The sequence below is a fragment of the Mycobacterium sp. NS-7484 genome (assembly GCF_001953975.1).
Classification (GTDB): Bacteria; Actinomycetota; Actinomycetes; order Mycobacteriales; family Mycobacteriaceae; genus Mycobacterium.
Window position 1 is genome coordinate 1 of record NZ_MBEJ01000091.1, and the last position, 55,912, is coordinate 55,912.

At 65.5% G+C, this 55,912-nt stretch carries 58 protein-coding genes and 1 tRNA gene (1 of these 59 cut by a window edge); 32 read left to right on the forward strand and 27 right to left on the reverse strand.

Annotated features, from left to right (window positions below; all coding sequences use genetic code 11):
- From A5733_RS16425 to A5733_RS16445, 5 genes are all read left to right on the forward strand, one after another.
- The coding region (locus A5733_RS16425; RefSeq protein ID WP_198938838.1) for a cation transporting ATPase C-terminal domain-containing protein at positions 1 to 455 on the forward strand (455 nt) is incomplete at its 5' end.
- Positions 456 to 479: 24 nt separating this feature from the next.
- On the forward strand, positions 480 to 659 hold the full coding sequence (locus A5733_RS16430) for an antitoxin (RefSeq protein WP_067771032.1): 180 nt from the start codon (positions 480 to 482) through the stop codon (positions 657 to 659).
- 3 nt (positions 660 to 662) lie between these two features.
- Positions 663 to 1,115, forward strand: coding sequence for an SRPBCC family protein (locus tag A5733_RS16435; protein ID WP_067771033.1), 453 nt, complete (start codon positions 663 to 665; stop codon positions 1,113 to 1,115).
- 124 nt (positions 1,116 to 1,239) lie between these two features.
- Positions 1,240 to 2,313, forward strand: coding sequence for a dihydrodipicolinate reductase (locus tag A5733_RS16440; protein ID WP_076240875.1), 1,074 nt, complete (start codon positions 1,240 to 1,242; stop codon positions 2,311 to 2,313).
- 96 nt (positions 2,314 to 2,409) lie between these two features.
- Entirely contained in the window at positions 2,410 to 4,611 is a 2,202-nt protein-coding gene (locus A5733_RS16445) for a molybdopterin-dependent oxidoreductase (RefSeq protein ID WP_076240876.1), read from the forward strand.
- Here the strand turns inward: A5733_RS16445 and A5733_RS16450 are convergent.
- From A5733_RS16450 to A5733_RS16470, 5 genes are read right to left on the reverse strand one after another with little or no spacing between them, the layout of a single operon-like run.
- Positions 4,606 to 6,084: a long-chain fatty acid--CoA ligase gene (locus A5733_RS16450; protein WP_076240877.1), complete on the reverse strand. Its 1,479-nt coding sequence runs from the start codon at positions 6,082 to 6,084 to the stop codon at positions 4,606 to 4,608. The two genes, A5733_RS16445 and A5733_RS16450, sit on opposite strands and share 6 nt — an antisense overlap.
- Positions 6,081 to 6,854, reverse strand: coding sequence for an SDR family NAD(P)-dependent oxidoreductase (locus A5733_RS16455; protein WP_067771037.1), 774 nt, complete (start codon positions 6,852 to 6,854; stop codon positions 6,081 to 6,083). Before A5733_RS16455 ends, A5733_RS16450 begins: the two co-directional genes overlap by 4 nt.
- A 6-nt stretch (positions 6,855 to 6,860) precedes the next feature.
- Positions 6,861 to 8,411 (reverse strand): AMP-binding protein, encoded by a 1,551-nt coding sequence (locus tag A5733_RS16460; RefSeq protein ID WP_076240878.1) that lies wholly within the window; start codon positions 8,409 to 8,411, stop codon positions 6,861 to 6,863.
- Positions 8,411 to 9,148 carry a GntR family transcriptional regulator gene (locus A5733_RS16465; RefSeq protein WP_076240879.1) on the reverse strand — a complete coding sequence of 246 codons (738 nt, stop codon included), beginning with the start codon at positions 9,146 to 9,148 and terminating at the stop codon, positions 8,411 to 8,413. The genes A5733_RS16460 and A5733_RS16465 overlap by 1 nt, the downstream gene beginning before the upstream one ends.
- 2 nt (positions 9,149 to 9,150) lie before the next feature.
- Positions 9,151 to 10,749 (reverse strand): SMP-30/gluconolactonase/LRE family protein, encoded by a 1,599-nt coding sequence (locus tag A5733_RS16470; RefSeq protein WP_076240943.1) that lies wholly within the window; start codon positions 10,747 to 10,749, stop codon positions 9,151 to 9,153.
- A gap of 147 nt (positions 10,750 to 10,896) precedes the next feature.
- On the opposite strand from A5733_RS16470, the gene A5733_RS16475 reads away from it, so the two are divergent.
- The 12 genes from A5733_RS16475 (at position 10,897) to A5733_RS16530 (ending at position 24,213) form a co-directional block, all read left to right on the forward strand.
- Positions 10,897 to 11,742, forward strand: coding sequence for an SDR family NAD(P)-dependent oxidoreductase (locus A5733_RS16475; protein ID WP_067771042.1), 846 nt, complete (start codon positions 10,897 to 10,899; stop codon positions 11,740 to 11,742).
- A complete protein-coding gene (locus tag A5733_RS16480) occupies positions 11,742 to 13,157 on the forward strand; it encodes an SRPBCC family protein (protein WP_076240880.1) in 1,416 nt (471 codons plus the stop codon). Before A5733_RS16475 ends, A5733_RS16480 begins: the two co-directional genes overlap by 1 nt.
- 65 nt (positions 13,158 to 13,222) lie before the next feature.
- Complete coding sequence (locus A5733_RS16485; RefSeq protein ID WP_076240881.1) at positions 13,223 to 14,395, forward strand: LLM class flavin-dependent oxidoreductase; 1,173 nt, start codon at positions 13,223 to 13,225, stop codon at positions 14,393 to 14,395.
- Positions 14,392 to 16,233 (forward strand): NAD(P)/FAD-dependent oxidoreductase, encoded by a 1,842-nt coding sequence (locus A5733_RS16490; RefSeq protein ID WP_076240882.1) that lies wholly within the window; start codon positions 14,392 to 14,394, stop codon positions 16,231 to 16,233. Before A5733_RS16485 ends, A5733_RS16490 begins: the two co-directional genes overlap by 4 nt.
- Positions 16,230 to 17,060 carry a TauD/TfdA family dioxygenase gene (locus A5733_RS16495; RefSeq protein ID WP_076240883.1) on the forward strand — a complete coding sequence of 277 codons (831 nt, stop codon included), beginning with the start codon at positions 16,230 to 16,232 and terminating at the stop codon, positions 17,058 to 17,060. Before A5733_RS16490 ends, A5733_RS16495 begins: the two co-directional genes overlap by 4 nt.
- Positions 17,057 to 17,965: an SDR family NAD(P)-dependent oxidoreductase gene (locus tag A5733_RS16500; RefSeq protein ID WP_076240884.1), complete on the forward strand. Its 909-nt coding sequence runs from the start codon at positions 17,057 to 17,059 to the stop codon at positions 17,963 to 17,965. The genes A5733_RS16495 and A5733_RS16500 overlap by 4 nt, the downstream gene beginning before the upstream one ends.
- Positions 17,962 to 19,101 (forward strand): CaiB/BaiF CoA-transferase family protein, encoded by a 1,140-nt coding sequence (locus A5733_RS16505; RefSeq protein WP_076240885.1) that lies wholly within the window; start codon positions 17,962 to 17,964, stop codon positions 19,099 to 19,101. The genes A5733_RS16500 and A5733_RS16505 overlap by 4 nt, the downstream gene beginning before the upstream one ends.
- 11 nt (positions 19,102 to 19,112) lie before the next feature.
- Positions 19,113 to 20,279 carry an acyl-CoA dehydrogenase family protein gene (locus tag A5733_RS16510; protein WP_076240886.1) on the forward strand — a complete coding sequence of 389 codons (1,167 nt, stop codon included), beginning with the start codon at positions 19,113 to 19,115 and terminating at the stop codon, positions 20,277 to 20,279.
- 5 nt (positions 20,280 to 20,284) lie between these two features.
- The gene (locus tag A5733_RS16515) at positions 20,285 to 21,205 is read left to right on the forward strand and encodes an acyl-CoA dehydrogenase family protein (protein WP_076240944.1); all 921 of its coding nucleotides are present in this window, start codon (positions 20,285 to 20,287) and stop codon (positions 21,203 to 21,205) included.
- A complete protein-coding gene (locus A5733_RS16520; protein ID WP_076240887.1) occupies positions 21,202 to 22,365 on the forward strand; it encodes an acyl-CoA dehydrogenase family protein in 1,164 nt (387 codons plus the stop codon). Before A5733_RS16515 ends, A5733_RS16520 begins: the two co-directional genes overlap by 4 nt.
- The gene (locus A5733_RS16525) at positions 22,365 to 23,378 is read left to right on the forward strand and encodes an acyl-CoA dehydrogenase family protein (RefSeq protein WP_076240888.1); all 1,014 of its coding nucleotides are present in this window, start codon (positions 22,365 to 22,367) and stop codon (positions 23,376 to 23,378) included. Before A5733_RS16520 ends, A5733_RS16525 begins: the two co-directional genes overlap by 1 nt.
- A gap of 61 nt (positions 23,379 to 23,439) precedes the next feature.
- Positions 23,440 to 24,213, forward strand: coding sequence for a VOC family protein (locus A5733_RS16530; RefSeq protein ID WP_076240889.1), 774 nt, complete (start codon positions 23,440 to 23,442; stop codon positions 24,211 to 24,213).
- On the opposite strand, the gene A5733_RS16535 is transcribed toward A5733_RS16530, so the two are convergent.
- On the reverse strand, positions 24,188 to 24,640 hold the full coding sequence (locus A5733_RS16535) for a cupin domain-containing protein (RefSeq protein ID WP_067771059.1): 453 nt from the start codon (positions 24,638 to 24,640) through the stop codon (positions 24,188 to 24,190). The two genes, A5733_RS16530 and A5733_RS16535, sit on opposite strands and share 26 nt — an antisense overlap.
- A gap of 19 nt (positions 24,641 to 24,659) precedes the next feature.
- On the opposite strand from A5733_RS16535, the gene A5733_RS16540 reads away from it, so the two are divergent.
- Together A5733_RS16540 and A5733_RS16545 are read left to right on the forward strand one after the other, a co-directional pair.
- Positions 24,660 to 25,079 (forward strand): hypothetical protein, encoded by a 420-nt coding sequence (locus A5733_RS16540; protein WP_076240890.1) that lies wholly within the window; start codon positions 24,660 to 24,662, stop codon positions 25,077 to 25,079.
- Complete coding sequence (locus tag A5733_RS16545) at positions 25,076 to 25,696, forward strand: GNAT family N-acetyltransferase (protein WP_076240891.1); 621 nt, start codon at positions 25,076 to 25,078, stop codon at positions 25,694 to 25,696. The genes A5733_RS16540 and A5733_RS16545 overlap by 4 nt, the downstream gene beginning before the upstream one ends.
- An 81-nt stretch (positions 25,697 to 25,777) precedes the next feature.
- On the opposite strand, the gene A5733_RS16550 is transcribed toward A5733_RS16545, so the two are convergent.
- Both A5733_RS16550 and A5733_RS16560 read right to left on the reverse strand, forming a co-directional pair.
- Entirely contained in the window at positions 25,778 to 26,224 is a 447-nt protein-coding gene (locus A5733_RS16550) for an Hsp20/alpha crystallin family protein (protein WP_076240892.1), read from the reverse strand.
- Positions 26,225 to 26,985: 761 nt separating this feature from the next.
- Positions 26,986 to 27,705 (reverse strand): DUF1326 domain-containing protein, encoded by a 720-nt coding sequence (locus tag A5733_RS16560; RefSeq protein ID WP_076240893.1) that lies wholly within the window; start codon positions 27,703 to 27,705, stop codon positions 26,986 to 26,988.
- 107 nt (positions 27,706 to 27,812) lie between these two features.
- Between A5733_RS16560 and A5733_RS16565 the strand changes: the two genes are divergently transcribed.
- From A5733_RS16565 to A5733_RS16585, 4 genes are all read left to right on the forward strand, one after another.
- Positions 27,813 to 28,238, forward strand: a complete 426-nt coding sequence (locus A5733_RS16565) for a rhodanese-like domain-containing protein (protein WP_083666251.1) — start codon at positions 27,813 to 27,815, stop codon at positions 28,236 to 28,238.
- A gap of 53 nt (positions 28,239 to 28,291) precedes the next feature.
- Positions 28,292 to 28,591: a hypothetical protein gene (locus A5733_RS16570; protein ID WP_369830948.1), complete on the forward strand. Its 300-nt coding sequence runs from the start codon at positions 28,292 to 28,294 to the stop codon at positions 28,589 to 28,591.
- A 729-nt stretch (positions 28,592 to 29,320) separates the two neighbouring features.
- Positions 29,321 to 30,700 (forward strand): hypothetical protein, encoded by a 1,380-nt coding sequence (locus A5733_RS27740; RefSeq protein WP_076240897.1) that lies wholly within the window; start codon positions 29,321 to 29,323, stop codon positions 30,698 to 30,700.
- Positions 30,701 to 30,722: 22 nt separating this feature from the next.
- Entirely contained in the window at positions 30,723 to 31,175 is a 453-nt protein-coding gene (locus tag A5733_RS16585) for a hypothetical protein (RefSeq protein ID WP_076240898.1), read from the forward strand.
- A 212-nt stretch (positions 31,176 to 31,387) separates the two neighbouring features.
- Here A5733_RS16585 and A5733_RS16590 read toward each other — a convergent pair.
- The 3 genes from A5733_RS16590 to A5733_RS16605 all read right to left on the reverse strand — a co-directional run bounded on the left by A5733_RS16590 (position 31,388) and on the right by A5733_RS16605 (position 33,212).
- Positions 31,388 to 31,460: transfer RNA gene (locus tag A5733_RS16590), tRNA-Arg, on the reverse strand.
- Between the two features lie 695 nt (positions 31,461 to 32,155).
- Complete coding sequence (locus A5733_RS16600) at positions 32,156 to 32,617, reverse strand: SRPBCC family protein (RefSeq protein WP_076240900.1); 462 nt, start codon at positions 32,615 to 32,617, stop codon at positions 32,156 to 32,158.
- 133 nt (positions 32,618 to 32,750) lie between these two features.
- Positions 32,751 to 33,212: a MarR family winged helix-turn-helix transcriptional regulator gene (locus A5733_RS16605; RefSeq protein WP_231965740.1), complete on the reverse strand. Its 462-nt coding sequence runs from the start codon at positions 33,210 to 33,212 to the stop codon at positions 32,751 to 32,753.
- A gap of 202 nt (positions 33,213 to 33,414) precedes the next feature.
- Between A5733_RS16605 and A5733_RS16610 the strand changes: the two genes are divergently transcribed.
- Genes A5733_RS16610 through A5733_RS16620 form a run of 3 tightly spaced genes read left to right on the forward strand, consistent with a single transcriptional unit; the run spans position 33,415 to position 37,188 of the window.
- Positions 33,415 to 33,879, forward strand: coding sequence for an MmpS family transport accessory protein (locus tag A5733_RS16610; protein WP_067771079.1), 465 nt, complete (start codon positions 33,415 to 33,417; stop codon positions 33,877 to 33,879).
- Positions 33,858 to 36,710, forward strand: a complete 2,853-nt coding sequence (locus A5733_RS16615) for an RND family transporter (RefSeq protein ID WP_076240901.1) — start codon at positions 33,858 to 33,860, stop codon at positions 36,708 to 36,710. Before A5733_RS16610 ends, A5733_RS16615 begins: the two co-directional genes overlap by 22 nt.
- 1 nt (position 36,711) lies before the next feature.
- Positions 36,712 to 37,188, forward strand: a complete 477-nt coding sequence (locus A5733_RS16620; protein ID WP_233152710.1) for a hypothetical protein — start codon at positions 36,712 to 36,714, stop codon at positions 37,186 to 37,188.
- Here A5733_RS16620 and A5733_RS16625 read toward each other — a convergent pair.
- Positions 37,130 to 37,945, reverse strand: coding sequence for an LLM class F420-dependent oxidoreductase (locus A5733_RS16625; RefSeq protein ID WP_076240902.1), 816 nt, complete (start codon positions 37,943 to 37,945; stop codon positions 37,130 to 37,132). The genes A5733_RS16620 and A5733_RS16625 overlap by 59 nt on opposite strands.
- A gap of 80 nt (positions 37,946 to 38,025) precedes the next feature.
- On the opposite strand from A5733_RS16625, the gene A5733_RS16630 reads away from it, so the two are divergent.
- Entirely contained in the window at positions 38,026 to 39,114 is a 1,089-nt protein-coding gene (locus tag A5733_RS16630; RefSeq protein WP_369830949.1) for a glutamate--cysteine ligase, read from the forward strand.
- Here A5733_RS16630 and A5733_RS16635 read toward each other — a convergent pair.
- The 5 genes from A5733_RS16635 to A5733_RS16655 form a co-directional block, all read right to left on the reverse strand.
- On the reverse strand, positions 39,104 to 40,318 hold the full coding sequence (locus A5733_RS16635; protein ID WP_076240904.1) for an Nramp family divalent metal transporter: 1,215 nt from the start codon (positions 40,316 to 40,318) through the stop codon (positions 39,104 to 39,106). The genes A5733_RS16630 and A5733_RS16635 overlap by 11 nt on opposite strands.
- Positions 40,319 to 40,391: 73 nt before the next feature.
- A complete protein-coding gene (locus A5733_RS16640; RefSeq protein WP_142254040.1) occupies positions 40,392 to 40,691 on the reverse strand; it encodes a hypothetical protein in 300 nt (99 codons plus the stop codon).
- Positions 40,691 to 40,918 (reverse strand): hypothetical protein, encoded by a 228-nt coding sequence (locus tag A5733_RS16645; protein ID WP_067771087.1) that lies wholly within the window; start codon positions 40,916 to 40,918, stop codon positions 40,691 to 40,693. The genes A5733_RS16640 and A5733_RS16645 overlap by 1 nt, the downstream gene beginning before the upstream one ends.
- 50 nt (positions 40,919 to 40,968) lie before the next feature.
- A complete protein-coding gene (locus A5733_RS16650; protein ID WP_076240906.1) occupies positions 40,969 to 42,042 on the reverse strand; it encodes a Gfo/Idh/MocA family oxidoreductase in 1,074 nt (357 codons plus the stop codon).
- An 8-nt stretch (positions 42,043 to 42,050) separates the two neighbouring features.
- A complete protein-coding gene (locus A5733_RS16655; protein ID WP_076240907.1) occupies positions 42,051 to 42,842 on the reverse strand; it encodes an SDR family oxidoreductase in 792 nt (263 codons plus the stop codon).
- Between the two features lie 162 nt (positions 42,843 to 43,004).
- Here A5733_RS16655 and A5733_RS16660 point away from each other — a divergent pair, with 162 nt between their 5' ends.
- Both A5733_RS16660 and A5733_RS16665 read left to right on the forward strand, forming a co-directional pair.
- Complete coding sequence (locus A5733_RS16660; protein WP_076240908.1) at positions 43,005 to 43,475, forward strand: glucose-6-phosphate dehydrogenase; 471 nt, start codon at positions 43,005 to 43,007, stop codon at positions 43,473 to 43,475.
- A 153-nt stretch (positions 43,476 to 43,628) separates the two neighbouring features.
- Positions 43,629 to 43,952 (forward strand): hypothetical protein, encoded by a 324-nt coding sequence (locus A5733_RS16665; protein ID WP_142254041.1) that lies wholly within the window; start codon positions 43,629 to 43,631, stop codon positions 43,950 to 43,952.
- A gap of 1 nt (position 43,953) precedes the next feature.
- On the opposite strand, the gene A5733_RS16670 is transcribed toward A5733_RS16665, so the two are convergent.
- From A5733_RS16670 to A5733_RS16680, 3 genes are all read right to left on the reverse strand, one after another.
- Positions 43,954 to 44,874 carry a Ku protein gene (locus A5733_RS16670; RefSeq protein ID WP_076240909.1) on the reverse strand — a complete coding sequence of 307 codons (921 nt, stop codon included), beginning with the start codon at positions 44,872 to 44,874 and terminating at the stop codon, positions 43,954 to 43,956.
- 49 nt (positions 44,875 to 44,923) lie between these two features.
- The gene (locus A5733_RS16675; protein WP_076240910.1) at positions 44,924 to 45,847 is read right to left on the reverse strand and encodes a carbohydrate kinase; all 924 of its coding nucleotides are present in this window, start codon (positions 45,845 to 45,847) and stop codon (positions 44,924 to 44,926) included.
- Positions 45,848 to 45,920: 73 nt separating this feature from the next.
- Positions 45,921 to 46,445, reverse strand: a complete 525-nt coding sequence (locus tag A5733_RS16680) for a hypothetical protein (protein ID WP_076240911.1) — start codon at positions 46,443 to 46,445, stop codon at positions 45,921 to 45,923.
- 257 nt (positions 46,446 to 46,702) lie between these two features.
- Here A5733_RS16680 and A5733_RS16685 point away from each other — a divergent pair, with 257 nt between their 5' ends.
- Positions 46,703 to 48,973: an ATP-dependent DNA ligase gene (locus tag A5733_RS16685; RefSeq protein ID WP_076240912.1), complete on the forward strand. Its 2,271-nt coding sequence runs from the start codon at positions 46,703 to 46,705 to the stop codon at positions 48,971 to 48,973.
- A gap of 25 nt (positions 48,974 to 48,998) precedes the next feature.
- Here the strand turns inward: A5733_RS16685 and A5733_RS16690 are convergent, their stop codons facing one another.
- The 5 genes from A5733_RS16690 to A5733_RS16710 all read right to left on the reverse strand — a co-directional run bounded on the left by A5733_RS16690 (position 48,999) and on the right by A5733_RS16710 (position 52,282).
- Positions 48,999 to 49,397, reverse strand: coding sequence for a hypothetical protein (locus A5733_RS16690; RefSeq protein ID WP_198938839.1), 399 nt, complete (start codon positions 49,395 to 49,397; stop codon positions 48,999 to 49,001).
- 121 nt (positions 49,398 to 49,518) lie between these two features.
- Entirely contained in the window at positions 49,519 to 49,977 is a 459-nt protein-coding gene (gene rnhA / locus A5733_RS16695; protein ID WP_076240913.1) for a ribonuclease HI, read from the reverse strand.
- Positions 49,978 to 50,036: 59 nt separating this feature from the next.
- Complete coding sequence (locus tag A5733_RS16700; RefSeq protein WP_076240945.1) at positions 50,037 to 51,431, reverse strand: acyl-CoA dehydrogenase family protein; 1,395 nt, start codon at positions 51,429 to 51,431, stop codon at positions 50,037 to 50,039.
- A gap of 61 nt (positions 51,432 to 51,492) precedes the next feature.
- On the reverse strand, positions 51,493 to 51,819 hold the full coding sequence (locus A5733_RS16705; protein WP_067771103.1) for a hypothetical protein: 327 nt from the start codon (positions 51,817 to 51,819) through the stop codon (positions 51,493 to 51,495).
- 169 nt (positions 51,820 to 51,988) lie between these two features.
- On the reverse strand, positions 51,989 to 52,282 hold the full coding sequence (locus A5733_RS16710; RefSeq protein WP_067771105.1) for a hypothetical protein: 294 nt from the start codon (positions 52,280 to 52,282) through the stop codon (positions 51,989 to 51,991).
- A gap of 195 nt (positions 52,283 to 52,477) precedes the next feature.
- Here A5733_RS16710 and A5733_RS16715 point away from each other — a divergent pair, with 195 nt between their 5' ends.
- Complete coding sequence (locus A5733_RS16715; RefSeq protein WP_076240914.1) at positions 52,478 to 52,885, forward strand: DUF5709 domain-containing protein; 408 nt, start codon at positions 52,478 to 52,480, stop codon at positions 52,883 to 52,885.
- On the opposite strand, the gene A5733_RS16720 is transcribed toward A5733_RS16715, so the two are convergent.
- Positions 52,856 to 54,067, reverse strand: coding sequence for an MFS transporter (locus A5733_RS16720; RefSeq protein ID WP_076240946.1), 1,212 nt, complete (start codon positions 54,065 to 54,067; stop codon positions 52,856 to 52,858). The genes A5733_RS16715 and A5733_RS16720 overlap by 30 nt on opposite strands.
- Positions 54,068 to 54,257: 190 nt before the next feature.
- Positions 54,258 to 55,124, reverse strand: a complete 867-nt coding sequence (locus A5733_RS16725; RefSeq protein WP_067771199.1) for an LLM class flavin-dependent oxidoreductase — start codon at positions 55,122 to 55,124, stop codon at positions 54,258 to 54,260.
- A 62-nt stretch (positions 55,125 to 55,186) separates the two neighbouring features.
- On the opposite strand from A5733_RS16725, the gene A5733_RS16730 reads away from it, so the two are divergent.
- Positions 55,187 to 55,912 carry the 5' portion of an MFS transporter gene (locus A5733_RS16730; protein WP_076240915.1) on the forward strand. It continues 459 nt past the right edge of the window, so 726 of the gene's 1,185 nt are visible here — the first part of the coding sequence; the start codon lies at positions 55,187 to 55,189; its stop codon lies off the right edge, out of view.

The following is a 55,912-nucleotide window of genomic DNA, read 5'->3' on the forward strand; positions in this document are numbered from 1 at the left end:
CGTTCATCTTGTCGCTGGCCCCGAACAACGAACGGGCCCACACGGGGTTCGTGCGCCGGGTGATGACCGCCGCGCTGCCCTCGGGCCTGGTGGTCGGCACCGTCACGTTCATCTCGTACCTGGTGGCCTACCAGGGGCGTGCGGCCAGCGCGGCGGAGCAGACGCAGGCCTCCACGGCGGCGCTGATCACGCTGCTGGTGTCCTCGCTGTGGGTGCTGTCGGTGGTGGCGCGGCCCTACGAATGGTGGCGCGTGATCCTGGTGGCGTGTTCGGCGCTGGCGTATGTGCTGATCTTCAGTTTGCCGCTGGCGCAGCGCCTGTTCATGTTGGATCCGTCGAATCTCAAGGTCACCGCGATCGCGCTGGGTATCGGCCTGATCGGGGCCTCTTTGATCGAGGTGCTGTGGTGGGTGCAGGGCCTGGTGCTGGGCGAGAAGCGGCGGTTGTGGAGATAACTGGCACGACGATAGGGTGGGCTGATGGGATTCCTGGACAAGGCCAAAGACCTGCTGTCGCAGAATGCCGACAAGGTCGAGCAGGCCATCGACAAGGCCGGTGACATCGTCGACGAGAAGACGCAGGGCAAGTATTCCGGCGCCGTCGACAAGGCGCAGGAAGCTGCCAAGAACGCCATCAACAAGGCAGATCCGCAGCAGTAACCCATGGCCAAGTTGTCTGTCTCCGTTGATGTTCCGTTGCCACCGGAGAAGGCGTGGGAGTACGCCTCTGATCTGTCCCGGTACGACGAATGGCTCAGCATCCACCGGGCCTGGCGCTCGAAGTTGCCCGAGACCCTGGAAAAGGGCACGGTGATCGACTCGATCGTCGAGGTCAAGGGCATGTTGAACCGGGTGAAGTGGACGCTGGTCAACTACAAACCGCCGCAGTCCCTGACGCTCAACGGTGACGGCCGGGGCGGGGTCAAGGTCAAGCTGATCGGCAAGATCAAGCCGGCCCAGGTCGATGGCGCCGACGGTGCGACGGTGTCCTTCGACGTGCACCTCGGCGGGCCGGCCCTGTTCGGGCCGATCGGCATGGTGGTGGCCGCCGCGCTCAAGGGCGACATCCAGCAGTCGCTGAACAAGTTCAAGGCCCTCTACGCGCCCTCGGCGTAATTCCTCCCGCGAGCAGACGCAAAACCGCGCCCCTATCCAGGGAAAACACGTGGGTTTGCGTCTGTTCGCGCTGCGTCCGGACCTATTTGTTAACTGATTGAAGTCAGCGATATAGGTTGTCAGGATGCGCAGAGTGGTGCAGTTCTCCACCGGAAACGTCGGACGACACTCACTGAGGGCGATCATCGGCAGGCCCGATCTGAAGCTGGTCGGTGTGCATGCGTCCGGTCCGGACAAGATCGGGCGCGACGCCGCCGAGCTGTGTGGGCTCGATGAGCCGACCGGCGTGATCGCGACCGACGACATCGACGCGCTCATCGCTCTGGGTCCCGATTGCGTGGTGTACACGGCGTTGGGGGAGACGCGGCCGATGGAGGCCATCGAGCAGATGTCGCGGTTCCTGCGCGCCGGGATCAACGTCGTCGGGACCTCGATGGTGTGGTTGGTGACCCCGCGCCAGGCCGACGACTGGTTGCGGGTGCCGCTGGAGGAGGCGTGCGCGGCTGGGGACTCCTCGCTCTATGTCAACGGCATCGATCCGGGTTACTCGGGGGACACCGCGGTGTACGCCGCGCTCAGTCTGGTCGCGCGGGCCGAATCGGTGACGGTCAAGGAGATCTTCGACTACGGCAACTACGACGATTACGAATACACCGGCACCGCCATGGGTTTCGGCACCACGCCGGACGACGATCTGCCGATGGCCTTCCAGCCCGGGGTGATCACGGCGATGTTCGGCGGCCTCGTTCGCAATCTCGCCGACCGGCTCGGGGTGGAACTCGACGAAGTCCGTGACCGTTTCGAGCCGTGGTATGCCACCGAACGCATCGAATGCACGATGATGACCGTTCAGCCCGGGCAATTGGCCGGGGTGCGCTTTGCCGCCGAAGGCCTGCGCGGCGGTATCCCGATCATCACCGTCGAACACACCACCCGGCTCACGCCGGCGGCCGCCCCGGACTGGGAGTACCCGCCCGAGGGCCAGTCCGGGATCCACACGGTGATCGTGGAAGGCGAGCCCCGGATCGAGGTGAGCACGCAGCTGTCCCATCCGGTGCTCGACGTGACCGATGCCGGCTGCCTCTCCACGGCGGCCCGGGTGGTCAATGCGATCGACTGGGTGTGTCAGGCCCCCGCGGGATTGATTGCCGCCGAGGACATCCCACCGACGGCATTGATCCGCGGGTTGATGTGGTGAGTCGCTGAGCTCTGGATTCCGCCTCGCGCTTGCTGTGCAGTCGCTTAGCATCTATGGCAAGCGGGCTGACTGCCTCGGCCGCGGAAGTGAGGATTCATGCCACAGACGACCACGCATACCGGTATCTGCCGGATCTGCTCGGCCCACTGCGGCGTCCTGGCAACCGTCACCGACGGGCGGTTGACCAAGGTCACGGGCGACCCGGACAACCCCATGTTCAAGGGGTACACCTGCATCAAGGGCCGCGCGCTGCCCGAGATCCACAACAACCCGGACCGGCTCCTGCGCAGCCGGAAGCGGCAACCCGACGGCGGCTATGCCGAGATCGGGTCCGAGCACGCGATGGACGAGATCGCCGCGAGGCTGCAGGAGCTGATTGCCACGCACGGTCCGCGGTCGGTGGCGATGTATCTCGGCACGAACGGGCTTCCCTATCCCGCGTCCGCCTTGATGGGCAACGCCTTCATGCGGGCGATCGAGTCGCCGATGTTCTTCACCGCCAACACCATCGACCAGCCGGGCAAGCAGATCGCCCTGGCCGCGCATGGTCACTGGCTCGGCGGCGACATCGACTTCCACGAGGCCGACAGCTGGATGCTGATCGGGACGAACCCATTGGTGTCCAAGGCCATCGGCATACCGGGGCAGAACCCGTCGCAGAATCTGCGGGCGGCGATCGAACGCGGCATGAAGCTCATCGTGATCGATCCGCGCCGATCCCAGACGGCGGCCCGTGCGGCCATACACCTGCAGCCCCGTCCCGGCGAAGATGTGACGATCCTGGCTGGAATCATCAACATCGTCATCCGCGAACAGTGGCACGACCCGGCGTTCCTTGAAGAAAATGTCGACGGATTCGAACAGCTCGCGGAACTCGTCGCGGGATTCACCCCCGCGTACGTAGCCGAACGCGCCGACGTCCCAGAAGACCAGTTGATCGACGCAGCACGTCTTTTCGCCACCTATGGCACCCGGCCGGGAATGGTCAACGCCGGCACGGGCGCGAACTTCGCGATGCACGGGAACCTGCTGGAATACCTCTGCCTCTGCCTGACGACCATCTGCGGCCGCTGGCAACGTGCCGGTGAGCGGGTGACGCGGCCCAACACGCTGCTGCCGGCATTCACAGCCAAGGCCCAGCCTCATCCGCCCTACGAGGGTTGGGGATACGGCGAGCAGTTGCGCGTCCGTGGCCTGACCGACGCGGTGTGCGGGATGCCGACGGCGGCGCTCGCCGACGAGATCCTGCTCGAGGGCGAAGGGCAGGTGAAGGCGTTGATCTGCATCGGCGGAAACCCGATGGCGGCCTGGCCGGATCAGCGCAAGACCCATCGAGCGCTCGAGAGTTTGGAACTGCTGGTCACTCTTGACACCGAGATGTCATTGACCTCGCGGCTGGCGGACTACGTCATCGCGCCGATGATGCAGATGGAAACACCGGCGATGACGATGGGCAGCGAGCTCATCAAGTACTACACCAGCGGCACTGGAATACCGGCTCCTTATGGGCAATACGTGCCGCGCGTGGTCGCCCCGCCGCCCGATTCCGACCTCATCGAAGAGTGGAAGTTTTTCCTCGGACTGGCCAAACGAATGGATCTCGAACTGTGGTTCGTGAACTTCTTCGGCGGTGGCGGTGGCAAGTTCATGGAGTCGCCGCCGATCGTGCTGCAGATGAACGGCAACACCGAACTCGCCACCGAGGAACTCTTCGCGCAGATGTGCGCGACGTCGCGTATCCCGTTCGATGAGGTGCGCCGCCATCCGCACGGCAAGATCTTCGACGTCGACGCGGTCGTTCAGGAACGTGATCCCGACTGCACCGCGCGGCTCGACGTCGGAAACGCCTACATGCTGGCGGAATTGGCGGATGTCCGATCCCAAGATCTGACGACTGCCCGAACCGATCCCGAGTTTCCGTTCCGGCTCATCCCGCGGCGTCACCAGAACTTCATGAACTCGTCAGGCACCGGACTCGCTGCCCTGAATCTCGGAAAGCCGTACAACCCCGTCTACATGCACCCGGATAGGGTGGCAGACCTCGGCCTGGAGTCCGGCCACTCGGTCCTGGTGACCTCTGGACATGACAGTGTGCCTGCGGTTCTCGAGTCCGACGACACGCTGCGCCGCGATGTCGTTGCGATGCACCATGCGTTTGGCGGAATGCCCGGTGAAGACGGCGGTTTCCGCGAGCATGGCACGAACGTCGGCCGACTGGTGCCCACTGACGTCGACTATGACCCCATTACCGGCTTGCCGCGGCAGGGCAACATCGCGGTCAGAATCACCGCGTTATGAACTCAACCGCTCCCGCAGTTCCCGTTTGAGCACCTTGCCGTAGCTGTTCTTCGGTAGCGCATCGATGAATTCGTACCGTTTGGGCCGTTTGAACCGAGCGATGCGTTCCAGCAGATGTGCATCGAGGGCCGCGGCGTCGACGTCGCCCACCACGAATGCGACGACGACTTCGCCCCAGTCCGCGTCGGGGGCGCCGACGACGCCGGCCTCGATGACGTCGGGATGTTCGAGCAGGGCTTCCTCGACCTCGCGGGGATAGATGTTGCTGCCCCCGCTGATCACGACGTCCTTGGAGCGGTCGCGCAGGGTGAGGTAGCCGCGGGCGTCGAAGGAGCCCATGTCGCCGGTGTGCAGCCAGCCGTCGTTGAGGGTGGCGGCGGTGGCGGTGGGGTTGTTCCAGTAGCCGGACATGACGACGTCGCCGCGGCAGACGATTTCGCCGATCTCACCGACGGCTGCGGGCACGCCGCCGGAGCCGAGCACGGCAACCTCGACGCCGGACCGCGGGTAACCGACCGAGCCCAGCGTCGCGTCGTCTCCGGTTTCCAGAGCCGCAATATGGTCCGCGCGGCGCAGCCCGGTGATCGTCATCGGCGCCTCGCCCTGGCCGTAGAGCTGCACGAAGATCGGGCCGTAGGCGGCCAGTGCCTTCTTGAGGCTGTCGACATACATCGGGCCGCCGCCGTAGACAACGGTTTTCAGGTTCTCCGGACGTGGCCGACCGGTCTGGATGAGCCGTTGCACCATGGTCGGGGCCAGAAAGGCGCTGCTGCCCGGATGGTGATCGCACAGGTCGAGAAACTCGTCGGGCTCGAACGCGGCCGATTCCGGAATCACCTGGCGGGCACCACGCAACACATACGGCGGGATGTACAGGCCCGAGCCGTGCGACATCGGGGCGCCGTGGATCAGGCTGCAGTTCTCGTCGGGGTCGTCGAAATCGGCCAGGTGGGACACCGTCATCGCCATCAGGTTGCGATGGGACAGCATGGCACCCTTGGACTTTCCGGTGGTGCCGCTGGTGTAGAACAGCCAGGCCAGGGCACCGGGGTCGGTGGTCGGGGCGACGCCAGGGGCAGAGTCGAACCACCGGCCGTAGTCCGGCCCACCGATCGTCTCGACCGGGATGTCCAACTCCAGCCCGGCCGCGATCTTGGCCGAGGCGAACACCTGACTGGCGCCCGAATCCGCGACGATGTCGGCCATCTCGCGCGGGTGCAGCTTGTAGTTGATCGGCACGAACACGCACTCGGCGGCCCAGATCGCAAACATCAACTCGACGATCTCGGGCCGGTTCTCGCTGGCGACGGCGATCCGGGTGCCGCGGTCACCGAGAGACTTCAGTGCGGTGGCCAACCGCAGTGTCCGGTCGCGCAGCTGGCCCCAGGTATGCACCTGGCGCTCACCGAGGAACACCGCACCGTGGTCGCCGAAACGCGCGGCGGCCTGGTCGAGAACCGCGAAAACGTTCATCGGGCAATCCATTGCGAGTTCAGCGCGAAATCGGACAGGTACTTCGTCGAGCTCCACCCACCGTCGACGACGATGGTCTGGCCGTTGATGAAACTGCCGCCCTCCGAGCACAGGAACGCCACCGTGGCGGCGATGTCCTCCACCCGCCCCAGCCGGGTGTGCGGCGTCATCTCGGTCTGCATCTTGCGGAACCCTTCGTTCTCCAACCGGTGCTCGACCATCGGCGTGACCGTGACGCCAGGGGCCACCGCATTGCACCGGATGCCCTGCGCGCCGTACTGGCACGCGATGTGGGTGGTCAGCGCCGTCAAACCACCCTTGGCGGCCGAGTAGGCCCCGCCGCGCAAGCCGCCGACGACGGCGAACGTGGAGGTGACGTTGATGATCGCCGAACCCGGACCCATGTGCGGCAGAACATCTCGGGCCAGCCGGAACGGTGCCCGCAGCATGATCCCCAGGAAGTAATCCAGGGTTTCGTCGTCGGTCTCGTGCAACGGCTTGGGGCTGCCGATACCGGCGTTGTTGATCAGGAAGTCGACGTGCCCCCAGCGCTGCACGGCGGCCTCGACCACCCGAGCCGGGCCGTCGTCGGCGGTCAGGTCGGCCGTGACGGTCTGCACCCGGTCCGGATCACCGATCGCACGCTCCAGTTCGGCGAGCCGGTCCGCATCCCGGCCGGCGCCGACGACGGCCATCCCCGCCGCGGCAAGCGTGGTGGCACAGCCGAATCCGATGCCGCTGCTGGCCCCGGTGACGATCGCAACCTGCATGACTGGTCAACCCTCCAGCGTCGCTCGGATGTGGTGCTTCAAGACTTTGCCCGCATCGTTCTTCGGTAGGGCATCCCAGATCTCCACCCGCTCCGGGGCTTTGAACCGGGCCAGCCCGTGCTCGGCCAGCACCCGGCCCAGGTCGGCAACATCGGGCCGGTGCCCGTCGGCGGTCACCAGCACCGCGCAGGCGCGCTCGCCGGTGCGTTCGTCGGGCAGGCCGACGACGGCGATCTCCGCGATCCCGAGCGTGCCGATCAGGATGTCCTCGACTTCCTTGGGAGAGATGTTCTCGCCGTTGCGGATGATCAGGTCCTTGGCCCGCCCGGTCACCTGCAGATAGTCGCCGTCGATCCAACGGCCGAGGTCACCGGTGCGGAAAAAGCCGTTCTCGTCGAAGGATTCGATGTCATCGTCGGGGTGCAGATAGCCCAGCAGCATTTGCGGCCCGCGCGCTCGCACCTCACCGGACACGAGCCGGATCTCGGCGAAGCCCGGTCGGCCGTCGGTCTCGGCGGCATGCTCGACATCACCGGGTGCCAGTGAGCCGACGGTCGTCACCGGTACCTCGGTCGAGCCGTACACTCGGCTGACCACGGCCCGCTCGAAATACGACGACGCCCGCCGGATCAGCGACGGTGGCACCGAGGCACCACCACAGATGAACACCTTGAGGTCGGGCAGTCGGGTGCCTGCCCGTTCGGCGGCGCCGAGGAGCTGCTCCAGAAACGGTGTCGCCCCAGCCATGTGGGTACACCCGTGCGAGGACATCAGTGCCGCGCCGTCCTCGGCGTTCCAGCGCTGCATCAGCACCGCGGTGCTGCCCAACAGCAACGGACATTCGAAGGCGTAGATGGAACCGCCGATGTGGGCGATGGGCGAGGGCACCAGGAACGTGTCGCCGGGGTCCACCATCCAATGCTGGCCGAGCTGGCGGATCAACGCGTGGATCGAGTTGTGGCTGTGCAGCACGCCTTTGGGTCGCCCGGTAGTGCCCGAGGTGTACATGATCATCCGGACGGCGTCGGGGTCGAGGACCGGCAGCTCGCCCTCGGCGGCCTCGCCCAGCGTCTCGAATGCCCGGTGTGGCCCGGGATCTCCGCGCAGCACCACCACCTCCGGTGGGGTGTCCAACTGTGCACAGACCCGGGTCAGCATGGCGGCGTAGTCGTGGCTGCCGAATCCGGCGGGGATGAAGATCGCCCGGCTCTGCGCGTCGGCGAGGATGAAGCTCAGCTCGCGGTCACGCAGTGAGGGCAGGATCGGGTTGACCACCATGCCGGCCAGCGTGGCGCCCAGGTAGATGATCGCGGCCTCATGCCAGTTGGGCAGCATGAACGACACCACGCTGCCCGGCGGCATCCACTCGGCCAGGCGCAGCGCGAGAGCGCGGGCCCGAGAATGCAATTCACCGGCGGTCAGGGTGATCTCACCGTCGACGACAAGTGCCCGGTCCGGGGTATCCCGCGCCGCGCCGGCCAGCGCATCGGCCAAGGTGGTGGAAACCCAGAGCCCGCGGGCGTAGGCGTCCTCCGCGCGGACTTGATCGTGTCGCATCAGCCTTTGACCCGGCGCATCGTCATGGCGTGCCGGAACCGGTCCGACGGGTGGGTGTTGACGGTCACCTGAGCGACCTCGCCGTCGGAGGTGGTGTAGGTCCGCTGCATCTGCAGGGCGGCACTGCCCGGCGCAACCTTCAGGATGGCGGCCAGTTCGGGGGTCGCCGAGATCGCGGAAATCACCTGATGCACCTCGATGATGCTCACCCCGAACAGGTCCTCGATCAAGGGAAAGATCGGACCGGAGTGTCGCTGCAACAGTCGGCCGACGGCGGCGAAACTGCGGTTGATGTAGTACTCGGTGCGGCACACCGGGGCGGTGTCGTCGTCGGCCTGCCGGTAGCCCCGCACCGCCAACCATTGTTCACCGAGCGGGAGCCCGGTGCGGTCGGCCAGTTCGGCGTCGATCGTCACCATGGCGTTGGACTCGATGGTGAACTGTGCACCGGTGGCGAAGGCCAGCAGGTCGTTGATCGAAACCACGTCCTGGGCATAGGTATTGGTGGCGGCTCGCGGTGCCACCGTGGTCCCGGCCCGCGGCCGCGAAGTGACCAGGTTGTCGTCTCGCAACCGACGCAGTGCTTCGCGCACGGTGTAGCGGCTGACCTCGAAGCGTTCACACAACTCGTGCTCGGTGGGCAACTGCGAGCCCACCGGGTACACCCCGTCGACGATCTCCTTGCGCAGGGTGCGCGCCACCTGGAGGTAGCGGTGTTCGGTGGGGGTGAGTGTCATGCTCAACCCCGACGCAGCGCCAGCACGCTGCCGTCCCCGTCGCCGGAAACATACAGCGTGCCACCAGGTCCCGCGGTGATTCCGGCAAACGGGCCCTGCGGTCCGGAGAACGGTGGCATGCCCTTCAGCGGCTTGGGAGTCACCCCGGGCGGGGGTCCGACCGGCAACCCGGTGGCGATCGTCGTACGCGTGGCGGTGTCGAGGTCGTACTCGATGACCTCTTTGCTGCCGGAGTCGACGATGTAGAGCGCGCCGTCACGCACCAGGATGCCGTGCGGGGTGTGCAATCCGTCGACCAGCGGCTCGGCCGATCCACCTTGTACCCGGACCACCGCACTCGCGACCGACACCAGCGGGGCGCCGTCGGGCCCGAGCGTCACATCCACCGGCGTGTCCAGCCCGGACGCCAGCACGTCGACAACCCCGTCGCGTACCGAAAGAAGCCGTCCGGCACCTTGTTCGACCACCAGCACCGAGCCGTCGGGAGCCTGCGCCACGCCGTAGGGCTGGTCGATACCGCCGGCCAACACGTCGCTCACCTCGCCGTCGACACCGTCCGGCCGGAATCGGGCCACGGTATCGGCTGCCGTGGTGACGATGAATTCTCCTGGGCCCGAAGAGATCACCCCGCGCAGGAAGCCGGGATAGCCGGGGGAGAACAGCATCGCGACGGTCTGCAGTGCCCCGTCGGGCCCGACGCGGTAGAAGTAGGTGCCGTCGGCGACATACAGGTGGCCATCGGTCCCGACGGTCAGGTCCAGCGGCCAGTTCAGCCCGCCCGGCAGCAGGGCCCGGCTGCCCTCCGGCAAGATCTCGGTGATCTCACCGGTGAAGTTGGAGACGAACAGGCGCCCGTCGGCGAACGTGCAGTTGTCCAGGCCGGGACTCAGTTGCGCCAGCAGCGTCTGCTCCCCGTTGCGCGGGTCGATGCGCAGCACCTGACCGCTGGCGACCTGCGTCGAGATGAGGTGGCCGTCGGCGTCGAACTTCACCGAGTCGGGAACCCCGAGTCCGGCGGCGACCACCTCGGGCGTGCCCCCATCGGGATCGATGCGCCAGATCTCGTTGGCCCCCATCACTGGGAAATAGAGGAGTCCGTCGGGGCCCACCTCCATCGCATTGGGGGAGGGCACGTTCTCCAGCAGGACCCGCGGGGCGCCGCCGGCCAGGTCGAACTCCATGAGCCGGCCACCCTCGCGGCATTCGCCGACGAACAGCCGGCCCGCGTGGAAGGTGATGCCGTTGGCCGAGGGAATGTCGTCGCGCAGCACGCGGGTGGTGCCGTCGGTGGCGCGGACACTGACCCGGCCGTCCATCACCTCGGTGGCATAGAGGTTGCCGTCGGCGTCGAAGGCGACGTCATCGGGGGCGATGATGTCGCCGCCCTTGGCGCTGACGGTCTCGAGCCGTCCGGTGGCCAGGTCCAGGGCGCTGATCTGGCTGCCGGTCACCTGGGCGACGTAGATACGTCCGTCGGGTCCAGTGCGCAGGCCGTTCGCGCCGAACAAGCGGCTGGCAGCGGTGACCTGCTCCAACGTCCAGTCCCCGGCTGCGGTCGGGTTTGCGGTGTACCTGGCGTCAGATACCGAAGTGGCGCTCATGACCTCGGACGTTAGCAACTTGCTGTAGTCCAGACAATAGCTGCCCATCGACCAAGATCAGGCCTTGACGGCTGAATAAGCCCTGGGGAATAGTGTTCTCCAATATGAAGATCGCTATTTATTGTCCGGACAAATAGGGCCGCGCGCATGGATGGTTCAGTGAACCTGGACGGCCGGGTCGTGGTGGTGTCGGGCGCCGGTGGCGGCGGCATCGGCACCACCGTCACGCGCATGGCGGCCGAGGCCGGCGCCACCGTGGTGGCGGTGAGCCGCTCGCAGGACAACCTCGACACCCACGTCGCCCCGCTGGCCGACAAGGGCTTGAACGTGGTGACGGTGGCGGCCGACGCGTCCACCGACGAGGGCATCGCCACCGTGCTTGACGCGGCGCGCCGGGCGGACGGGCAGTTGTACGGTCTGGTCAACGTCGCCGGCGGCGCCGCACCGTCGACTTGGATGCCGGCCACCCGGGTCTCTCGGGCCGACTGGCGCGAGCTGTTCACCGCGAATCTGGAAACCATGTTCTTCATGAGCCAGGCCGTTGCGGGTGAGATTCGGGCCCAAGGTAATCCGGGCTCCATCGTGTCGGTGTCCTCGATCAGTGGAATGAACACCGCGCCCTACCACATCGCCTATGGCACGGCGAAAGCTGCGATCGTGGCAGCCACCCGGACCATGGCGGTGGAACTGGCGCCCGAGGGTATCCGGGTCAACGCCGTCGCTCCCGGGGTGACCGAAACCGCCGCCTCGGCAACGTATGTCGACGCCGACCCGGAGCGCGACCAGCGGGCGATCGCGATGGGCCGGCGCGGCACTCCCGAGGAGCAGGCCAAAGCGATCCTGTTTCTGCTCTCCGATCTGTCGAGCTACATCACTGGCCAGACGATCCTCGTCGACGGCGGTCTCAACCTGCGGTGGACCCACCTCGGCGGGGACAACACCTCGCTGTTCCTCAAGGACGAATCCTTCCGCGAAGCCATCAGGAGGATCTAATGGCCCATACCGAATCACATCTCGACGCCGCGCTGGAGGTCGACGCCGAACCGGATGACTCGACGGGGATCATCGCCGAGGACCTGTCGGAGCCGATGACCATCCCGGTCGAGGCTTACATCAGCCCGGATTACGCACGCGCGGAACGGGATCGACTGTGGCGCAAGGTGTGGCAGCAGGTCGGCCGGGTCGAGGAGATTCCGGAGGTCGGCAACTACCTCACCTACGACATTCTCGACGACTCGATCATCATCGTGCGCACCGGCGCGAACACCTTTGCCGCGCACCACAACGTCTGCATGCACCGCGGGCGCAAGCTCATTGACAACCCCGAGGGGGCCAAGAACGCGACCGGCCGGGCCCGGAAATCCTTCGTCTGCGGGTTCCACGGCTGGACCTACGGCCTCGACGGCGCCTGCACGCACATCCGCGAACAGGACGACTGGCAGGGCAAACTCACCGCGGCCAACACACATCTGGCGCCCGTACAGGTGGACACGTGGGGCGGCTGGCTGTTCATCAACATGGACCCGCACTGCGAGCCGTTGATCGACTACCTGTACCCGGCGGCCAAGATCCTCGACCCGTTCGGGCTGGAGAACATGCGCTACAAGTGGCGCAAGTGGTTGTACTTCGACTGCAACTGGAAGGTCGCGATGGAGGCCTTCAACGAGACCTACCACGTGTTCACCACGCATCCGGAGTTCAACCAGTTCGGCGAGTTCAAGGGCTGGGCGAAGGCGCAGGGCAAGCACAGCAACATCGGCTACGACGCGCCGAAGGGTCTGGACGAGACCAAGTCCAAGATCCGCCTGGGAACCGGTGATCCGCGCATCTCGACCGCCGAGATGCAGGTCTACACCATGGAAGAGACCAACGCGACGACGACGAACACCCTGGTGAACGCCGCCAAGCGCCTGGTCGACGAACTGCCCGAGGGAACTCCGGCCGACGAGGTGCTGCAGCACTGGCTCGCGTCGGCCCGTCGTGACGACGAGGCACGCGGCGTGATCTGGCCGACCATCCCGCCGGACATCCTGGGACAGAGCGGCACGGCCTGGCAGATCTTCCCGAACTTCCAAGTGGGACAGGGCCTGACCAGTGCGCTCTGCTACAGCGCCCGCCCCGATCCGAGCTACAACCCGGACAAGTGCATCTTCGAGGTCGCGGTCTTCGAGCTGTATCCCAAAGGTGAAGAGCCGCAGACCGAGTGGGCCTACACCCCGAAGGACTCCCCGAACTGGTTGTCGGTGCTGCCGCAGGATTTCTCGAACATGGCCGCAGTGCAACAGGGGATGAAATCCGCGGGCTTCCCGGGAACTCTGCCGAATCCCTACCGCGAACGCAGCACAGTCAACCTGCACTACCAACTTTCCAAGTACATGGGCACCGGAGAGCCCCGAGACATCCAGTGATTTGGGTGCATCCAGTAACGCTCAGCGTTACCAGACGCACCCAAATCGCCGAGTAAGGAGACAACATGAAGGTCAATCTGGGTACCGGAGCGCAGAACTCCCAGGACTGGGAGCGCGTGCTCGCCGGGAACTTCAGCACCCCGCCGGCCACGCCGGACTACAAGTGCGTGCAGGCCGCGCTGGCCCTCGGCGATCTCGCCGAGCCGCTGGGCTTCGACGGTATCTGGTTCCCCGAGCATCACGGCACGCCATATGGCATGACGCCCAACCCGATTCAGGCCCTGACCTACTTCGCCGGCCGCACCGAGCGGGTCAGCCTCGGCACGTTCGTGGCGGTGGTGCCGTGGTGGAACCCGATCCGGTTGGCCACCCAGATCGCCTACCTCGACATCGTCTCCAACGGTCGCTACACCACGATCGGCCTGGGCCGTGGGGTGTCGAAGGGTGAGTTCGCTGCGGTCGGGGTGCCGCGCGAAGAGAGCCGCGACCGGTTCAACGAGACGCTGGACATCCTCAAGCTGGCCTTCTCGGGTGAGCGGTTCTCCTACGAGGGCAAGATCTTCAGCTTCCCGGAGATGTCGCTGCGGCCGGAACCGATCAGCACCGACCTGTTCGACCGCATCTACAGCTCGTCCTCGACTGCCGAGTCACTGGAGATCCTGTCCCGGCGCGGCATGGTGCCGTTGTTCGTGGGCAACAAGCCGATCACCGATGCCGGCGAAGAGGTCCGCAAGGTCAACACCTTCCGCGCCGAAGAGGGCCTGGGCCCGTGTCAGCCCAAGAACGTGATGTTCATGTACTGCGTGGGCTCCGAAGACGAGGTCGCCCAGACCGAAGAGTGGATTTGGACCGCCAACCGCGACGTCAACGTGCACTACGGTTTCGCCGACGCCTCGAACTTCAAGGGCGTCAAGGGCTATGAGGCCTACGCCGCCCGCGAGGCCAGCGCGACCGCCGTGCTGGCCTCCGAGGTGGGCAACCAGAAGAAGGGCGGCCCGCCCGGATACCACGCCTCGAACCTGTTGATCGGAACCCCCGAGACGGTGTTCGAAAAGCTCAAGGCCGCGCAGGAGGCCTGCTCGTTCTGCGAGGTCACCATCGTTCCGCAGTTCGGCACCATGCCGTATGAGAAGGCCATGGAGTCCACCAAGTTGTTCGCCGCCGAGGTGCTGCCCGCGGTGCACGAGATGGAAGCCCCGCTGCATCCGGGTGCGCTCCCCGAAAAGGCCAACGCATGAACCAACCGTGCGGTCCCACTGACGTCCCCACCGACATCGACATCGATGCGATCCGGGAGAAGTACGCCGCCGAGCGGGCCAAGCGGCTCCGGCCCGAGGGCGGGGATCAATACCTGGAACTGGAAGGTGAATACGCCGAGTTCTACGAGGTCGACCCGTACACCACGGTGACCGAGCGGGATCCGATCGTCGAAGACGCCGACGTGGTCATCCTCGGCGGCGGCTTCGCCGGCCTGCTTGCCGGGGCCTACCTGAAGAAGGCCGGTGTCGAAGGAATCCGGGTCATCGAGATGGCCGGCGATTTCGGCGGGGTGTGGTACTGGAACCGCTTTCCGGGAATCCAGTGCGACAACGACGCGTACTGCTACATCCCATTGCTCGAAGAACTCGACTTCATGCCGAGCAAGAAGTTCGCCGACGGCGCCGAGATCCTTCAGCACTGCCGCAACATCGGCAAACACTTCGGGCTGTACGACGGTGCCCTCTTTTCCACGCAGGTGCGTGAACTGCGTTGGGACGACGCGATTCAGCGCTGGCAGATCCACACCGACCGGGGCGACGAGATCCGGGCCCGGTTCGTGGTCATGGCTCAAGGCTCCTACAACCGGCCCAAGCTCCCAGGCATCCCGGGCATCAAGGACTTCAAGGGTCACGTGTTCCACTCCGCCCGTTGGGATTACGACTACACCGGCGGTGACGCCGACGGTGGCCTGTACAAACTGGCCGACAAGCGCGTCGCACTCGTCGGCACCGGCGCCACCGGTATCCAACTGGTACCGCACCTGGGCCGAGACGCCAAGGAGCTGTTCGTCTTCCAGCGCACCCCGTCGTCGGTCGATGCGCGCACGAACCCGCCCACCGATCCAGAATGGGCCGCATCGTTGCAGCCGGGTTGGCAGGAGGAACGCAAGCGCAACTTCCACAACTGGTCGCCGTTCGTCGGCGTGGTGTTCGGTGAACCAGACCTGGTCTGTGACTTCTGGACCGAGCTCGGCCGCAACCTGACCGCCCGGATCGCGGCCACGGAGAACCCCGCAGAAGTGACCATCGAGCAGATCATGGCCTTCCGCGAGGAAGAGGACTTCAAGATCATGGAGCGGCTGCGCCGCCATGTTGCCGAGATCGTCAAGGATCCCGAGACGGCCGAGGCACTCAAGCCGTACTACCGCTTCATGTGCAAGCGGCCGACGTCCAGCGAGCACTACCTGGAGACCTTCAACCGGCCCAACGTGACGCTCGTCGACGTGTCGGCCTCCAAGGGTGTGGAGCGGCTGACGGAGACGGGCATCGTCGCCGACGGTGTTGAATACGAAGTCGACTGCGTGATCTTCGCGAGCGGTTTCGAGATCTCCACCGAGATCAGCCGTCGGTTCGCGATCGAGAACATCGTGGGCCGCGACGGGTTGTCGTTGTTCGACTACTGGCAGAACGACTACAAGACCCTGCACGGCATGACCAGCCGTGGATTCCCCAACCAGTTCTTCATGGGCTTCATCCAGGGCGGCGTGTCGGCCAACACCACGGCGATGTTCGAACAGCAGGCCAAGCACATCGCCTACCTCATCGCCGAGGCACAAAACCGCGGGGCCACCACGGTCGAACCCACCCAGGAAGGCCAGGACGCCTGGGTCTCCACGGTCCGCGAACTCTCGATCGACAACTCGGCGTTCGAACTGTCCTGCACGCCAGGCTATTACAACAACGAGGGCCGCGGGGGAGCGGAACGTAACGGTGCCTTCCTCGGCGATTTCTACTCGCCCGGTTTCTACGCCTTCGACGAGCTGATTGCCGAATGGCGGGACAAGGGTGACCTGGAGGGTCTGGAGCTCACCTCATGACGACCTCGACTGCTCTGCAAACCCGGGATATCAAGCCCCACATCGGAACCGAGATCCGGGCCGACAAGGCCACGCTGCTCTCCGGCGATCATGCCGGCGCCATTCGGGAACTCCTCGAACAGCGTGGGGTACTGGTGTTCCCGCAGATCGGGTTCACCGATGACGAGCAGATCGCCTTCACCGAAACGCTGGGCACCTTCGCCCCCGAACACCAGGGCGAGAAGCTCTACAAGGTGTCCCTGGACACCGAGGTCAACAAGCAGGCGGACTACCTCAAAGGGTCGCTGTACTGGCATATCGACGGGACCATGAACGAGGTCCCGATCCTCGCCTCATTGCTGCAGAGCGTGGCGCTGGGCAACCCCGACGAGGGAGACACCGAGTTCTGCAACACCTACGCCGCCTATGACGCGCTGTCGGATCAGGACAAGGCCGAGATCGAGGGCCTGCGGGTGATGCACTCAGCGTGGAACACGTTGTTCTACTACGACCCCGAACCCGACACCAAGACGCTGCGGCGCATGATGGCCATCGGCGACCGGGAACTGCCGCTCGTGTGGACGCATCAGTCCGGCCGCAAGTCGTTGGTGCTCGGCGCCACCGCGCGCCACATCACCGCTGTGGACTTCAAGAAGAGCGCCGAACTGCTGGTGCGACTGCGGGATTGGGCCACTCAGCCGGACTTCACCTACCGCCACAAGTGGACGGTCGGCGACCTGGTGATCTGGGACAACACCGGAACCATGCACCGGGCCACACCGTATGACCCCGCATCGGGCCGGCTGTTGCAGCGCACCAAGCTCGAGGGCGAGGAGCCCTTCGCTTGAGCACTCTCAGATTCGACGATCGCGTCGCCGTCATCACCGGCGCCGGACGGGGACTGGGCCGGGAATACGCGCTGCTGCTGGCATCGCGCGGGGCGAAGGTCGTCGTCAACGACCCCGGCGGCAGCCTCACCGGAGACGGTACCGACACCACCCCGGCGCAGCAGGTGGTCGATGAAATCATCACGGCGGGTGGCGAAGCCGTCGCGGTCACCGATTCGGTGGCCACACCCGAAGGTGGCCAGGCGATCATCGGCAAAGCCGTCGACCACTTCGGCCGGCTCGACATCCTGATCCACAACGCCGGCACGGTGCGCCGTGGCTCGCTGAAGGAGATGAGCTACGACGATTTCGAAGCCGTTCTCGACGTGCACCTGCGCGGTGCATTCCACGTTGTGCGCCCGGCGTTTCCGCTGATGTGCGACGCCGGGTACGGCCGGGTGGTGCTGACGAGCTCGATCGGTGGGCTCTACGGCAACCATGAGGTGGCCAACTATGCCGCGGCCAAGGCCGGCATCCTCGGGCTGTGCAATGTGGTGGCACTGGAAGGTGCCGCCGACGGGGTGCTGTGCAACGCGATCGTGCCGGGTGCGGTGACCCGGATGGCCGAGGGCTTGGACACCTCGGCGTACCCGCCGATGGGTGCGGACCTGGTGGCCCCGACCGTCGGGTGGTTGGCCCACGAATCCTGTTCGGTCACCGGAGAATATTTCGTGGCGATCGCGGGGCGCATCGCGCGGGCGGCGATCGCGGAGTCGCCGGGGGTATACCAGCCGTCGTGGACCGTCGAGGAGGTCGGGAAGCAGATGGACGGTATCCGTGACCTCTGCGCGCCGGTGATCTTCCCGGTGGTTCCCGACGGGCATGCCGACCACATCCGCTACAGCTTCAGTAAGGCGGCGTCATGACAACCGGTCCACTGCACGGTGTTCGGGTCGTCGACCTCACCGCCATGGTGATGGGTCCGTACTGCACACAGATCATGGCCGACATGGGCGCCGACGTCATCAAGGTCGAAACCCCGGCGGGGGACAACACCCGCTACATCTCGGTGGGCCCGGCGCCCGGTATGAGCGGGGTGTTCGTCAACGTCAACCGCGGCAAGCGCAGCGTGGTGCTGGATCTGCGGTCGGACGCGGGCAAGGAGACCTTGCGGGCCCTGATCGCCGACGCCGACGTCTTCATCCACTCGATGCGGGCCAAGGCCATCACCAAGCTCGGTTTCGGTTACGACGAGGTGGCCGCGATCAATCCGGGCATCGTCTACACCAATTGCTACGGCTACGGCCGTCGTGGTCCGGACGCCGACCGGCCCGCCTACGACGACACCATCCAAGCCGAGTGCGGATTGCCCGCCGTGCAACAGCAATTGACCGGGGAGGCCTCCTACGTCGGCACGATCATGGCCGACAAGGTGGCCGGACTGACCGCGCTCTACGCCACCACCATGGCGCTGTTCCACCGCGAGCGCACCGGTGAGGGCCAGGAGGTCGAGGTCAGCATGTTCGAGACCATGGCCTCCTTCATGCTGGTCGAACATGCCAACGGCGCCATGTTCGACCCCCCGCTCGGGCCTGCGGTCTACCCGCGGGCGGTCACCCCCAACCGCCGGCCGTACGAGACCAAGGACGGCCACATCGCCGCCCTGATCTACAACGACAAGCACTGGAATGCGTTCATTGACCGGGTGCAACCGAGTTGGAACAACCCGGCGTACGACACCCTCGAACAGCGGGCTCGCCAGATCGACACGGTCTACGGGCTGTTGGCGCAGACGCTCAAGGAGCGCACCACCCCCGAATGGTTGGATCTGTTCGCGGAGTTGGAGATTCCGGCCGCGCCGATGCTCACCCCCGACGCCCTGTTCGAGAACGAGCACCTCAACGCGGTCGGGTTGTTCGAAACCGTCGACACGCCGCACGGCCGGGTGCGGATGCCCGGGGTGCCGACGTGGTTCTCCCGCACGCCCGGCCGAATCGCCGGGTACGCACCGGAACTGGGCGCCGACACCGACGAGGTGCTGGCCGAGCTCGGGCCGCGATAGGAAGGTCAGGAGTGGATTTCGATTTTGGTGAGGCGGCCGACACGTTACGCGGTGAACTGCGTATGCTGATCGCCGACGAGGTGCCCGCAGATTTTCTCGGGGCGTTCACCGATGATCCCGCCGATCTGGCGGTGGCTCAACAGTTCTGCCGCACCCTGGCGCAGAAGCATCTGCTGTGCATGTCGTGGCCGAAGGAGTTCGGCGGCGGGGATGCCTCGGTGTGGGAGCAGACCGTGGTCCGCGAGGAGATGTGGGCCCACCACGAGCCGCGCGGCGCGCAGTACATGGGTGTCAACTGGGTGGGGCCGATCATCATGCGCCACGGCACCGAAGAACAGCAGCGCAAACATCTGCCGCCGATCGCCAATGGCGAAGTGATCTGGTGTCAAGGGTTTTCCGAGCCGGAGTCCGGTTCGGACCTGGCCTCACTGCGGACCTACGCGCGCCGAGAGGACGACGGCTGGCGGGTCAACGGTCAGAAGATCTGGACGTCCTACGCCACCATGGCACAGTGGATCTTCCTGTTGGCCCGGACTTCCAAGGTGGGAGAAGGCGCAACCCAGAAAAAGCAACAGGGCATGACGATCTTCCTGGTACCGATGGACTCCCCGGGGATCACGGTGCGTCCGATCCGCACCATGATGGGTCCGCACCATCTCAACGAGGTGTTCTTCGACGACCTCAAGGTCACCGAGGCCGACGTGCTCGGAACCGTGGACCAGGGCTGGTCGATCGTGCAGGACGTGGTGTCCTTCGAGCGCGTCGGCATTGCCCGGTACGCACGGTGTGAACGGCTGTTGCAGGCCGCACCCGAGGTGCTCGGCGACACGTGGGAGCAGCTGCCCGCCGAGTTGCGCGGCCGGTGGACCCGGATGCTCACCCACTGCCGCCGCGCCCGGCTGATGGCCTACCGGGTGGTGTCGATGCAGGCCACCGGTCGGGTGAATCCCGGTGACTCCGCGGCATATCGGATTGCGGTGACACGGTTGGACCAGGAGAGCGCCGAGGTGCTCATGGAGATTGTCGCGGCGATCCCGCGCGGTACCGAAAGCGCTGACTACTTCCGCGCCGAGGTCGAAGACCACTGGCGGTACTCGCAGGCGTCGACGGTGTCCTCGGGCAGCATCGAGATGCAGCGCATCCTCTTGTCGCGGACCATGCTGGCCGGGAAGGCGTGACGACGATGATTCTCGATCTCGGCGAGGACGCCAAGGAGTATGGCCGCCAGGCGCTCAAGGCTTTCGAGGCCGCCGGTGGCGATCAGTTGTTGGCACAGGCCGACGCCAAGCCCGATACCCGCGCCGGACTCGTCGTGCCTGTGCTGGAGGGCCTGGGGGTCTTCGAACTCGAACCCCGCGGTGACGCCGACTCATTGGAGGCCGCGGCGGCGGTGTGCCGCAGCGCGGGCTATTGGGCGCTGCCGTACCCCGTGGCCGAGCGGTTGGCACGACCGGCGGGCGTGGAGGTCGACGGACTCGTCGTCATCGATGCCGACGTGCCCGAGGCCGCGCTGCATGGACTCGACAACCGGTGGGCCACTGTGACATTGGACGGGCAACGCAGCACGGTGACCCACATCGCCGCTTCGGGACCGTCGTTCGCCACGGCGCTGGAGCTGGCCGCGCTCGATTCTGATGGCCTCGATGATGTGGCGCTGGCCCTGGTACTGCCGTCATGGACGCTGCTGGGCATGCTGGACCGGGCCATCGACCTGACCGTCGCCCACGTCAGCCTGCGCAAGCAGTTCGGCCAACCACTGTCGGCCTTCCAGGGGGTGCAGTTCCAGCTCACCGATGCCGAGGTGGAGCGCAGCGGAGTCGAGATGCTCGCGAAATACGCCTTGTGGAGCCTGGCCACCCACGGGCCCGACGAGGCGATCAACGACGCGTTGGCGTTGCGGCTGGCCGCGATCGAGGCCGCAGAGGTGGTGTTCCGGGTGTGCCATCAGTTGCACGGAGCCGTCGGCTTCTGCGACGAGACCACATTGTCCTGGCTGTCGCGCTACAGCCAGCCGTTGCGCCGCTTGCCCTTCGGGGTGTCGAAGACCCGCGACACGCTGACCGCGCGGCTGGGTCGACGCGGACTCACCGGGCTGTTCTCATGACCGATCTCGACGAGTTCCGGGCCACCGTCAAAGACTGGTGCGCCGCGCACGTCCCGAAAGACTGGCGCGCCAAGCAGACCGGCGTCGACGCCGACGAGTTCGTGGCCTTCCAGAAGTGGTGGTTCGCCGAACTGCACACCGCCGGATATGCCGTGCCGCACTGGCCCGCCGAGTGGGGCGGCGGCATGAGTGTGCCCGAACAGATCGTGCTGTACCAGGAACTGGCCGCCCACGATGCACCCCGACTCGTCCTGGCCTTCGTCGGCATTCACCACGCCGCGTCCACTCTGTTGGCGGCCGGCACCGACGAGCAACGCAAAAAGCACCTGCCCGCCATCCTCGACGGCGAGATCTGGGTGCAGGGCTTCTCCGAGCCGGAGGCCGGATCGGATCTGGCCGCGCTGCGCACCACTGCCAAGGCCAATGGGGAGAACTTCATCGTCAACGGCCAGAAGCTCTGGGCCAGCGGTGCTCTGCACGCCGACTGGTGTCTGCTGCTGGCCCGCACCGATGCGGAAGCGCCGAAACGCCACGGCATCTCCTACTTCCTGATGGACATGCGAACACCGGGCATCGACGTGCGGCCGATCCGCAACGCGGTGGGCGATTCGCACTTCTGCGAGATCTTCCTCAACGACGTCGCAGTCCCGGCCGCCAACCTCATCGGCCCCCTGAACAAGGGCTGGCAGGTCGCCCAGGCCACCCTCGGCGCCGAGCGCGGTATGACCATGCTGGAACTGTCCGAGCGGCTGGGCAATGCGGGATTCCGGTGGTTGCTCGACACCGCGCCGATCGATGATCCGGTGGTGGCAGACCGATTGGCACGGTTCGAGATCGAACTGACCGGTCTGCGCGGACTGTGCCGGGATCTGGTGGAGCGAACCGAGGCCGGGAAAGCCGGGCCGGCTGACGCCTCGATCGTCAAGCTGTACTACAGCGAGCTGTTGCAGCGGATGACGGGATTCGGCGCGGAGATCGGTGGCCTGGACGCCCATACCGTGCTGACCAAACCGGCCTCCAGCGGCTGGGAATCCGGCGCCTGGATGCTCGACTTCATCGGCTCCTGGGAATGGACCATCCCCGGCGGCGCCAGTGAGATCCAGCGCACCATCATCGGTGAGCGTGGTCTGGGCCTGCCCCGAGAACCTAGTGCGGTGTGATGAGCCAGTTTTCAGAACTACATGACGAATTGCGGTCGGTGGCCGTCGATCTGCTGGCCAAGGACAGTGTCGACTGGCCGTTGTTGGTCTCGGCCGGCTGGGTCGGTCTGGATGCGCCCGAGGAGGCCGGCGGTGCCGGCGTCACCTTCGCCGAGGTCGCGGTGATCTGCGAAGAACTGGGCCGAGCCGCCGCGACCACGGGCTACCTCGGCAGCGGGGTACTGGCGATCGGTGCGTTGAATACGTTGCAGGAAAGCGCATCTCGTGACGCACTGCTGTCGGCGGTCGTCGCCGGAACCACCCGCGCCGCGGTCGCGCTGTCCGGAGCCGGCGACGTGCCATTCGAGGTGGCCGCCGGGCGTGTGCGCGGCCAGGCCACCTTTGTGCTCGACGCCATGGGTGCCCAGCGCTTGTTGTTGCCCGCACGCGACGCCGACGGTATCACCGTGCTGGTGGACGTGGCTGCCGGGACCCCCGGGCTGACCGTCACCGAGCAGCCGGTGCTCGACGAGACCCGAAGCGTGGCAACCGTCACTGCCGACGGCGTCGACGTCGACGACGACTCGGTGTGGCGGTTCGACGCCGAGGCCGGCCTGCACACGCTGACCGAGCGGGCCGCGCTCGCGGTGGCCTGCGACAGCCTCGGTGTCGCGCAGGCCATGCTCGACACCACGGTGGCTTACACCGGCGTGCGCCGCCAGTTCGGCCGCCCGATCGGCTCGTTCCAGGCCGTCAAGCACGCGTGCGCCGACATGCTGGTGAGGATCTCGGTGGCCCGCCAACTGGTGAGCGCGGCCATCGCCGACCCGGGGCCGCGCTCGGTATCCATGGCCAAGGCCTATGCGACCGAGACCGCCGTCGACGTGGCCGGCAAGGCCATGCAGTTGCACGGCGGCATCGGCTACACCTGGGAGAGCGGCGTGCACGTGTACCTCAAGCGGGCCGCGCTCAACCGGTCATTGTTCGGCTCACCAGCTGAACACCGCGCCAGGATTGCTGCGAGCCTGCGATGAGTTTCTGCGGTGACGGCGGTCGATACGAATGACCGACCACTCACCGTGAAGGAGAACTATCGTGGTTACCCGTCAGAGCGCGCCGTTGGGCGCCCCCACCTGGATCGACCTGGCCACGTCGGACCTTGAACGTGCCCAACAGTTCTATGGTGCGGTGTTCGGCTGGACGTTCGAGACCGGCGGCCCCGAGTACGGCGGCTACGTCACTGCATTCGTCGACGGAAACGTGGTCGCCGGGCTGATGCGCAACGATCCGCAGTGGAACGCTCCGGACGCCTGGACCACCTACCTGCATACCGCGGATGCCGACGCCACGGTCCAGGCGGCCACCGCGGCCGGCGGCGGGAACTGCGGTGGCGTGATGGACATCCCGGCCAAGGGCCGGATGTCGATGTTGTCTGATACCGCAAACGGGTTCTTCGGTATCTGGCAGCCGGCCGGGCACGACGGCTTCGCGGTGTTCAACGAGGCCGGTGCGCCGGTGTATCACCAGTTGACCACGAGCGACTATGCCAAGGCGTTGGACTTCTACCGCACGGTGTTCGGCTGGAACACCGAGACTGTTTCCGACACTGACGAATTCCGGTACAGCACGGCCAACTTCGACGGCGAGGCACTCGTCGGTGTGATGGACGGATCGGCGTTCATCCCCGAGGGCGTCCCGTCGACGTGGACCACCTTTTTCGGAGCCGACGATGTCGACAAGACCATCGAGCTGATCGTGGCCAACGGTGGCTCAGTGGTACGCCCCGCCGAGGACACTCCCTACGGGCGTTTGGCCGCGGTGACCGACCCGACCGGAGCCGGGTTCAATCTGTCGTCCCCGCAGAGCTGAGGGCGAAGTCGGCAAAGTCGAACCCCGGCACCACCACGCAGCTGACCAGTACGGGCTCGTCGTCGCGGGGTCTGGCGCGCTGCCAGTGCCCGGGCGGGACGAGCACTTGCGGGTGCTGGCCGCCGGTGATGTCCGGACCCAGCAGAACGCTTGCGGCCGTGTCCTTTTCCGCACCGACTTCCAGGATCAGGGGGCTGCCGCGATGGTGGAACCACAACTCCGCGCTGCGCACCGTGTGCCAGGCTGACTGCTGGCCGGGCATCAACAGGAACAGGATCGCGGTGCCGGCGCTGCGCGGCCCGGAATAGCCCGATGGAAGCGAGGCCTGGCTCACCGTCAGTTCGCTGCGCCAGGTCTCTCGGTACCAGCCGCCCTCGGGATGCGGAGCGAGGTCCAGCTGCCTGGCCCAGTCGGGTAGTTCGGTCACACCCGATAGTCTCGTCGCTATGGTTCGTCTGCGTCCAGGCTGGCTGGTTGCGCTGTGCGCCGCGGTTCTGGTGGTCGTGGCCTGGCTGCCATGGTTGACCACCAGTGCCAACGGCGGCGGACGGGCCAACGCCATCGGTGGAGCAGCGGGCAGCATCGTCCTGCCGCACCGTTTCGGTGCCGGGCAGATGATCGTTCTGCTGGGTTCGTGTCTGATCGTGGCCGGGGCGATGGCCGGGCGCGGCCTGTCCCAACGGTGGGCTTCCTTTGCCGCACTGGTGATTTCGTTGGCCCTGCTGGCGCTGACGGTTTGGTACTACACACTCAACGTGAAACCGCCGGTGGCCGCCGGTTATGGCCTCTACGTCGGCGGCGTCATGGCGGTGCTCGCCGCGGTGTGTTCTGTGTGGTCCTTCCTGTCGACGGTGGGTAAGCCGTGAGCGATTTTGTGACGCCCGTGGAGCTGACCGGGCAGCGCTGGGTGCGGTTGGAGCCCTTGACCCGGGAGCACATTCCCGAGATCGACGCCGTCGCCGCCGACGGTGAGCTGGGTTCGCTCTGGTACACCACGCCGCCGCGGCCCGGCCGGGCCGCCGAGTGGGTACAGCACATGCACGACCTGCGTGCGGCCGATCACGGCGTCAGCTTCGCGGTGCGCAGACTCGACGGCAGGCTGGTGGGGTCGACGAGTTACCTGCATGTCGACGGTCCGAACCGGCGGCTGGAGATCGGGCATACCTGGTACACGGCCGAGGCTCGCGGTTCCGGGGTCAACGCCGAGACCAAGCTGTTGATGCTCGGTCACGCCTTCGACCAGTTGAACTGTGTCGCAGTCGAATTACGCACCCATTTTTTCAACTTCGCCAGCCGTGGTGCCATCGAGCGGCTCGGCGCCAAGCTCGACGGAATCCTGCGCAGCCACCAGTTGCTGCCGGACGGCTCGCGTCGTGACACCGTCGTGTACTCGATCTTGGACATCGAATGGCCCGCGGTGCGGGCCAACCTCAATTTCAGGCTGGCTCGATCACTGGCGCAAGAGCGTGGGCCGCAGCGATGAAACGGGTTGTCGTACAACACTGATCGCGCGGAGGGGAGTGGCTGGGGCCTCCTGAGTGAGGCCCCAGCCTGGCCGTACCGGTTACTCCGCGTCGACGGTGGTTTCGATCGACTTGCGGTCGGTGCCGTGCGCAACTTCGATCTTGCGGGGCCGGGCACGTTCGGCCACTGGGATGGTGACGGTGAGGACGCCGTTCTCGTACGTGGCGGAGATCGCCGACGTATCGATCCCGTCGCCGAGCGACAGTTGGCGTCGATAACGGCCGAAGAACCGCTCGTTGGCCAGCCACTGGACCGATTCCTCCGAGCGTGCGGTGCGATGCGCCGAGATGGTCAGCGTGCCGTTGTCGACGTTGACGTCCACCGAGCCGGGATCGATGCCCGGGAGATCGGCCGTCAGAACGTAATGGTCACCGATCTTGCAGAGGTCCATCGGCATGAACCTGGGTGTGCGCGTTGACCCGGTTTCACTCGACAGCAAACTCCTGGTCAACATGTCAAGGTCACTGAAAGGATCAAAACGAAGCACAGTAATTCACCTCCCGTAACGTCTCAGAGCCCGCCACCCTGGCGGGCAGCCAATCACTGTGCACCGCCGACATTAGCACTCGACACAGGAGAGTGCCAGAAAATTTTCGATGCTTTTTTCGACGGTTTCACCGCATCAGAGGCGTACTGAACGGGACGCCGCGGGCGGTCGACGTGCGGGTATCGGAAACGGGAAACGCCGTGGCGGAATCCCGCTTGGGATTTCCGCCACGGCGTTACCCGTGTTCAACCGTCTCAGTCGTCGTGACCGTGACCGTGGCCGTGTCCGCGACCGTGCCAACGCGGGCCGTGGTCATACCAGCCCCATCCGGGGCCTTCGACGCAAGCCTGCACATAGCCGTACGGCCCCGTTGCGCAAATGTTCGGACCTGCTGAGGCCGGAGCTGCACCGGCAACTGCCACGCCGACCGGTACCGCCAACGCACCGAGTCCGACCGCTGCGGCCCTCATCAGTTTCGAACGGATCATTTTCACCTCCGGGTTGTTTGCTAGTACGTGCTCAGAACCCCCGTCTGTAGATAACATTAGTGCATCTCATCATCTTCCTGAGAACCGCCTGTCACCCCGTCGTGCAGCCAATTTGCTCTCGGTGAAGTCTTCCCGGTCAGGGCATTGCATCCATTTGCCATATCGATCAGGTCTCGCCGACCGTTTCTCGGAGTGTTGCCAGCTGCCCTGCGGGAGGCGCTGGCCTGCTGGTACGTCCGCTTCCGGTGGCGAGTTTCGCTGCCGGCGTCGGACTCAGCAGCCGCAGCTGCAGGACGCCGAAAACTGTGCTTGGTCGTTCGTCTCGGCAGGCTCCGTGGGCTCGGAGCTGGGGCGCCAGTCGAACGGAAAATGCTTACTCGACCCGCCGGTGTGCTCGTGCGACCAGTCGAAGCCCACGGCGTGGTCCTGCTTGACCACGCCCCACGTCGCGACCTGGCCGGGACCGACCTCGGCGCCCGGGGCGTTGATCGTGGTCACCCGGCGGTTCGGGTCGGCTGTCGGGCCGGTCAGGGCCTCGACCTTCAGGTCGACCTTGCCCGGGATCTCCGCGCGCCAATAGGCAAGGTCCTCGGCGGACTCGAAACTGATCGGGGCGTATTCGATGCCGCGCATCTCTGAGATCAGGCTGGCGAATTGGGCCGGCCAGCCGCCTGCCTTGCCGGTGAAGATGCGCTCCAGCGCATCCCGCTGGGCGGCATTGCCCTTCCCGTCGATGTAGAACATCAACTTCATCGTCGCGTTCGGATCGCCGATCCACATGTTGCCGGCGAACTCACCGAGTGCGATCACGCTCAGGCCCGCCAGATCGATGTCGCCGTAGTGGCCTTCGCGGACGTGCCACACCAAGGTGAACAGACAATCTCCGTGCGTGGGCTCCTGGGCGAAGCTGCACGGGCACGGCAACTTGCAGCTGCAGACGTCGAACCATTCTCCCCGCAAATGCCAATCGACCGGTGTAGACGAACTGGTCATGATGTCGCTCCCTCTCGTGTGTATACCCCCTGGGGGTATCGAACGGCGTGAAGGTAACACCGTCGGCGTTCGGCGCGCAAGTACCCCCTAGGGGTATGCTGTCGGTCATGTTCACGAGGATTGGCCTGGCTGCGTTGGCCGTCATGGCCTCGGTGTCGCTGGCATCGTGCGGCGCATCGGCGGAAGCGCCGCCCGTCCCGGCCGAATCCGGCACGGCGCACCATCGGCTCGTCGGACCCGCGGACTTCGCTGCCGCGGTGGGTGAAGCCGATACGCTGACCATCAACGTCCACGTGCCTTACGAAGGCGACATCGCCGGGACGGACCTGTCGATTCCCTTCGACCGGATTGCCGAGCAGTCAGACCTGCTGCCCAAAGATCACGATGCGCCGATCGCGATCTACTGCCGGTCCGGACCCATGAGCGCAACCGCAGCCGCGACGTTGACGTCGATGGGCTACACCGACGTGGTGGAACTCGACGGTGGCATGAGGGCCTGGCAGGCCAGTGGTCGTCCGCTCATCGGGAACTGACCCCTTTTGTCCACGGCCGGGTGGTTCGAACATATGATCGATACGTGGGCGATATGCAAGCCATCGGCTACGGCGGACAGCCGGTCCGCGACGTGTTCCGCGTCGTTCGGCCACCGGCGGTGGTGCTGGTTGATCTGGTCGCCCTGTTCCCCCGGAAGCCGCACTGTGCCGGCCGCTACCACCCCTTCGGCATTCAGATGAGCCGTGTGGTCGAAGGCAGGCTCACCTGCTGGGCGCTGTGCGAGCAAGGCCAGTGGTGGGGCCTCGTCACCTACCCCATCCGGTACGGCGCCGAGGTCAAAACCGTCACGCACTGGGTTCCGGGGTGGGTGCTCAAGCCGAAGATGTCGTGAGTGCCCCCGGCAGGATTCGAACCTGCGACACCGGCTTTAGGAGAGCCTGCAAGCCCTCGTCGTCGTGGTCCCGAAAGGTACTCTGATTCAGCTATTTAACGCCATCTCGTACCAACCGATACCGCTCCGTGTCGCGGAGTCACCGACCAAGCACCGACCACAGATCAGCGTCCGATTCCTCTCACAAACGAGCGAAGCCCCGGCTGCAATCAGGGGCTCCATCACGGAGCGAATGTGAAAACCACCGCCGTTCTTGCGCGCGTGACCAGTCTGTCGTTGGCGCTCGACGACGGGGCCGTTCCGAACAGGGGCGGTGCGTGATCACACCAAGCCGCACGGATGCGAAGTCCGCGACCGGAGAGGAATCGGCGCCCGCCCCCGGCTTGCGGGATGTGTGCGTTAGCAACGCTGCGGTAACCTCGCTGCCAGCAAGTCGGCAAGTTGGGGGATCAACGTGGCAAACGATTTGGAAGTGGATGAGGACGGTCTGCGGTCAGCGGCGTTCGGTAGTGATCTGACGGCCGCGGCACTCGCGGGAACATGTCTCGGCGGACCTTCTGCGTCGCAGCCCAGCAGCGCCGGCGTGGCGGCGGTCAACGCTGCGCTGTTCAGAGTGCAGGCGCGTCAGTCGAGGCGTATGACTGGCCAGGCTGACGACCTCTCGGTGGCCGGTGCAAGGTATGACACTGAGGACGCCGCCAGCGCCGCTGCCATCGCGACGGTTTCGGTGTGAGCGCAGTCCCATCCGGGGACGTTGACGCGGTCAGTCGGTCGAAGATCGACGGGTGGAGCACCGCCGATTTGGCCGCGGCGTCACCGGCGTGGAGGCAAGCGGCGACCAAAAGCGAGGAGGCATTCGAGCAGCACCGACAAAACATCGTCTCCCCCGGCGGTACGACGTGGGAAGGTGACGCCAAGGACGCTGCCATGGATCGGGCGACGGTCGACGCGGCGGTGGTGCGCCGTCACGGGGACATGTTGCGGGAAGCCGCTGACATCGCAGAGAACGGTATCGCCGATATCAACGCGGCCAAGCGCGAAGCACTCGTTGCGATCACCGCGGCCGAGGCGGCCGGGTTCACGGTTCACGAAAACCTGTCAGTGACCGACGCTTGTCGCTACGACATCACCACGATCATCGAGCGCAATAAGGCCGCCACTGAACATGCCGCTGACATCCACTGGTACGCCGAGCGGCTTGTACAGACCGACACTTTCGTCGGGCAGCGACTTCAGCAGAAGGCGCTTGAGTTGGAAGAGATCAGGTTTTCTGCGGAGGAGCATGTCGGCGACTCAACGGTCCAGCTTGTGAACCACCCGTTTAAAGAAACGCCTCTTGAGGTCCCATTTCCGCTAGAACCAGCGCCTTTTGGTGGCAGTATCGAGGTGAGTGACGATGCGATCAATAGCGAATCACCGGTCTTTCCGCCGAATCTGAAGGCACGCGACGAACAGTTCGCCACTTCTGACAAGAATGCTGCTCAGCGGTTTCTGGAGGGAACTGACGCCAGAGCAGAGGGTGAGGCCGCAGTCCTCTATTTGCGGGCACGTGGTTGGCATACTGCTGCTGACGTCATCACCCACTACCTCGGGAATGAGTCTGGGGGACGCGACCCGTCAATGGCTAAGCCATTCCGATTGAGCACTGCACAGGCCGATGCTCTTGCCGACGATGCTTCTAGCGGATATCAAGGCAACAAGTCGTTGCCAACGATCCTGGAGAATGCGAGGCAGACGGCTATCGCGAATGCCGCGCAGTCAAACCAACCCGTCTACACCGAAGTACTTGGTAGCGACCCGATGAGCCAGCAGATGGGCCGGGGCTGGAATCCTGTTGGTACTAGCGATCCCGATAATGTGTACGCGTTTGGCCGCTACTCGGTGCAAGTCGTGACTCAGGTGGAAGCAGCGCCCGGCCAGGAGCCAGTGGTCCGCCAACGCTATTTTGTATACGACTACACGGACTATGCGCATCCACAAGGAAGCGGCGGCGGCCCGATCGAGAGTATTAAGCGATCGGCCATCGATGGCCTAGCGACGTTGCGTGACATCGGTTGGGCGCGGGGTTTCGACACCACAGGGACCAGCAGCATTCGTACGTACCCTTAGCGAGGAAATCGAGGTATAGGTGGTGACGGTGCGGCTGATCCTCACGGCGCTCGTGTTGGCCGTGCTCGCCTTGTCGGGCTGCTCGAACGAGGTTACGTTCGAGCAGAACCCTCTGGACGAGAGGCAGACTCGAACCGAGTTGCAGGGCATGGGGATAACGTTGCCCGAGAACTATACGCAGCTGTCGATGACGAAGGCTCCGCCTCCAGGCTCAGGGGGAGCCAGCTATGACGGCGTGTTCAAATCGCCTTCGCCGGCCGCACCTATTGAGGTCGATTCGTCACCTGTGAAGATGACGCTGACGACATGCCAGGAACTGCGGTGGTATGACCTGCCTGACGGCTTGGACTGCGGCATGGCGAAGGATTTGCACCGTGCGGCAGTGCTGCTCAAGAGTGCTGATGGCCTCAACGTGGTTTCGGCGCAACTCCCGTCGGGAGAATCGCATATCTACCTCTCGGTCTCGGGCCATTGAGGGTCGCCCAGGCGACGCCACTGAACCACCGAATGGGCCCCCCTCACCGGCCGCTTCCCGAGCGACCTCGATGACGTTGCTGCCCACGTTGACCAGACTGCTCGCCAGACCATTGCGAAACAGCACGAATCTACTGACACCAATTAGACACCGACCAAGCACCGACCACAGGGGGGCGACGAGAAACCATGTTGACCTGCAAAAATAAAGAGTGCCCCCGGCAGGATTCGAACCTGCGACACCGGCTTTAGGAGAGCCGTGCTCTATCCCCTGAGCTACGGGGGCCGGGACCTATCGAAATAGGTGTGGAAAACCCATAGGGACGATTCATGGTAGTCGGTGAGTGCCGAATAGGTGGTATCGGGGCAATCGGGCTGTCAGGACCTGGTGCGCCCTGTGGGGAGGAACTGAGGTGGATGGTAGAGAGCGGGAGCTCGAAGAATGGCGGTCAGCGGTCATGTCTGACGTGCACGGGCCGGACGTGACCGCGGCTACCAGGGCGCTGTTGGAGCTGACCTACGGCGATCCGGATCGTCGAGCCGTCGAAGTCGTCCTCTTGCGCCAACTTTCGTCGCCGGGTGTGGATCCTGAGTTGAAAGAGCTGGCTGTCACATGCATGGGACACATTGGGCGACTTCATCGCGCGGCAAGCCCCGACGTGGTTCGTCGACTCGAAGGGTTGCTCGACGATCCGGACCTGGGTGGGCGGGCCGAGGATGCACTTGGGGACATACGCGCCTTCGCGGACGAGAGGGAGCGTGGGACTGCGGTTGTCTCACCCTCCAGCGACAGAGTCGCTGATAGCCGGGCATTGGACGAATGATGCACATGAGGCACGTGGTGCCTGAGTGCCAAAATCGCTGAGCGACAATGGGATTGGCGAGGCACAACGACACTAGTGTGGCGATTGTCGCTGGAAAGTCGCTCATAAGCGGGCACATCGGACATCCCTCCGAGAACTGGCCGATGTTGACGCACGGCTACTGCTCGCCGTCCTCCACCACGGCCTTGATCCGTTCGAGAGTCTTGCGCATGTCGCGGACATTGCGGCGCGTGCGCAATTGACCGCCGAGCACCGAGAACACGGTGGTGAAGGCCCCTGGCGTCATCCGGAAGGACTCGGTTACGTCGGTCTCGGCACCGGCCGGCTCCAAGCGGTAGTGCCAGTTGTTGACGGCTCGGTCACCGACGAAGACCGCAAAACCGAACTCTCGTCCGGGCTCACAGGCGGTCACCTCACACGTCGTCCAGTAGACGGGGCCGATCTCGTTGCGTTTCACGTGTCCGCGGAAGCGCGCGCCGAGTGCAGGCCCGGTGGCGCCGCCGAGCCACTCGGCTTCCATCACCTCTGGCGAAAACTTTCCGGTGTTGCGGACGTCGGAGATGAGATTCCAGATGCGGTCCGCCGAGGCAGACATCCGCACGGTTACCGAGCCTTCCATGGGCATTGCGTCGGCCTCCTCGGGGCGATGGCGACAACCTAACACCGGTGTGGACCGGGACTACGGGTTTTCCGGGGTTCGGCGCCACGGTGGCCGGTGTGATCGTCGGTGTATGACGGTCTCCGGGTTTACCCTAGCCAGCGGTGCTGTCGGCGATCTCACGCATCTGGTCGACGAGGCGAGTCGCGACCTGAGCCGCGAGCCACAGCGTCGTGCGGTCGTCCTCGGGCAAGTCGGCCAACAGCGCGGCGATGCGTTGTTTGCGGACGACGGCGCGTTCCTCCCACAGGCGACGGCCCCCCTCGCTGACCTTGACCAGGCACGCCCGGCCGTCGTCGGGATCGCTGCAACGTTCCAGCAGCCCTTGGCTTTCCAGGCGTTGCACCAGCTGCGTCATGCCGGACTGGCTCGCGCCCTCGGCCTCGGCGAGCGCGGTGACCCGCATGGGTCCCTCGCGGTCGAGGCGGACCAGAACCAGTGTCGCGCTCGCACTCAACCCCTTGCGGTCGGCGAGATGTCGCCACATCAGGTCGGCGCTTGCCACGAGCATCGCCGAAACCGCTTCCACACTGCTGTCGACGGACTCACTGCGCACCGCTTATTTATATCAGACATAGGAAGTAATAGGGAATACCGTTGCTGCGGTGCAACGGCGGCCCGGGCGCTGAAGAGCGCGAGAAGCGACTGTAAATTACGCCAGCAACGCATTACTCGGCCTGGCAATCTGCTGTGAATGCGCAGACGGCCTTGGCTGCCGGGTTGATAGATGCATCCTGTATGCGATATATCTGTCGATCATGATCGGGGAGCAGCCCAGAGGCGACCGCAGACCACGCAGCCTCACGGCGCTGGCGAAGGGATGGCTTCCCCTCGTCACCGTCATCGCGCTCGGCGTGGGAGGGCTTGGGGTCTGGAAGGTGCATCAGATGTCCGAGCCGGGACCGGTCCCGACGGTTCTCGCCGCGCAGGCACCCGAGCAGTTCACGCCGAAATCGCTGACCTATGAGGTGTTCGGCTCCGTCGGTGACGGCGGGATGCTGAGCTATGTCGACATCGACGGACACCCGCACACTGTCGAACTCACCGAGCTGCCCTGGACGCACACCGAGACGACGACGCTGACCGTGGTGTCGGGCAGCATCTCCGTGCAAGTCGACGGGGGAGAGGTGGGCTGCCGGATGTTGGTGAATGACATTGTGCGCGACGAACAGTCGTCTACCCACGCTGAAGCCGATGTCACGTGCAGGGTGAAGTCCGCGTGACTACGCATCGGGTAAGACCTTTCGTGGCGCGGTCCGTGCGCGTGCTGGCGGTGCCGATCATCGTGTTCTGGGCGCTTCTGGCCGTCGTGACGAACACGTTCATCCCGCAGGTCGAACGGGTCGCCGAGGAACTTGCGGGCTCGATGATCCCCAGTTACGCACCGTCACAGGTCGCGATGCTGCGCATCGGGGAGAAGTTTCAGGAGTCCACCTCCACCAGCCTGACCATGCTGGTGTTCGAGGCCGACCGCCCTCTCGACGACGGCGACCATCGGTACTACGACGACCTGATGAACCAGCTCAAGCAGGATCCCGACCACGTGCAGTACGTGATGGATCTGTGGGGCAAGCCCATCACGGCGGCCGGCGCCCAAAGTGTGGATGGTAAAGCGACGTTCGTGCTGTTGCGGCTCGCCGGCAATATCGGGCAGCTGCAGGCGAACGAGTCGGTCAACGCGGTGCGGGACATCATCGCCGACGACACCCCGCCGCCGGGACTCAAGGTGTACGTGAGCGGGGCGGCGCCGCTGGCGGCGGACACGCTGACCATCGCCAACTCCAGCCTCAACAACATCACGATCCTGACGATCATCCTCATCGTGATCATGCTGTTGGTGGTCTACCGCTCGGTCCCCAACCTGCTGGTGCCGCTCGTCAGCGTGCTGATCGAAATGCTTGTCGCCAAAGGGGTCATCGCGACGTTGGGGCACTTCGGCATCATCCCGTTGTCCTCGTTCGCGGTAAACATCGTCGTCGCGCTGACGCTGGGCGCCGGAACGGATTACGGCATCTTCCTGCTGGGGCGGTACCAGGAGGCCAGACAGGCCGGCGAGAGTCGCGAAGACGCGTACTACACCGCCTATCGCAGCGTCGCCCCCATCATCATCGGCTCGGGATTGACCATCGCCGGCGCGTGTTACTGCCTGAGCCTGGCGCGGTTGGACTACTTCCACACCATGGGACCGGCAGTCGCCATCAGCATGCTGTTCACTATCGCTGCCGCGCTGACCCTGGCGCCGTCGCTGCTCACGCTGGGCAGCCTGTTCGGCCTGTTCGATCCGAAGCGCGTCACCAAGGGTCATCTGTACCGGCGGATCGCCACAAGTGTGGTGCGGTGGCCGAAACCCGTGTTCGCGGCGAGTGCCGCCATCGTGATGATCGGCGCGGTCTTCGTGCCGACCTACCGGGTCAGTTACGACGATCGGACATACCAACCCACTGATGCCTCAGCCAATCTCGGCTTCGAGGCCGCCGATCGACACTTCTCGCAGAGCAAGTTGTTCAGCGAGATGCTGATGATCGAGAGCGATCACGACATGCGCAATTCCGCTGATTTCATCTCACTGGACCGGGCGGCCAAGAGCCTGATCCGGCTACCGGGTGTGGCCATGGTGCAGAGCATCACCAGGCCGCTGGGCCGGCCGTTGGAGCACGCCACCATTCCGTATCTGTTCACCACCCAGGGCAGCGGCAGCGGTCAGCAGTTGCCGTTCACCGAACAGCAGAACGAGAACACCGACAAGCAGGCCGAGATCCAGGCGCGTTCGGTCGAAGTGCTTCAGAAGGTGATCGGGTTGACTCAGCAGATGGCCGACGAACTGCATTCGACGGTGCTCACCTTGGAGAACCTGAAACAGGTCACCGATGACATGAACGCCGGGATCTCCAATCTCGACGACTTTCTGCGTCCGCTGAAGAATTACTTCTACTGGGAGCCGCACTGTTTCGACATCCCGGCGTGCTGGGCGATGCGATCGTTGTTCGACTCGCTCGACGGTATCGACAGCCTCGACGCCCAGATCGCCGACGCCGTCACGTCTTTCGAGGCTATCGATCGCCTGCTGCCACAGATGATCTCGCAGCTGGAGCGGATGATGTCCGACAGCAGGGCACTGCTGGGCGTCATCACCAACAATTACGGCCCCGCGCATCTGCAGGCCACGCAGACCGATCAGACGTTCTACGACCTGATCAACGTGGGCAACGACTTCGACCAATCCCGCAGCGACGACTTCTTCTACATCCCCAGGGAGGCGTTCGACAACGAGGACGTCAAGACCGGCATGCAGTTGATGATGTCGCCCGACGGCAAGGCCGCCCGGTTCATCGTCACACATGACGGCAATGCCATGGGCCCCGAAGGGATCGATCACGTCGAACAATTCCCGGACGCGATCAAGGCGGCGCTGAAGGAAACCTCGTTGGCCGGCTCGAAGATCTACATCGGCGGCGCGGGGTCGAACAACAAGGACATCAAGGCCTACGCCGCCTCCGATCTGCTCATCGTGGCGATCGCCGCCTTCGTCCTGATCTTTCTGATCATGCTGTATCTGACCCGAAGTCTGGTGGCGGCCATGGTGATTCCCGGCACGGTGGCCTTCTCCTATGCCGGTGCGTTCGGGCTGTCAATCCTCGTCTGGCAGCACCTGATCGGCCTGCACCTGCACTGGCTGGTGTTGCCGCTGACCTTCATCATCCTGGTGGCGGTCGGCTCGGACTACAACCTGCTGCTGATCTCTCGGGTCAAGGAGGAGTCAGGTGCAGGGTTGAACACCGGGCTGATCCGGGCGCTCGGCAGTACCGGTGGGGTGGTGACATCGGCGGGTCTGGTGTTCGCGTTCACGATGCTGGCCATGCTGATCAGCGATCTGCGCACCATCGGTCAGGTGGGCTCGACCGTGTGTATCGGGCTGCTGCTCGACACGTTGATCGTGCGCTCGTTCGTCGTGCCGTGCCTGTTGCGCTTCCTCGGGCCGTGGTTCTGGTGGCCGACGTTCATCCGTCAGCGTCCGTTACGGCACCAGCCGTCACCACAGCGGCAGGCGGTGTGACATGACGACCTCGACCCTGTTCGGCATCCTGTCGATCGTCTCCTTCGCGCTGATCTGGGTGTGCGCCGCGGTGGCATTCGTGTTCACCAGGCGGATGAGGGAGCGCCGCCACGTCGTCGCGGAACTCGGCATCGGTGCCCTGCCGGCGACGCTGCGCAAAGTGCGTCGGCGCGAGGTTCTCACCGACGATGAATTGCGCCTGGCCCGAGAAGTTCTCGCCGACCGTGGCAGCGTCATGGCGCTCGCGGTTCCGGCCACCCTGTTCTGTATCGGGTGCTTCTACGTGTTCGGCAGCCTCGAGCAACTGCATGGCCACACACCTTCGGAGAGAACGTTTCTCGGAGTGTTCCCGATGCTCACCTCGACCAACATGGCGATCCAGATTCTGCGTAGCGCCCGGCTGAAGCGGCGGGTGGCACTCAACGGAGCTCGGCGATCACCTTTCCGAACGCCTCGGCATGGGCGGCCTGCACGATGATGTAGCTGATCCCGTAGTCCTGCCGCAGCCGGCGCAGATGATCCGCGATGGCACTGACCGACCCCGACAGCACCCCGGGATGACGTAGTAACTCTTCGTCGCTCAGACCCGGCAGATAATGCCGGGGCATCTTCAGGTTGGGCATCTCACTGCCCGGGGCAGGCATCGCGGTGACGGCGATGTTGAGCTCGATCTGGTCGAAGCGGTCACCGGCGGCGTTGCGCAGGAACGTGATTCGCTCCACCAGGGGGTCTCCGTCGACGTGATCACCGCCGGTGAGGCCGATGATGTCGGCCGTCTCGGCGGCCACGGTCAGCAGCCGGTCTCCGTTGCCTGCGATCAGGATCGGGATGTCGGCGGCGTGCTCGCGGAGATACTCAGTGGTGTGCCGGAGGTAGTCGATGCGCTCGCGCGCACTCGGGAACGGCAGTTCGGCGGCCTCGAACTCTTCGCGTACGTATCCGGCCCCCAGGCCCAGATCGAACCGTCCGCCGGACAGATCGCGCAGCGCGGTGGCGTCGCGGGCCAGCAGCGCGGGCTTGTAGAAGCAGGCGTTGAGCACGAAGGTTCCGAGCCGCAACGTGCTGGTCGCCGCGGCGACGGCGGTCAGCGTCGGGAACGGTGCCGGGGCACCGAGATGGTCGGGAACATTGAGCACGTCGAACCCGAGGGCTTCGGCGCGGCGCGCCGCCTCGGTGATCTGGGACTGGGACTCGCCGGTGCGCAGGCTGACGCCGAAGCGGAAATCCTTGGGCATCACCCGATCTTAGGCACCATCGCCTGACGTTTGGGAGTGACTGCGGTGGGCAATTCTCAGCCGTGACAAGTCATCCGACGATGGGTGTGGAGGAGGAGTTCCTTCTCGTGCACCCCCACGGCGGCGAACCGATCGCCCGCAACAAGCAGGTTGCCGCCACTGCCGCCGAGCACGGGGTGGAGCTGCAACTGGAGCTGACCAGCTGTCAGGTGGAGACCGCCACAGAAGTGATGGAGACCAGCAGTGCGCTGCGCTCCGAGCTGCTGCGGCTGCGTCGCGTGGCCACCGAGGCTGCCGTGGCCAACGGGGCACAGTTGTTGGCGGCGGGGCTGCCGCCGACCGTGCCGCACGAGTTCCCGGTGACGCCGACGCCGCGTTACCGCCGAATCGCCGACCGCTTCGGCATGATCGCCCATGAACAGGGCATCTGCGGGTGCCACGTCCACGTCGCGGTGCCCGACCGGGATGTGGCGATCTACGTCAGCAACTGGCTGCGGCCATGGCTGCACGTGTTCGTGGCGTTGACGGCCAACTCGGCGATCTACCGCAAGGCCGACAGCGGACATGCCAGCTTCCGCAGTGTGCTGTGGTCGCGGTGGCCGAGTGCGGGACCGCCGCCACACTTCGATTCGGCCGACCACTACGACGCCATTGTCGCCATGATGGAGCGGTCCGGCGCAGCGTTGGACGACGGGATGATCTATTGGGATGTCCGCCCGTCGGCCAACTTTCCCACCGTCGAGGTGCGGGTGTCGGATGTGCCGGCCACGGTGGACGAGACGGTGCTGCTCGCCACCTTGATCCGCGCCGGGGTGATGACGGCGGTACGCGCCCACGACGACGGGGAAACCCCTCGGCGGCTGACCGATTGCGAGATCCGCGTCGCACATTGGAAGGCGGCTCATGACGGCCTGGACGGTGAGGGTCTGTATCTGCTGGGGGAGCCGTCGGTGCTGCCGGCCCGGGAACTGCTGGGCCGCTTCGTCGAGACGGTGCGACCGGCGCTTGAGGCGTTGGGTGACTACGACATGGTGACCGACGAGCTCAGCCGCGTCGTCACCGAGGGCAACGGAGCGATGCGTCAGCGCCGGGCCTGGCAGCGCCGAGGCGAAATCGCCGACGTGATAAGCGAGTTGGCATCAGCAACGGTCGCCGGGCTCACCCGGTGACGGTCAGATAGATGAGCACCACATTGAGCACGCTGATCAGCCCGGCCACGGCCCATCCGAGTGCCGTGGTGACCCGGTGGTTGACGTCGCCACCCATCAGGGTCGCGTTGCTGGTCAGCCGCACCAGCGGAATCAGGGCCAGCGGTATGCCGAACGAGAGCACGACCTGTGAGAGCACCAGGGCCCGGCTGGGGTCGACGCCGATGGCCAGGACCACCAGGGCAGGAATCAGAGTGACCAACCGCCGCAACAGCAATGGGTAGGAACGTCGTAGCAGGCCCTGCATGATCATCGCACCGGCGTACGCGCCGACGGACGTGGATGCCAGCCCCGAAGCCAGCAGACCGATGGCGAACAGCAGGGCCACTGTCGGCCCGAGGGTGTCGCGGACGGCGGCGTGGGCGCCTTCGATGGAGTCGGTGTTGTCACGGCCCTGCAGGTTGGTGGCCGCGACGAGAAGCATGGCCAGGTTCACCGCACCGGCCACCAACATGGCCAGGCCGACGTCGTAGCGCGTCACCTTCAGCAGCAGCCGCCGGCGGGGTCCCGGCTCGGGGTGGCCGTGCCGATCCCGGGCCAGGCCCGAGTGCAGGTAGACGGCGTGCGGCATCACGGTGGCACCCAGCATCGCGGTGGCAAGCAGCAGGCTCTCGGCACCCTCGAAGCGGGGGATCAGACCGGCCGCCACCTCGCCCGGCGGCGGCGTCTCGACGAACAGGCTGGTCAGAAACCCGACCGCGATGACCATGAGCAGGCCGGAGATCACGTGCTCGAACATGCGCTGGCCCCGGCGGTTCTGCACCCCCAACAACAGCAGGGACACCACTCCGGTGATCACTCCACCCAGCAGCAGGGGCAGGTCGAACAGCAGGTGCAGAGCGATCGCCCCGCCCACCACTTCGGCGAGATCGGTTGCCATCGCGACCAATTCGGCCTGCAGCCAGTAGACGATCCGGGTCGGGGTACGGGTGTGGTCGGCCACCACTTCCGGTAGGGAGCGGCCGGTCACCAGGCCCAGCTTGGCTGAAAGGTATTGCACCAGACCGGCCATGACGTTGGCCATCACGATCACCCAGACGAGCAGGTAGCCGAACTGGGCGCCGGCGCTGACATTGGCAGCGACATTGCCCGGATCGACATAGGCGATCGCGGCGACAAAGGCCGGACCGAGCAGCAACCAGCTCGGCGACGTGCGCGGTTTCATGTCCAACAACGACCCAGCTTCCTATCCGGGTATGCGAATAGAAAAGTTAGGGTAGCCGAAACCTCGGGAATTGTTAACGGCGGGGGTGCCGACCTCCGCCACCGCCGCCGCCGTCGTGGTGGTCCCCGCCGCCGCCGATGTCGATCGCGATGCCGGGGATGCCGTCGTAACAGAGCGCGGCATACGCCGGATCACAGCCATACGGCAAGGCCGGCCCGGTCTGCCGAGGCGTCGCGTTGATCTGCACATTGCCGGGGTTCGAGCACCGAGTCGCACCGGCCACATCCGTGCACTCCGGATCGGCCGACGCCGGCGCAGCGACCGCCAGTCCGGCGGTGATGGCCAGAACTGCTGCGCCCACAACAAGTTTCATCATCCGATGGGTACGCCTCCCGAGCCGAAGATGTCGTTTCCGTACCAGGGAACGTAATCCATCCCGGGCGGTGAGGTGACGATCTGCGTGCTGCCGCCGGTCTGACACTGGGTGGTGCGCGGCGCAAGGTCGGTGCACCTCGGCGCGGCGGCGCTCGTCGGCACCGTGAGCATGGCCAAGCACGGCGGGGCCAGCAACACCGCCAGGCAACGACTCACGTCGACCATGACTGCTCCGATCGTCGACGCCAGTCTATGTCGGCACCGCGCGCTTCGGCCTACCCGACGTAAAGCCCGCGACCGGTGACCAGGGGCAGATCGAGCGTGGTGCGGATGCCGGGCTCGGCGGCCACCACCGCCGGGATCGCGTTGACCACCCGCGCCGCCGTCGCCACCAGGCCGGCATGGTTGTGGTCACCATTGGGGCTGCTCAGGCACAGGTCCAGCGTGTAGGACGGCTCACCCGTCACGACCACGCGATACGAGCCACCTTCCTGGGCGGGCTGTGGCCAGTCCGGACACAGGTCGTCGCGCAGACGCGTCACGTGCTCGAGCACCACGGCCGGCCTGCCGTCGCGCATGCCGCGCACCTCGAACCGCAGTGCCGCAGTGGTGCCCGCCGGGATGTGCCCGGCGGCGATGTCGAAGTCCTCCGGAGCCGGCACCCGGGTGTGTTCCTCGGTGACCTCGTCGAGTTCGACACCCAGACCCGCGGCGAGCTGACGCACCACCGAACCCCAGGCCAGACTCAACACGCCCGGTTGCAGCAGCATCGGCGTTTCGTCGATCGGCTTGCCGAAACCCATCACATCGAACATCACCGCGGGGCTGTTGTACGTCGCGTAGTCGACGATCTCCATGCAGCGGATCTGTTCGATCTGCTGGCAGGTACCGGCCAGGGCCAGGGGTAGCAGGTCATTGGCGAAGCCCGGATCGATGCCGTTGACAAACAGACTCACCCCGCCCTGCTGGGCCGCGGTTTCGATCGGCTCAATCAGCTCGGCGGGCAGGACCTGCCAGGGGTATTGCAGGAACACCGCGGAGCTGGCCACCACGTTGACTCCGGCCGCCAGGATGCGCCGGTAGTCCTCGAGTGCCTCGGGCAGCCGGTTGTCGGCCAGCGCCGTGTAGACCACGCAGTCCGGTTTGTCGGCCAGGATCGCATCGAGGTCGTCGGTGGCCTGCACGCCTGTCGAAACATCAAGGCCGGCAAGCTCTCCGGCGTCTTTGCCGGCCTTGTCCGACGAGGAGACCCACACCCCGGTGAGTTCGTAGTCCGGGTTGGTGACGAGCTGGGCCAGGGCGTGCCTGCCGACGTTGCCGGTACCGATCGCCGCTACACGGATGGTCACAGTTCTCCTCAGAGGTCGGGGATGGGCAGGTCGAGATTGGGCATGTTCAGGCCGCCGTCGACCTCGAGCACCTTGCCGGTCAGGTAACTGCCCGCCGGGGAGGCCAGGTACACCGCGGCGGCGGCGATGTCGGCCGGATCACCGAGCCGGCGCAGTGGCGTGGCCTTTTCCATCGGATCGCGCAGCGCGTCGTTGGAGGCGACGATGTCGAGCGCCGAGGTCAGAATCGAGCCCGGCGCGATGGCGTTGACGCGGATGCGCGGGCACAGGTCCAGCGCGGACAGCCGGGTGTAGTGGGCGAGCGCGGCCTTGGCCGTGCCGTAGGCAGCGAACCCGCGGCCGGCCAGCCGCCCCACCGTGGAGGTGATGTTGATGATGCTGCCCCCGCCGGAGTGCTCCAGCATCAGCGGCACGGCCGCACACGTCAGGGCATGCGCGGTCGACACGTTGAACGTGAAGGCATCGCGCAGATCCTTGGTCGAGGTGTTGAGCAACGGCGCGGGCATGGTGCCACCGACGTTGTTCACCACGATGTCGAGTTTCCCGAAGGCGTCCACTGCGGCGGCCGCGAGTTCCGCGGTGGCCTCGGGATGGGCCAGATCGGCGACGACGATGTGTGCCCGCCTGCCGGTCTCGGCGATCTGGGCGGCGACCTCTTCGAGCTGGGTCTGGGTGCGGGCCGCGATGAGCACGTCGGCACCCGCCTCGGCGAACGCGAGCGCAGTCGCCGCCCCCAGTCCCCGCCCGGCCCCGGTGACGATCGCAACGTTGTCGTCGAGTCGGAATCTGTCCAGAATCACCTACACTCCGTTCCCTTGTTGGGCGCCACCGTAGCAGTACTTAGTCAGCCTAGGTGCGCAATTCTGAAACATGTTCTAGTCGATTCGGGCTACGGGAAAGCCTGCCCGCGGCCGCCGTGACAAGCGCACAATAAAGGGGTCGGTTCAATGTGGGGAGTCGTGATGACCCAGCAACGATATGACTTCTTCGGTGACCTCTTCGCGCGCTATTTCCGGCCCGCGATCGATCGGTACCCGCTGACGGCGGCCACGCTCGTGCATCGCCTGCTGGCCTGCACTGACGACGTGCAAGACCGGTTGGCTCAGGCTCGTCTGGCGGCCGAGGTGTGGGGCTCAGAAGAGCTGGGGCATGCCGGCCACGCCACGTCGGAACTGTTCGTCTTCACCCAGTGCGGCCTGATGTACGGCGCGCGGTTCGCCGATGCCCGGCACGGCCACTACTACCTGGCCACTCCGCGGCCGATGTTCGACGCGCTCGTCGACCAGATCGAGCACACGGCCTTGCGTCCGGGCACGGTGGTCGCGGTCGATCGTCGGTGTAGCCATGATCTGGAGTCCGCTCATCCGATGGATGCCGCGTTGCGGCGCCTGCTCGACGAACATGAGGCGTTGCGGGTCGACGTGGGCGTTTAGCGGCGTTCTCCAAGCCCTATGTTAACGCCGTGTTTCGGCGGTATTGGCTGCGTATTAACCGGTATGGATTCAGTATGAGTCTGTCCGACAACGGAATTCGGCCGTTTACGGTTTAGCCCACCTCGCCGAAACCGAAAGGACGGGCAGAATTCAGTGAAACGTAACGTGAAGGGATTGTGTGTCGCCGGCGCCGCGCTGGGTGGGCTGGCGACGGTGGCGGTGACGCCTGCGGTGGCTGCGCCCACGGAGTCGGAGGCGCGTCAGACCATCAGCGACCTCGAAAGTCAGGGGTACCGGGTGATATTGAGCAAGGTGGGTACCAAGGCCATCGACGAGTGCGCGGTGAGTGCCGTCCGGCAAGGGCGTTCGGTCACCGGACCGCAGGTGCCGGTGGGCGCGGCGAGCATCACGTCGTTCAACCCGGGACAGAACCTGCAGTACACCACGGTGTACGTCGACCTCGACTGCCGCCGCTGAGCTATTTCTTGGCGGCAGCCTTTTTCGCCGAAGCTTTCTTGGCCGCGGATTTCTTCGCCGGGGCCTTCTTGGCCGGTGTTTTGTGGGCAGTCGCCTTCTTCGCGGGTTCCTTCTTCTCCGGCTCCTTGGCCCCGCCGCGGGCTTTCACGCTGGCCTCGAGTTTGGCCAGTAGGTCGGAGACGTCCTCGGTCTCGTCGAGCTCGGTGGGCTGCTCTTCGACTGCAAAGGCTTCTCCGCCTTCGAGTTTGGCCTGCACCAGCTCGTGGAGTTGTTCCTGATAGTCATCGCGGAACTGTTCTGGCTTGAAATCGTCGGTCATCGACTCGACCACCTGGCCGGCCATCTTCAACTCGGCCGGTTTGACGTCGACTTCCTTGTCCAGCACCGGGAAATCCGGATCGCGGATCTCGTCGGGCCACAGCAAGGTGTGGATCACCATCACGTTGCGCTTGCTGAAGTCTTTGACGCGCAACGCGGCCAACCGCGTCTTGTTGCGCAACGAGAAGTGCACGATGGCCACCCGGTCGGTGTCGGCCAGGGTGCGGGCCAGCAGCACGTAGGACTTCGACGATTTCGAATCCGGCTCCAGGAAATAGCTCTTGTCGTACATCAAGGGGTCGAGCTGATCGGCCGGGATGAACTCGACGACCTCGATCTCACGACTGCGTTCCTCCGGCAGCGTGGCGATGTCCTCGTCGGTGATCACCACCATCTGGCCATCATCGGATTCGAAGGCCTTGTTGATGTCGCGAAACTCGACGACCTCGCCGCACACCTCACACACTCGCTTGTAGCGGATGCGCCCGTTGTCCTTGGCGTGGACCTGATGAAACTTGATGTCGTGGTCCTCGGTCGCGCTGTAGACCTTGACCGGCACGTTCACCAGGCCGAAGGCGATCGAACCCTTCCAGATGGATCGCATATGCCCAGTATGGCCCACCGGCCACGTCTGCAAACGCAGCCGCGCGCACTCAGGACGAAGTGGCGGCGTCCAACTCCGCACGATCGGGCAGGGCCGCACCGGCCCGGCCCACGGTCAACGACGCGGCCAGCGCTGCGGTCTGCAGCGCGCCCGCCAAGGTGTCCGTGCTGATCGCGGCCAGCTCGCGACGGCGATCGGCGCCCAGCAGTCCCCGGGACCACAGCGCGTCGAGCAGCCCGGACATGAAGGCATCGCCCGCGCCGACGGTGTCGACCACGTGCACCGGACGAGCCGGGACCGACACCGCCCCGTCGCGGCACACCGCGAAGGCACCCCGTTCCCCGGTGGTCACGACCACGATCGACGGGCCCACCTCCAGCCAGGCGCGGGCGATCTGTTCGGGGGAGTGCCTGGCATCGACCCAGCGCAGATCGTCCTCGGACACCTTGACGACGTCGGCGCGTTCGACCAGCCGGTCGATGCGCCCGCGGGCGATGTCGTCGTCCTGCACCACGTCGGCCCGTACGTTCGGATCGAAGCTGATGGTCGCCGACATGCGGTAGGCGTCCAGCAGCGCGGCCGTGGCGCGACAGCCCGGCTCCAGCACCGTCGCGATCGACCCGGTGTGGACCAGCAATGGGGTGGCCACCTCGGGTGTGCCGGACAGCTGCCAGTCGATGTCGAATTCGTAGCGGGCCGCTCCCGCGGCATCCAGCACTGCCCGCGCGGTCGGTGTCCGGCCATCCCCGGTGCTACCTGAGACCAGCTGTACCCCAGCGGATTTCAGATAGTCGATGATGCGCTCACCGTGGACGTCCTCGCCGATGTGGGTGAGAAAGTCCACGCCACGGCCCAGCCGGCTCAAGCCGACGGCGACGTTGAGCGGGCTGCCGCCGACATATTCGCCGAGGACGCTGCCGTTGCTCTCGACGATGTCGATCAACGCTTCACCGATGACCAGGGCTCGGCTCATGTCTTCATGCTAGGGCAGGCAATCGGCCATCCGAGGCTGGATTTGTCGATGGCCGGCCGTGCAGGTGGCGTTGTCACTGCTCGTCCCAGCGACGCCTCAGGAGCTCGTCGAGCTCCGTGGCGAAGTCGCTCGGCGGGTCAAAACTGCCTTCGTAGGCAAGTGTCACCCGTCCGGACGGGAGGCTGCTGTTCACGCAGTAGTAGAGCTGCCCTGAATCTTTCGTGAACCACATCAGTTGCGAGGGTTCGGACCCGATCGCGGCGAAACTCTCCCTCGGAAACCAGTCATATCCGTCGAGGCTCTCCCACATATCGGGGCGCCTGATTCCGTAAGACTGCCAATCCTGGGCGGTAAATCCCGGATGCACGTAGCGCAGAAATGCCTGTACCGCAGCCGGAAAACAACCGAAGAATTCCGCGTCGGGCTGTCCGAGGACAGCCGGATCCCAGCCGAGCCACAATGCCGGAAATCCGTCCCTGGCTTGCCCCGCCACGTAGATGAGAACGTGTTCGGACAAACCGCCCAGTTCTCGGCGAAAGACTCTGACATCGGTGAGTTCGTCCTGGAATCGGCGGGTAAATCTGGGCAGAAGCGCCATGAAATCGCTGCCCCACAGGGACAGTGCGTGGCGACATCTTTCGGTTGCGGTGGCCGCGGATGCGATCGGTCGCCAGTTCTGCGGTATTTGTGCCAGCTCAGTTGATCCTGCCGCGACCGGCGTCCACCTGGCCTCCCCGCCGCTGACCTCGGCGAGGATATCGTCGACTTCACATTCCGCCACTGCGTTCTCCTAAGGGCATGGACTGGTAAGCGAGAGAACAACTACCTTTCCGTGGTCACGTATAGGTTGGGAAGATGGAGCGTTATGAACGGGTTCGGCTGACGAATCCCGACAAGGTGCTCTACCCGGCCACCGGCACCACGAAAGCCGAGGTGTTCGACTATTACCTCAGCGTCGCCGAGGTGATGCTGCCGCACATCGCCGGACGCCCGGTGACCCGCAAACGCTGGCCCAACGGAGTCGCCGAGTCGTCCTTCTTCGAAAAACAGTTGGCCTCGTCGGCCCCGGACTGGCTTGAGCGCGGCACCATCGTGCACAAGTCCGGGACCACCTCGTACCCGATCATCAACACCCGCGAAGGTCTGGCCTGGATCGCCCAGCAGGCGTCGCTGGAAGTGCATGTGCCGCAATGGCGGTTCGATGCCGAGGGCAACCAGGGTCCGGCGACCCGCATCGTGTTCGATCTCGATCCGGGCGAGGGCGTCACGATGCCCCAGCTGTGCGAAGTCGCCCAGGCGGTGCGGGAATTGATGAGCGATATCGGATTGACGACATATCCGTTGACCAGCGGCAGCAAGGGCCTGCATCTGTATGTGCCGCTGGCCGATCCGATCAGTTCGCACGGGGCTTCGGTACTGGCCAAGCGGGTGGCCGTGCAGCTGGAACAGTCGATGCCCAAACTGGTCACCGCCACCATGACCCGCAGCCTGCGGGCCCAGAAGGTGTTCCTGGACTGGAGTCAGAACAACGCGGCCAAGACCACGATCGCCCCGTACTCACTGCGCGGACGCGATCATCCGACGGTGGCCGCGCCCCGCACGTGGGACGAGGTCGGTGATCCGAATCTGCGTCACCTGCGCTTCGACGAAGTGCTGCAACGGATTTCCGATGACGGTGACCTGCTGGCCGGGCTGGACGAGGACGCGCCGGTGGCCGACAAGCTCACCACGTACCGCAGCATGCGCGATGCCGCCAAGACACCGGAACCGGTACCGAAGAACGCGCCGACGACCGGCAATAACGATGCGTTCGTCATCCAGGAACACCATGCCCGGCGCTTGCACTACGACTTCCGTCTGGAGCGCGACGGAGTGCTCGTCAGCTGGGCGGTGCCCAAGAATCTTCCCGACACCACGTCGGTGAATCACCTTGCCGTGCATACCGAAGACCATCCGATGGAATACCTGACGTTTCACGGCGAGATACCCAAGGGCGAATACGGCGGCGGCAAGGTCATCATCTGGGACACCGGCACCTACGAGGCCGAGAAGTTCCGCGATCATTCGCCCGACGGCCCGGACAAGGGTGGGGAAGTGATCGTCACGCTGCACGGCGAGAAGGTCAACGGGCGTTACGCACTGATCCAGACCGATGGCAAGAACTGGCTCGCGCACCGGATGAAGGACCAGAAGGCCTCGGCCCCCGACCCCAAGGATTTCTCGCCGATGCTGGCGACCGAGGGGTCGATGGCGAAACTCAAGGCCTCCCAGTGGGCGTTCGAAGGCAAGTGGGATGGCTACCGGCTGCTGGTCGAGGTCGATCACGGTCGGCTGCAACTGCGTTCGCGCCGCGGCCGCGACGTCACCGCCGAGTACCCGCAGTTCGAGGCACTGGCCGCTGATCTCGCCGACCACCACGTGGTGCTGGACGGCGAGGCGGTGGCGCTGGATGACTCCGGGGTGCCCAGCTTCGGTGAGATGCAGAACCGGGCCCGCTCCACCCGGGTGGAGTTCTGGGCCTTCGACATCCTGTGGCTCGACGGACGATCGTTGTTGCGCGCCAAGTACTCCGACCGCCGAAAGCTGTTGGAAGCACTGGCCGCCGGCGGCGGGTTGATCGTGCCCGAGCCGCTGGCCGGCGATGGCCCGGAAGCGATGGAGCACGCGCGGGAGAACCGGTTCGAGGGCGTCGTCGCGAAGAAACGGGACTCGACATACCAGCCGGGCCGCCGCTCGGCGTCGTGGATCAAGGACAAGATCTGGAACACCCAGGAAGCGGTGATCGGGGGCTGGCGCCAGGGCGAGGGCGGCCGCAGCAGCGGCATCGGTGCCCTACTGCTCGGGATACCCGGCGCCGACGGTCTGCAGTTCGTCGGGCGGGTCGGAACCGGGTTCACCGACAAGGAACTCGCCAAGCTCAAGGGCATCCTCGAACCCCTGCACACCAAGGAATCGCCGTTCGACAAACCGCTGCCGCGGCCGGATGCCAAGGGGGTCACCTTCGTGCGGCCGGAACTGGTGGGGGAGGTGCGCTACAGCGAGCGCACCTCGGATCACCGGCTGCGCCAACCCAGTTGGCGTGGATTGCGGACGGACAAGACGCCCGACGAGGTGGTGTGGGAATGAAACACCCGGTCACACAGCGCGTCCCTCAACCAACGCGAATATCCGTCAATTCGATGGAGACAACTAGCTGGTCGGGGATGGGACGACCCGCGTCGTCGCGTACGTAGATCATGCGCTTCGCCGGAACGATGATGCCGTCGATGTCCTCGAATTCCGAGACGTAATGCGCCGCCGGTGATCCCCCGGCGATGTCGACCTGGTAGTCACGTCGCCGGATCAGGCCGTCGTCGTCGACGTAGAGCACCTGCTGCGGACTGTGGGTGGCGATGTTCGGCGGGTAGTCGACGTGGAGCCGGCGCCAGATCTGTCCCTCTTCGTCCCACTTCGGGCCCTCGGTGACCGTGACTCCCGGCAACGTCAGGTTGAAGGGCTCGGCGAGATAGGTCGCCACGACAGCGCCGAACTGGCTGACGGTAGTGAACAATCCCTCGAATTCCGTGGAATCGACGATAGATGCGAACCTGGCTTCAGAATCAGGATGGACCAGGGTTGGCAGGACTTCACCGAACCGTTCCGCCCCTAGCGCTGCTCGGACCCTGAACCGGCTACGTGACCGGTGAACCCTCGAGCGCTTCCCGCAGGCCCCGCGTCGCCAGCACGTCGGCCAACTCGTTGTCGACGACCCCGGAGTGCCCCTTCACCCAGAACCACTCGACCTGGTGCCGCAGGCAGGCGGCCTGCAGTCGCTGCCAGAGGTCGACGTTCTTCACCGGCTGCTTCGCGGCGGTCAGCCAACCGTTGCGTTCCCAGCCGAGCACCCATTTGGTGATGCCGTTGCGGACATAGGTGCTGTCGGTGTGCAGGTGCACCACCACGGGCCGGGTCAGCGCCTCCAGCGCCATGATCGGCGCCATCAGCTCCATCCGGTTGTTGCTGGTGATCCCCGGGTCGCCGCCGTACATCTCCCGCACGTGCTCGCGGTGGCGCAGCACCGCACCCCAGCCACCGGGGCCGGGATTGGGCCGGCAGCCGCCGTCGGTGTGGATGATCACGGGGTCGGTCATGCGCTGAGGATAGGCAACCGCGTCGAGTCGTCGGCGATCCGACACGAGCGGCGCACACCTCACCTGCGCGGCGGCTGCAACACTTTCATCGCCAACCGCATCACCGGTTCGGGCACCCGGTCCTTGGCCGACAACGCCGCGCCAGCCGCTCGCGTGCGCAGCGGCGTGCCACGGCCGAACCACCGGTTCAACGGCCCGCCGGAGGGCTCAAGGTCGACGTGCAGTGGCGGCTTGCCATCAGCGGCGCCGAGGGCGTGCGCGATGACGATGCGCTGGATCTCGCTGGTGCCCTCAAAGATCGTGTATAGCTTGGCATCCCGGTACCACTTCTCCACCGGGTGGTCGGTGATGTAGCCCCAGCCGCCCATGGTCTGGATCGCCTGCTCGGTGGCCCGCACGGCCACCTCGCTGGCGCCTAGCTTGGACATCGACCCCTCGCCACGCTCGAACGGCACGCCGGTGGCGGCCATCCAGGACGCCCGCCAGGTGAGCAGCCGGGCCGCGTCGATCTGGGTGGCCAGGTTGGCGAGGGGAAACGCGATGCCCTGGTTGTCGATGATCGGTGCCCCGAAGGCCTCCCGGCGGTTCGCGTACTCCGTCGTGTATTCCAAAGCCGCCCTGGCGATTCCGAGTGCCTGGGCGGCCACCATCGGGCGGGTCTGCTCGAAGGTGCCCAGGGTGGCGGAGCCGGAATGCCTGCCGCCTTCGACCGCCTCACGGGCCCGGGCCAGCTTGTACTCGAGTTTGTCGTGGCCGCCGAGCAGATTGGCGGCCGGGACCCGGACGTTGTCGAACTTGAGCTCGGCCGTGTGCGAGGCCCGGCAGCCGAGCTTGTCGAGTTTGCGCACCATCTCCAGGCCTGGTGTGCCGCCTTCCACGACGAACAGCGCCTGGCCCTTGTGCCCGAGTTCTTTGTCGACGACCGCGTTGACGACGTGCACGTTGGCGATACCGCCGTTGCCGATCCACATCTTGTGGCCGTTGATGATCCAGTCCGCTTCGGGACCGGAGCCGTCGCGCACCGCGTACGTGCGGAGGTTGCGCACATCGCTGCCGCCCTCGGGTTCGGAGATCGCCAGCGCGGCGAGTTTCAGATCACCGGGGGTGCCGAAGCATTCGGGCGCCCACTGCAGCATCTGTTCGGGTGAGGCGGCTTGACCGATTGCCGACAACGCCAGTGCCGGCATCACGACGGCCAGGCCGATCCCGGCGCAACCCCAGAACAGTTCCTCCATGAACATCGGGAGAGACAGTCCGCTCGGGTCGCCGATCAGATCGCGATAGAACAGCGGGTTGTAGAAGCCGCGCACCGCCGCTTCTTCGAGCACCGGCCACGGGAACTCTTGCCGTCGGTCGTAGTCGGCGGCGACCGGGCGCACGACCTGCTCGGCGAACTCATGGGCACGTCGGGCCAGGTCGTGCTGGGCGGCGGTGGGCGTGATGTCGAATGCCACGACGAGTCGGATACCCAACTCGTGCCGCTACCGAACTCCGGGTCGATGTCAGCCGGCGATGTCAGCCCGAAGGTGGACTGGCCGCTGCAATCCGGCGCTGCGCTTCGGCAGGCGAGATCCGAAGCCGCCTGGCGAGCACCGCGACCGGGTCGAATCGAGGCGGCGAGACGTTGTCGGTGGCAACCATCCGCCCGAGCAGCCGCTGCTGGGCGGTGGCCAACCGTTTCTCCCCGGCGCTGAGCCGGCTCAGGACCTCCTGTAGCTCCGAGCGTGTCAGTGCGTGCACCGACAGCGCGTCGATTTCTTTGCAAGCTGCGTTCAGGTGATCGAGCGCGTCACCGACGATCGTCCGCTCGATGTCCCTCTCGGAAACCAATATCGAACTCATGTTCGGTACCGTACGCCGACGCACCGACAACCCCGTGGGAGGTGATCGGGGTGGAGCGCAAACAATCGGCCGCACGAATTGTGCGGCCGATTGCAGGCGTCGGCTTATCCAAACCGGCTGATTCCGGTCTGGCGGCTCAAAACAAATATGTGCCTGGTTTTATTCCCACTCAGCAGGCGACGTCGACATATGCCGTCTTCGAAATGACGGTGGTGTTTATCGAACTGCCGCCCCTGGAATCGTTGGTGGCAATGGTTTGTCCCTGACGCACCCCGAGTACCGTGCAATCGGCCAGCGGGGCCGCGCCCGTACGGTTGACGATGACGTGATATCCGCTGGTCTGCAAACTTTTCACGGTCTGTTCGGCCGACTGTCCGGTCGGAGCGGCCGCGGCGACGCCCCCGAGAAAAACTCCCGCGGTCAACGTGCCCGCGGCCAATGTGGCGATGGTATATGACTTCATTTCCCAACCCTCCGTCGTAGGCCGCACCGCAAGTCCCGCAACTTTCGGTTACTGCCTATGACGTTTAATTGGGGATTCGGTTCGAAAATTCCACAATTCTCAGCTGAAATTGCGGAATTTCTCAGGGTTCCGTCCGTTGGTCCCGGCGACGCCGTGCTGGTGTCGGCGGCGGCCGGAATGTGCCATCGTTGAAAGATGAGTACTGACGGGTACAGCGTCGACGACGAAGACCAGTTGACTCAGGAGGACACCCTGATCGACCGGGGTGTGGACGATCTGCTCGACGAGGGCTACTCGCCGCCCGAGCGTTGGCTCAAGCCAGGCGAGGACGAATCCCTCGACGAGCTGTTGGCGGCCGAAGAGCCCGATCCCGCCATGCAACTCGATGACTCCGACACCCCCGACGAGCAGGCCGGCGACGACGAGGTCGGTGATCGGCGTTCGGGCCGACTGGTCGCCCCGGATGCGGGCTTCGGTGTGGACGACGAGGCCGAACTGTTCGGCATCGATGTCGGTATCGACGGCGGCGCGGCCTCCGCCGAAGAGGCTGCGGTCCACATCATCCCGCCGACATCACCGGGTGGCGGTCCGCTTCTGCAGTAACACCGACACCGTGAAGACCGCCAGGCCGCCGACGGCCAGCAGCGCGCCGGCTGCCGCCGGAGCCGTGTAACCCAGGCCCGCCGCGATCACCAGACCGCCCACCCAGGCGCCGGTGGCATTACCGATGTTGAGTGCGGAATGGTTGAGCGCGGCGGCCAGCGTCTGCGCATCGTGCGCGACGTCCATCAGTCGGGTCTGCAGCGCCGGCCCGACTGCGGAGCCGGCCATGCCCACGCCGAACAACAGCGGCAGCGCGGTCCACGGGCTGTGCGATCCCAGCGAGAACGCGGTCAGTAGGACGGCCAGGGCGCCCAGCGACAGGTACAGCGCCCGGACCACCGAGGCATCGGCCAACCGGCCACCGATCAGGTTGCCGCACACCATGCCGAGGCCGAACACCATGAGCGCCACCGGGACCAGCGACCGCGGCAAACCGGTCACATCCGTCATCGTGGTGCTGATGTAGGTGTACACCGCGAACATCCCGCCGAAGCCGATCATGCCCACGAGGACGGCCAGCCAGACCTGCGGGCGGCGCAGCGCGCCGAGCTCGGTCAGCGGGCTGGTGACGTGCATGGACCGCAGGTGCTCGGGCAGCCATCGCCACAGCGCGGTCACGGTGATCAGCCCGATGGCCACGACCAGGCCGAACGCGTTTCGCCAGCCCGATGATTGACCCAGCCAGGACGCCAGCGGCACACCCAACACGGTGGCGACGGTCAGACCGCACAACACATACGCCACGGCTTTGGCACGGTTTTGCGGCCCCATCAGATGTGCGGCGGCGAGTGCGGCGATACCGAAGAACGCACCGTGTGGCAGGCCGGCGACGAACCGTGCGATGACCAACGCCGGATAGCTGGGCGCCAGCATGCTGGCCAGATTGCCGAGCGTGAACACCACCATCAGGGTGAGTATCAATGCCTTCCGTGGCCACCGTGCGGTCAGCGCGGCGATCACCGGCGCACCGACGACGACACCCAGGGCATAGGCCGAGATGACGTGGCCCGCGGTCGGCTCACCGATCCGGAAGCCGGCGGCGATGTCGGGCAGCAGCCCCATCGCGACGAACTCGGTGGTGCCGATCCCGAAGCCGCCGAGGGCCAGGGCGAACACCGCGAGCATGCGCACCATGGGATCGGGGGCCACGACGGCGCGGGCATGGTCGAGAGAGGACGTCATGTGAGGCAGGCTTTCCGAGGTTCGCGGACTGGAGCTCTCGGACAGCATTGGCGAGAACGGCGGGTGCAACGCTAACGGCGCGTCGAGTGTTCCCTCAAATTCATGACGCCAAGCCCGCCGCTTTCCACGCCTGGGCGGTGGATCGGCGCCGGCCGCGACCCTGGTGTGGAAAACCGCGCAAAAGCTTGGGCTAGACCTTGGCGATGACGTTCTCGGCGAACTTCTCCAGGTGCCGGATCTTGCGGTCCAGCGGCTCGGTGTCGTCGCCCTTGATGTAGGGCAGGCGGAAGCCGACGATCACGTCGGTGACGCCCTTGTCCTCCAACCGTTTGATACCGTCGAGGGTGAACGCGTCACCGGAGATCACGTGGATCTCGAAATCTCCGGTCTGCCCCTCTTCCTCACGGATCTGGTTCAACCGCGTCAACAGCTGGTCGAGTTCCTCGGGGCTGCCGCCACCATGCATCCAGCCGTCGTTGCGGGCGGCGCGACGTAATGCCGCTTCGGCATGCCCACCGACCAGGATCGACACCGGCTTCGACGGCGCCGGGGTCATCTTCGTCTTGGGGATGTCGTAGAACTCGCCGTGGTACTCGAAGTATTCGCCGGTGGTCAGGCCGCGGATGATGTCGATGCACTCGTCCATCCGCTTGCCGCGGCGGGCGAACGGCACGCCGAGCAGTTCGTAGTCCTCGGGCCACGGGCTGGTGCCCACGCCGAGGCCCAGCCGGTTGTCGAACAACGCGTTGAGCGAGCCGACCTGCTTGGCCACCAGGGCCGGCGGGCGGATCGGCAGCTTGAGGACGAAGAAGTTGAACTTGAGCGTGGTGGTGACCGCGCACAGTGCCGACGCCATCACGAAGGCTTCCACAAAGGCCTTGCCGTCGAGGAACTCCCGGTTGCCGTCGGGGGTGTACGGGTACTTCGAGTCGGATTCGAAGGGGTAGGCGACGCTGTCGGCGATCGTCATGGCGTGATAGCCGGCGGCCTCAGCGGCCTGGGCCAACGGGATGTAGTAGGTGGGATCGGTCATGGCTTCGGCGTAGGTGAACCGCATGCCGTACACACTAGAACGTGTTCTAGTTCTGTGGGGGCGGATCGGGCAGGCATGATGACCGGGTGCCTGCGTGGCTGACCCGCAACGTCCGGGTGCTCTCGGCGGTGTCCTTCCTGCAGGACACCGCGAGCGAACTGCTCTACCCGCTGCTGCCCATCTATCTGACCGCCGTGCTCGGCGCCCCGCCGGCGGTGGTCGGTGCGGTGGAGGGCGCGGCCGAGGGCGCGGCGGCGATGACGAAGCTGGCCGCCGGCCCGCTCGGGGACCGATACGCCAAGCGGCCGTTGATCGCCACCGGCTACGGCATGGCGGCTCTGGGCAAGGTCATGGTGGCCGCGGCGAGCACGTGGTCCGGGGTACTGGCCGGCCGGGTGGTCGACCGCCTGGGCAAAGGGATCCGCGGGGCGCCGCGAGACGCGTTGCTGGTCGCCGATATCGACGACGCGGCCCGGGGCCGGGTATTCGGATTCCACCGGGCCATGGACACTTTCGGTGCGGTGGTCGGGCCGCTGCTGGGGTTGGCCGGCTACGAGCTGCTTGACCATCAGATCGCGCCGCTGCTGTGGGTGGCTGTGGTGCCGGCGGTGCTGAGTGTGGGGTTGGTGTTCCTGGCCTCAAAAGGGGACGGGGCGAGGGGCCGGCGCGTCGAGTCGGTCCGTCAGCCGGTGTTCGCTCGTGTGCGTGAGCTGCCCGGCCGCTACTGGCGGGTGACGGCGGTGCTGGTGGCGTTCGGGCTGGTGAATTTCCCCGACGCGCTGTTGTTGTTGCGGCTCAACGAGATCGGCTTC

Excerpts from the sequence above, each read along its gene's own strand:
- A5733_RS16430 (WP_067771032.1), top strand. The coding sequence starts at position 480 with ATGGGATTCCTGGACAAGGCCAAAGACCTGCTGTCGCAGAATGCCGAC.
- A5733_RS16435 (WP_067771033.1), top strand. The coding sequence starts at position 663 with ATGGCCAAGTTGTCTGTCTCCGTTGATGTTCCGTTGCCACCGGAGAAG.
- A5733_RS16440 (WP_076240875.1), top strand. The coding sequence starts at position 1,240 with ATGCGCAGAGTGGTGCAGTTCTCCACCGGAAACGTCGGACGACACTCA.
- A5733_RS16445 (WP_076240876.1), top strand. The coding sequence starts at position 2,410 with ATGCCACAGACGACCACGCATACCGGTATCTGCCGGATCTGCTCGGCC.
- A5733_RS16450 (WP_076240877.1), bottom strand. The coding sequence starts at position 6,084 with ATGAACGTTTTCGCGGTTCTCGACCAGGCCGCCGCGCGTTTCGGCGAC.
- A5733_RS16455 (WP_067771037.1), bottom strand. The coding sequence starts at position 6,854 with ATGCAGGTTGCGATCGTCACCGGGGCCAGCAGCGGCATCGGATTCGGC.
- A5733_RS16460 (WP_076240878.1), bottom strand. The coding sequence starts at position 8,411 with ATGCGACACGATCAAGTCCGCGCGGAGGACGCCTACGCCCGCGGGCTC.
- A5733_RS16465 (WP_076240879.1), bottom strand. The coding sequence starts at position 9,148 with ATGACACTCACCCCCACCGAACACCGCTACCTCCAGGTGGCGCGCACC.
- A5733_RS16470 (WP_076240943.1), bottom strand. The coding sequence starts at position 10,749 with ATGAGCGCCACTTCGGTATCTGACGCCAGGTACACCGCAAACCCGACC.
- A5733_RS16475 (WP_067771042.1), top strand. The coding sequence starts at position 10,897 with ATGGATGGTTCAGTGAACCTGGACGGCCGGGTCGTGGTGGTGTCGGGC.
- A5733_RS16480 (WP_076240880.1), top strand. The coding sequence starts at position 11,742 with ATGGCCCATACCGAATCACATCTCGACGCCGCGCTGGAGGTCGACGCC.
- A5733_RS16485 (WP_076240881.1), top strand. The coding sequence starts at position 13,223 with ATGAAGGTCAATCTGGGTACCGGAGCGCAGAACTCCCAGGACTGGGAG.
- A5733_RS16490 (WP_076240882.1), top strand. The coding sequence starts at position 14,392 with ATGAACCAACCGTGCGGTCCCACTGACGTCCCCACCGACATCGACATC.
- A5733_RS16495 (WP_076240883.1), top strand. The coding sequence starts at position 16,230 with ATGACGACCTCGACTGCTCTGCAAACCCGGGATATCAAGCCCCACATC.
- A5733_RS16505 (WP_076240885.1), top strand. The coding sequence starts at position 17,962 with ATGACAACCGGTCCACTGCACGGTGTTCGGGTCGTCGACCTCACCGCC.
- A5733_RS16515 (WP_076240944.1), top strand. The coding sequence starts at position 20,285 with ATGATTCTCGATCTCGGCGAGGACGCCAAGGAGTATGGCCGCCAGGCG.
- A5733_RS16520 (WP_076240887.1), top strand. The coding sequence starts at position 21,202 with ATGACCGATCTCGACGAGTTCCGGGCCACCGTCAAAGACTGGTGCGCC.
- A5733_RS16525 (WP_076240888.1), top strand. The coding sequence starts at position 22,365 with ATGAGCCAGTTTTCAGAACTACATGACGAATTGCGGTCGGTGGCCGTC.
- A5733_RS16540 (WP_076240890.1), top strand. The coding sequence starts at position 24,660 with ATGGTTCGTCTGCGTCCAGGCTGGCTGGTTGCGCTGTGCGCCGCGGTT.
- A5733_RS16560 (WP_076240893.1), bottom strand. The coding sequence starts at position 27,705 with ATGACCAGTTCGTCTACACCGGTCGATTGGCATTTGCGGGGAGAATGG.
- A5733_RS16565 (WP_083666251.1), top strand. The coding sequence starts at position 27,813 with ATGTTCACGAGGATTGGCCTGGCTGCGTTGGCCGTCATGGCCTCGGTG.
- A5733_RS16570 (WP_369830948.1), top strand. The coding sequence starts at position 28,292 with ATGCAAGCCATCGGCTACGGCGGACAGCCGGTCCGCGACGTGTTCCGC.
- A5733_RS16600 (WP_076240900.1), bottom strand. The coding sequence starts at position 32,617 with ATGGAAGGCTCGGTAACCGTGCGGATGTCTGCCTCGGCGGACCGCATC.
- A5733_RS16610 (WP_067771079.1), top strand. The coding sequence starts at position 33,415 with ATGATCGGGGAGCAGCCCAGAGGCGACCGCAGACCACGCAGCCTCACG.
- A5733_RS16620 (WP_233152710.1), top strand. The coding sequence starts at position 36,712 with ATGACGACCTCGACCCTGTTCGGCATCCTGTCGATCGTCTCCTTCGCG.
- A5733_RS16625 (WP_076240902.1), bottom strand. The coding sequence starts at position 37,945 with ATGCCCAAGGATTTCCGCTTCGGCGTCAGCCTGCGCACCGGCGAGTCC.
- A5733_RS16630 (WP_369830949.1), top strand. The coding sequence starts at position 38,026 with ATGGGTGTGGAGGAGGAGTTCCTTCTCGTGCACCCCCACGGCGGCGAA.
- A5733_RS16635 (WP_076240904.1), bottom strand. The coding sequence starts at position 40,318 with ATGAAACCGCGCACGTCGCCGAGCTGGTTGCTGCTCGGTCCGGCCTTT.
- A5733_RS16640 (WP_142254040.1), bottom strand. The coding sequence starts at position 40,691 with ATGAAACTTGTTGTGGGCGCAGCAGTTCTGGCCATCACCGCCGGACTG.
- A5733_RS16645 (WP_067771087.1), bottom strand. The coding sequence starts at position 40,918 with ATGGTCGACGTGAGTCGTTGCCTGGCGGTGTTGCTGGCCCCGCCGTGC.
- A5733_RS16660 (WP_076240908.1), top strand. The coding sequence starts at position 43,005 with ATGACCCAGCAACGATATGACTTCTTCGGTGACCTCTTCGCGCGCTAT.
- A5733_RS16670 (WP_076240909.1), bottom strand. The coding sequence starts at position 44,874 with ATGCGATCCATCTGGAAGGGTTCGATCGCCTTCGGCCTGGTGAACGTG.
- A5733_RS16675 (WP_076240910.1), bottom strand. The coding sequence starts at position 45,847 with ATGAGCCGAGCCCTGGTCATCGGTGAAGCGTTGATCGACATCGTCGAG.
- A5733_RS16680 (WP_076240911.1), bottom strand. The coding sequence starts at position 46,445 with ATGGCGCTTCTGCCCAGATTTACCCGCCGATTCCAGGACGAACTCACC.
- A5733_RS16685 (WP_076240912.1), top strand. The coding sequence starts at position 46,703 with ATGGAGCGTTATGAACGGGTTCGGCTGACGAATCCCGACAAGGTGCTC.
- rnhA (WP_076240913.1), bottom strand. The coding sequence starts at position 49,977 with ATGACCGACCCCGTGATCATCCACACCGACGGCGGCTGCCGGCCCAAT.
- A5733_RS16705 (WP_067771103.1), bottom strand. The coding sequence starts at position 51,819 with ATGAGTTCGATATTGGTTTCCGAGAGGGACATCGAGCGGACGATCGTC.
- A5733_RS16710 (WP_067771105.1), bottom strand. The coding sequence starts at position 52,282 with ATGAAGTCATATACCATCGCCACATTGGCCGCGGGCACGTTGACCGCG.
- A5733_RS16715 (WP_076240914.1), top strand. The coding sequence starts at position 52,478 with ATGAGTACTGACGGGTACAGCGTCGACGACGAAGACCAGTTGACTCAG.
- A5733_RS16720 (WP_076240946.1), bottom strand. The coding sequence starts at position 54,067 with ATGACGTCCTCTCTCGACCATGCCCGCGCCGTCGTGGCCCCCGATCCC.
- A5733_RS16725 (WP_067771199.1), bottom strand. The coding sequence starts at position 55,124 with ATGCGGTTCACCTACGCCGAAGCCATGACCGATCCCACCTACTACATC.